Here is a 42266-nt window from a genome sequence, read left to right on the forward strand (position 1 = left end):
TCTGTTTGCTTGTTTTGAGAAGATGTCTCTTTCCCCTGAAATAAAAGAGGCTCGATTTCATTCGCAAAATAGCCTTTTCTTCTTTCTCCACGAATGTAGCCTTCTGCTATCAGCTGATCATAAGCCATCAAAGTTGTATTGCGGCTCACCTGCAAGGAATGAGCGAGCTCCCGAATAGAGGGTAATTGTTCATTCGCCCGTATATGCCCTTGTTCAATTAATGATTTAAACTGCTCGTAAACTTGTTTGTATTTAGGGCCCTCATGATGAAAAGCAAAAATCATATTTTTCACTGCTTTCACCTCTGACATGCATATTTGTTTAAAACTGTACCTTTGAAAATGTCAGTTAGTATCATATTATACCTTATAAATAACTGATCATGGAGACAGTTTCCTGTTCGACAGTGATCGGCTTAATCAGAAGGGAGATTGGTTTATGTTTATTCCTGCCCCATTTAAACTTAACGAATCAGACGCTTATGATGTCATCCGGGAAAATGGTTTTGCGACGTTGTTCTCGATGCATGAAGGCATGCCGTTTGCAACCCATTTGCCGTTGCTGATAAGTGATGACAAAGCCTGCTTATACGGTCATTTTGCTTTGCAGAATCCTCAATGGAAGGACATCGTCGGCCAATCCGTTTTGGCTGTTTTTCATGGTCCCCATTGCTATATCTCGCCATCGTGGTATGAGACGAATAAAGCCGTCCCGACATGGAATTACGTTACGGTCCACGTTTATGGAGAAGTGGAGCTTTTAGAGGATGAAAAAGAATTAGCAGACTCTATGAAAGACTTGGTATTGAAGTATGAAAGCCCGGATAGCTCATACAAACTAGAAGATGTCGATCCTGCATTTTTGGCGGGCATGAACAAAGGAGTGAAAGGGTTCAAAATCAATATCAGCAAAATAGAGGGGAAAGCGAAGCTGAGTCAAAATCATTCACTGCTACGGCAAACGTTAGTGATGAATCAGCTTAATCAGATCCCGCATACCGGCGAACAGAAAATCTCCGGTTTGATGAAGGAAAATATCAATAAAAAAGAGAGAGAAGGCGTCTCAGGCAAATAGCCTGTTAAGACAATTTAAAAGATTATATCGGTCATGAACTTTTCAATAAAAAGGAGCTATCTGAAATTGGGCTGGAGCGAATGGATCAATATTTTCTGTATCATAGCATGAGGATCAATCATGGGATATCAATGATTGACCCACTAGCATATCAGTATTCCTCACTTCATCATAATGCAGTGCAAAACCCCTGAATAAAGGAAGTTGGCAAACACGATCAGTTTGAAATTCATTGACATAAAAGCCAACGGCATGAAATAATACTCACAAGTAACATTACTTGTGAGTATCTTTTTGTAGGGGATGATCCTAATTGAGAAGCAAAAAAGGACGTAAAGGGGAAGAAAGCCGGAAACGATTACTCAAAGCTGCTGCTAATGAATTTTCGATTCGGGGATTCCATGAGACGAAGGTAAGTGAAATTGTGAAAAGAGCCGGACTGACGCAGCCTTCTTTTTATCTGTACTTTCAAAGCAAAGAAGCCATTTTTGAGGAGATAATCACTGATTTTCACTCTCGTGTAAGAAAGCTGACAGCGTCACTTCTTCTGGAAAACGGATTAAATACGAATGATGTATCAAAGCGGGTGCTGTCTGCTGTGGAAACTGTTTTTCAATTTCTGGCTGAGGACAAGGATTTAACCAAGATCGGCTTTTTTCTTAACCCAGAAGCGAAACAAATGAAAAAAGACTTGGCGATGGGTTTGAAAGAGAACTTAGAAGCAGAACAGCGGCTTGGTTATTTTCGTTCTGACCTGGATATGGAAACGGTCGCTGAGTGTTTGATCGGCATGATCGAACATTTAACCGATTCATTTTTGTTAACCGGAATCAAAGATCCGGCAAGCCTCGCAGCACAGGTTGTGAATCTTTTAGTATACGGGATGCTTCCGAAAGGGAGTGACGTAAGATGATATCTATTATTATGAAGGCCAGTTTGGCAGCTTTTATGCTCGCGGGAGGCATCATAAAGGTGTTCCGCGCTCCCTTTCAAGTTGAGCATTGGCGGCATTATCAATATCCATTATGGTTTCTGACTGTTACTGGCATTCTTGAAATAGCCGGGGCACTTGCTATGACAGCGGGAATTTGGAATCGGTATGCAGCGTTTGGGGCAGGTGTGTTGTTTGTCGTTCTCATGGCGGGAGCAGTTCATGCACACGTTTTTCGAGCACGCCAATCGGTCCTCATGACGATCCCTGCGATGATCTGTTTGATTGTTTCTATCATTATAATCATTTGGGAGTCCACGTAAGCTATTTACTTAACAAACCAATTTGCAGGAGATCTCCTCCTCTTATCGAATAATAGAAACAGGTATAAACCGAATAATAGAAATAGATCTTCATTTGTACGTTATTCGTCCGGCACCGGCTGGACTTTTTTTCATAAAGGAGGAATGCAGGATGGCGTTAACTTTGGAAGACATGAGTATGGAGGAGTTCGAAGCATTTCGCGGGATGTCCGTGCAAAATTATGCGAAACAAAACATACAATCGGGAACTTGGACGGAAAAAGAGGCGCTTGAGAAATCGGAGCAGGCATATGAGAACTTGATTCCGAATGGACGAAACAGCAGCAATCATTTCTTTTGGAACATCACAAATGAACAAGGGGAAAGGATGGGCTGGCTCTGGCTGTATGCTGATCCGCTTCATCCGCAAAAGGAAGCGTTTATCTATTCCTTTGGATTGTATGAAGCCTTTCGCGGTAAAGGGCTGGCTCAATTGGCGCTTCAAAGTCTGGATGAAAGAGCAAGAGAGCTTGGTGCGGAAAGACTTGCTCTCCATGTGTTTGCGCATAACGAGACAGCCGTCTATCTTTATCAGAAGATGGGATATGCCATGACCAATATACGTATGCGGAAACAGCTGTGCTGATAATAGCTGCTTACTTAAGCGGTTTCCCAAACACAATATGCCAATGTAAATGTGGTAAGCCCCTAAGTTGGTGATCACACGGCATGCGCCCTTTTCTTCCATCACCATGGAAGCGACTTTTGATTCGCACCCATTAATTCAAGAAGCAAGTCATGATCGTGCTCTTCCAGGGTGATCATGAGGAGATATGTTTCTTCGGGACAATATGGACTGGATAAAAAGGGTTTGTATGATAGTAAGCCAATACGTTATCTGCCTCTAATACCTTATTTGCTTTGTTTTGCCGCTAAATACTTCATCACAGTAAAAGCCTTCAGTCATATGATCCACCCTCACTCTTTTCTTCATTACCTCCCTTCTATATATGAGAAGTTTCCATTTGAACGATCGGGGCCGTACACCCTTGGTATGTTTTTGCCCCTGAACCCTTAGTCATTGCAGGCTTGATCGACGGCTAAAGGAGAGGTCTGCTTTAAACACAGCAAAAAAAGATTGACCTTAAATAATGTAAGGGGTTACAATTGAAACCAATTAGGAAAGACTTTCCCTATATTGAATGTATTTTATAAATATTTTTAGGGGTTATTTTTTATCATTTAATGATATTGAAGAGAAAGACTTTCCTTATTTTCGCAGAATGGGAGTGGTACTGATGGGAAATGTACAGATTGGGCTATTAGGTGCGGGACGGATGGGAGCTTTTCACGGAGAAAGTATTGCGTTCCGTGTGAAGGGAGCAGATTTGTATGCAGTTGCAGATCCGGTTCCGGGGAATGCAGAAGCATTTGCAAAAGCAATCGGCTCAAATATTAAAGCGTTTACAGATCCGTTAGATATGCTGGAACATCCTGATATTGATGCGGTCATCATTGCTTCGCCGGCAAGGACGCATGCCGCAAACATTATTGCAGCGGCAAAGAAGGGGAAAGCTGTATTTTGTGAGAAACCGATGGCTGTCACGCTGGAAGAAGCGGATGAAGTCATAAGGATAGTAAATGAAGAGTCTATTCCGCTTCAAATCGGTTTTAACAGACGTTTTGCTAAAGGCTTTCGCAGTGCGTATGAGGAAATCCGTGCAGGAAAAATTGGCACGCCTCAGTTAATGCGTTCCATCACAAGAGACCCGGCACTCGGCGATCCGACACCAATTCCACAATGGACGATCTTCTTAGAGACGCTGATTCATGACTTTGATACGTTACTCTACCTCAATCCAAATGCGAAGCCGATTGAAGTCTATGCCGCGGCTGATGCGCTTGTCAGACCTGATTTTAAAGACAAAGGATTTTTGGATACTGCAGTTGTCACGATCAAATTTGATAACGGAGCGATTGCAACGGCGGAAGCGAACTTCCAAGCCGTTTATGGATATGATGTCCGCGGAGAAGTGTTCGGATCTGAAGGCATGCTGACCATCGGAGATATCCGCCATACAAACATGACAAGGTATAACAAAGACGGAGTCAGCTACAACACGATTCGCTACGATCAGGACTTATTATTTGATGCTTATGTTGATGAGTTACAATCATTTGTGGATGCCGTTCGAAATCATAAGCCAACCTTAGTTACAGGCGAAGATGCGCGTGCAGCACTTGCTATTGCCGCAGCTTGTATAGAATCTTGCAAAACGAAGCAGCCTGTCACATTAAAAAACGGAGTGCCGCAAACGGTTTGAGTTTTTGATAGAAGAAGCACCTTTTTAAAAAGAAATTCTGGTAAGCATTCGTTTATACTAGAGAGGATCTATTTTATAAAGGTGGCCTTCTTAATGAAAACAACCATTTATGATGTTGCTAAGGAAGCAAACGTTTCAATCTCTACCGTTTCAAAGGTTCTTAATAATACCGGCAATATAAGCGAAAAAACGAAAAATAGAATTTGGAAAGTGATTGAGGAGCTTCAATATCAGCCAAGTGTTGTGACTTCAGCGAGAAAAATGATGAAGACCATCGGGCTGCTCATTCCTGACATCGCCAATCCGTTTATGGCCGAACTGGCCAGAGCTGTGGAGGACAGCGGCCGTAAAAAGGACTTCAGTGTCATCATATGCAGTACGGACAATAATTCGCTGAGAGAAGAAGAATATATTACCATGCTGAAGCAAAAGCATGTAGACGGCATTATTGTGGCGACGGGTCTCAAAAACAGTCAGGCGATACGCGAACTGATTGAAAGCGACATGCCGGTTGTCATGCTGTCGAGAGATATACCGCATCTGCCTGTAGACACTGTAGTGGCGGATGATTTTAAAGGGGGATACGAGGCAGCTGTCCATTTAGCCCAATTAGGGCATACAAATATAGCTGTCATAGCAGAAAAGATTAACAATACATCAATCAAAAATCGTGTCATTGGCTTTAAAGAAGGACTGCAGGTTTCAGGAATCCAAATTGATGAATCAGCTATTCTGGACTGTCCATATGACTTGTCAGCCAGTAAAGACATCAGTTTAAAGCTGCTTAATCAAAAACATAGGCCGACGGCTGTCTTTGTGACGACTGAGCTGCTTGCTTTAGGCGTTTTGCAGGCTGCAAGGCAGCTTCATATTTCTATTCCTTCATCCCTTTCTCTAATTGGGTTTGACAACAGCGTCCTTGCAAAGATCAGTGATCCCCAATTGACGACTATCGCACAGCCGACTGAAGAAATGGGAGAAAAGGCAATTGAACTGCTGATGGACGGCATGGCCAATTCAAAACAAAAGAAAGTGATACAGCGCGTGATGCTGTCTCCTTCATTAATAGTGCGGGATTCAACGGCGTCACTGTTATGACCCTTTTGGTATTTTGGGGGATCTTTCTCTTAAACGAAGGGATCTCCCTTACTTAAACGTTAAATACAATCAGTCGGAGGTGTCTTGATGACATCCAAAAAGGTCTATATCAGTTTTATTTATTTTTTCGGCGCATTAGGAGGTTTGCTGTTCGGGTACGATACGGGTGTAATATCCGGCGCGCTGCTGTTTATTAGAGAAGACATGGAGCTGACTCCATTTTTAGAAGGATTGGTTGTCAGCGGAGTACTGATTGGCGCTTTAGCCGGAGCAGCCTTTTGTGGAAGATTTTCCGACCGCTATGGCAGGAAAAAAACAATCATCTGGCTCGGTGTGCTTTTTACAATTGGAGCCATTGGAACAGGCTTGGCTCATAATATCGGAATATTATTACTATTCAGAATAGAATTAGGTGTAGCGGTTGGAGGAGCTTCGGCAATTGTTCCTTTGTATCTGTCAGAAATGGCGCCTGCCGCGATCAGAGGCAGAATCGCTTCATTGAATACATTGATGAATTCTTTCGGGATTCTCATGGCGTATATTGTAAACTTTGTTTTTTCATCTTCCGGCAGGTGGGATTTGATGCTCGTATTAGCAGTGATTCCCTCCGTCATTCTCATGGCCGGCATGTTTTTTATGCCTGAAAGCCCGCGGTGGGTGCTGCAGAAAAGAAGTGAGGATGAAGCGCGCCATATTTTGCTTCTGACGAGAGATCCGAAAACAATCGATGCTGAGATCCGCAGTATGAAGGAGATCAAGACGGAAGAGCGTGTTTCAATATCAACATTATTATCTCCGGCAATCAGGCCGATCTTATTTATCGGTATTGGGATCGCCATCTTTCAGCAAGTGATAGGCACGAATACGATTATTTATTATACACCGACCATCTTAGAAAATGCGGGATTCGGCGCTGCCAGTGCCATTGCAGGAACCATAGGCATCGGCATTATCAATGTCTTATTTACGATCATTGGCTTGCTGCTGATTGATAGGATAGGGCGAAGAAATCTTATGCTGATTGGCAATGTCGGAATGTCTTTGGCACTTGGTATTTTGGGTGTCAGTACGCTATTCTTTCATGCACCCGGGTGGCTGCTGTTATCCTGCTTATGCTTGTTTATGGTAGCGTATTCAGCGAGCTGGGGAATGGTCGTTTGGGTTGTGCTGGCTGAAATTTTTCCGTTGCAGGTCAGGGGAACGGCGCTGGGAATTGCTAGTACCTGTCTGTGGCTGGCAAATATTGCAGTGTCGCTGTCCTTTCCGCTGCTTTTAGATCTGATCGGTACAGGTTCTTTATTTCTCATGTACGGCGCCATTGGCATTCTTGCCTTTCTCTTTGTTTATCAATATGTGCCGGAGACTAAAGGCAAATCATTGGAACAGATTGAAGGAGAAATCATGTCAAAGAATACAGCTTCATCTTTCTAAAAGGGGGATTTCAATATGGGAAGAGAATATGGGTTATGCTTATGGACTTTCGGCAGCATTCCGTTTGAACAAAAATGCCGGCTGGCTGCAGAAATCGGAGTAGATGGGGTTGAGATCGAAGGGGATATTTCGCTGAATCCGAAAGACATTGCCGAAACATTGGCTGCTCATCAAGTAAAGGTTTTATCGGTAACGCCAAGGAATGTGGATATTTCAAGTGCGAATGAAGAAGTTCGGTCAAAGGCTGTACAGTATTTCTTGGATTTACTGGATTGGGCTGCGGATGCAGGCGCCCCCCGTATCTGTCTTCACGGCGATGTCGGTAAAGTGAGAGGGAGCGGTGATGATGCCCGGGATTGGAGTTTATTGGTCGAAGGCGCTAAAAAAATCATGGCCAAAGCGGAGGAATTACAGATTCAGGTCGTATTCGAAGTATTAAACCGGTACGAAAATCATCAAGTGGTCACTGGCAAAGAAGCGTTACAATTCATACGTGATGTCAATAGCCCCAATCTCGAAGTTCTTCTCGATGCGTATCATATGAACATAGAAGAAGCTGATCCTGTGAAGGCCATTAAATTGGCAGGACAGAAACTCGGAGTCTATCACGTGGCCGATTCAAATCGCCAGGCGATAGGAAACGGCCATGCGAATCTCAAAGAGCAAATCGAAGCGCTCAATTTTATCGGTTATAAAGGCCCGATTATTATGGAGATGGTGGCGGCTGGACCGGATCCGTTTACTCCGATTAAAGGAAATGCCTATTTGGAAGTAGTGGCAGGGTATTATAAGTCATCATTAGAGACATTAAGGTCATGGGAAGGCTTGAAAATATAAAGAAAAAAGGACAACGGCTGTTGTCCTTTTTAATGAAAATCAACATCGATTTTATTTTTATTGCCTTGCGTTAACTTAGGCATTCTGACGACCAGTACTCCATTCGTGTAGGTTGCTTTTACACCTTCGTGAGAAACAGCTGCCAGCAGTGTCACGGTTCTGTGGAAGCTGCCCGCGTAACGTTCTTTTCGATCCCGGGAATATCGCATGTAGCCACCACTTCATTTTCAGTTTGGTGTACATCCACTTTTATGCTGCCTAGAACCTCCTGTGTGTCTATTTCGTTTATCAGTATTTTTTGCTTTTTTGTGTTCTATATTGTTTTAGAGGTCCTCACGGCTTCAATCCAGCTCTTTAATCCGTTTCGTAAGCTCATTGAAAGCCTGATCCAGCTCCTTGTACCCTTTATCATTTGGCATCATAAAACTGAGCTTTCCCAGTACTTCTTGTCTCTCTGTCTCAAGCTTTAAACGAAGCTCCTCCCGCTCATTTCTTTCTAAAGGAGCGTCATTTAACTGCTTTTCGATGCCGTTTCCCGAGATGACGAGTTTACAGTTTGTTGTTTTTTCGAGAAAGTATCGGTCATGTGAAACCGCCAGCAATGTACCGCTGTATTGTGACAGTGTTTCTTCCAGCTGTTCGCGTGACGGCAGATCGAGATGGTTTGTCGGCTCATCTAAAATCAGCACGTCTTTTTCCTCCAGAATATATGCCATCAGCTTGCACTTTACACGCTCACCCATACTCATATGCTTGATCGGCTCAGTCCATTGGGAAGCTGTAAAACCCAAGTGCCTCATCAGGCTTTGAACATGCCCTCTTGCTTTGTATGTTTCATTATCAAATAACTCTTCCGGTGTTTGTTCTAAAGGCAAATCAAACACTTCCTGCGTTAAATAGCCGATATTTGCGGACGGCGACACCCATACACTTCCCTCAGCTGTTTCCTGTCCCAGAATGATTTTCAGTAATGTCGTTTTTCCGCTGCCATTGGGGCCTATGATCGCAACCTTTTCGCCATGCTGAATCGTAAAGTTTGCGTTTGTAAAGAGGGTTCTTTCGCCAAAAGCCTTCGTTATATTCTGAACTTCTAAAAAACGTTTTCCTGTTTTTTTGCTTGTATCAATTGAAAAGTGTACAGTGTATTCCGGCTTAACGGGTTCCGCCTTTGCTTTTTCCAGTTCTTTTTCAAGCCGCTTCTGCTTGGATTTAATCTGGGCATCCGTACGCTTCGCTTTTACACGGTGATATTCTTTAAACCCTTCCTTTTTCGTCGATTGGTCATGGGCTTTTTTCGACCATGAAGCAAGCTCATTCATTTGTGCTTCTATCCGTTCAACCATTTTTTGCTGCCTTTCATATTCTCGCTGCTGGGTGAGTCTTTTCTTTTCACGGAACTTCATATATCCAGAGTAATTCCCTTTGAATTCGATCAGCGTTTGGTCTTCAAGCGACCATATTTTTGTGGCAGCTTCGTCTAAAAAATATCGATCGTGAGAAACGAGAATCACAGTGCCTCTATAACTTTTCAGCTGTTGAATGAGAAACTGCAGGCTACTTTCATCAAGGTGGTTTGTCGGTTCATCTAACAGTAAAAGATCTGCATCCTCCGACAGTCCTTTCGCCAGCCGCGCTTTCAGTTTTTCACCGCCACTTAACTGTTGGAAATCACGGATAGGCACACGCCATTTCTCCAATAATTTCTTTTCGGCAGGCGTCTGATCCGCGAAGGAATACGACGCGGTTTCCTGTTCAACCATCGTCATTTTTATATCCTGCCGAAGGATTTGTCCCTGTGCAGGGGCTAAGTCATTGTGAATGAGGTGCAGCAGCGTAGATTTCCCAGCACCGTTTTTGCCGATAATCCCAATGATATCTCCTTGCTGAACACTTGCATTTACGTTTTTGAAAACAGTCAGATCCTTCACTTCATAGCTGACGTTTGTTAATGTTACGATCTCTTTCATCCATATCCCTCGCTTTAAAGGGAGAATAAAAAAATCCTCCCAAAATGTGTTGGAAGGATTAGCCGCGCCTGTGCATGATCAAATAAGCTATTTTTCACAAATAGCAGTGTCGTATATATAGAAAATGGGCAGACTAATCCTATTTTTTCTGATTTGAAATATTGATTTCAAACGGTAAAAATAAGATTAGTTAATCATTGTCCACCCATCATCCCTTCTTGTTTTGATTACAAATACTATAGCATACCTTCAAATTCGAAAGCAAAGGTCATTTTCATCAAAAAAACTCCTGCTCTCATTTCTGAGGCAGGAGCTGCGAATCTTATTGATGCTTCGCTTTTCTTACTTTATAAATCACAATCAGCAAAATAAACCAAACCGGTGTAACGAATAGCGAAACTCTGGTATCCTCAGCCAATGCCAGCACAACAAGGATAAACGCCAGAAACGCAAGAATCAGGTAATTTGTAAACGGATAAAGCGGAAGCTTAAACTTATTTGTTTTTGCTAATTCAGGTCTTGTTTTCCGGTATTTCATATGGCAGATGACCGTAATACCCCAAATATAGATAAAGCATAAGGTTGAAATGCTTGTGATCAGGGTGAATACGCCTTCTGGCATGATGTAGTTTAACGTGACACCGATTAAAATCACGATAGCCGAAAAGAACAATGCATTTCTAGGTACTTTACGCGGAGTCAGTTTGGCCATTGATTCAGGCGCATTGTTATCTTTCGCCAGGGAATAGACCATACGGCTTGTACTGAATACAGCGCTGTTGCATGCTGAAGCAGCGGATGTCAATACAACAAAGTTGATAATGCTTGCTGCCCCGACGATGCCCACCGCGACAAATACTTGTACGAATGGGCTCTCGCTAGGATTGATGACATCCCAAGGATAGATGCTCATAATCACAAGAAGAGCACCAATATAGAAAAGCAGCACCCGGACAGGGATATTGTTGATCGCTTTAGGAATTACTTTTTCAGGGTTTTCTGTTTCACCGGCTGTAAGTCCGACCAGCTCAATGCCGACAAAGGCAAACACAACCATCTGGAACGAGAGGATAAACCCGTGCATGCCATTCGGGAACATCCCTCCGTGGCTCCAGAGATTTGTGAAACTGGAGACCCCTGAGCTTGTGGAAAAACCTTTGAAGATCATCACAAGGCCAATGACGATCAGGGCCAAAATGGCAATGACTTTAATTAAAGCAAACCAAAATTCTAATTCTCCAAAAAGCTTGACGGTTGCCAGGTTCATAATCAGTAAAATAATCAGAGCGATTAAGCCGGGCACCCATTGCGGCACACCCGGGAGCCAATATTGAGTGTAAAGCCCGACGGCTGTCAGATCAGCCATCGCAATGGAAATCCAGCAGAACCAATATGTCCAGCCGGTGATAAAGGCTGCCATATCGCCTAAATAGTCTTGCACAAAATCAACAAAAGAGTGATAGTTCAAATTCGATAACAACAGTTCACCCAGAGATCTCATAATTAAAAAGCAAATGATCCCCGTGATCATGTAAGCAAATAAAATCGACGGTCCAGCAAAATGAATCGATTTTCCAGAGCCGAGAAATAAGCCTGTCCCAATGGCCCCGCCGATGGCAATGAGCTGGATGTGCCTGTTTTTCAAGCCTCTCTCCAATTTTTGCTGATTTATATTGTCTTTCCTCATGTCGTCTGTCACTTTGTGTGTTCCTCCATTAAAAAATGTTTATTGAGTCAGCAATATGTTTTTAATGATTATTATAACACTAAAATTTCTATCTTTTTTACTATAAAGGATATATGAAAAGAAATTTTAATGTGATTTGGACTATTTCTCATAAAAAAAGCGGCTCCATTTAGGGAGCCGCTTTTTTTATGCCATTTCTGTTTTTTTCATATACAGGTAGAGCCCGTAATCTGTCGGAGCTGATGCATATCCTGCCTGCCGCAGCATTGCCGTGATATTGCCGCGGTGGTATGTCCCGTGATTGACAACGTGGGGAACCAGTTCAGAAACAGTCGTTTTCATGATTCCGCCAGAGGGGTTTTGAATCTGGAGGGGCTTATTGAGCTGTTCTTTTTGCTTTAAAAATAATGTATAGCGCTCAGATAACGTTAGAAACAGGGCTTCCATTTCCCCCATTTCTTTTGCCTCTGTCTGTTCTTTAAGCTGTTCAGCTAACGCCATAGCATCACTCAAGCTTTTGCCGGAAAACACTTCAATCCAGCCTAAATCAGAAAGATAAACATGAGACAGCACATGGGAGATCGACGGAAACACACTTTGCATGTCTTGGCGATATACCTCTTTTGGAAGCTCTTTTAATCGGCTGAATATTTGCTGATTGGCCCAGACGTTATATTCATACAATTTTAATGAAAAATCTGACATGTTAATTTACCCCTTTCGCGTTTATAACTTCTATTGTACACGAACGGGTGTTCTTTGTGGAGGTTCGTGAATAAAATATGTTGACAGACATAGTTTAGGGGAATAAACTAATTGACATTGATCATAAAGTTTACAGGGGTAAACTATAATGAGGAGGGGAAGATGTTGAATGAACAAAAGCTATGTCAGGCGATAAACCTGTTTGTAGAAGTATTACTTGAAGGGACAGAGTTTGTGCATCGTGAAATCAATCAGGATGTCTTCAAGCATATCTCAAGGGAACAGGCGGACCTGTTAAAAATTTTAAAAGTCAAGGGCCCAACCTCTCCCGGCAGCCTGGCCATGTATCAAAATGTACATAAGAGCGCGATTTCGAACAGACTGAAAAAGCTGCTCGATAAGGGATTAGTTGAATGGGATGACTGTCCGGCCAAGAGTGATAAGCGCTCTAAGCTAATTAACATCACAACCAGCGGTGAAACCATACTAGAAGAATTAGATTCAGCCATCTTTAACGCTCTCAAAGGGCTGATCGATGATATAGATGAGGAACACTTAAATTCCATCATAGAGATATTCACCATTCTAAAAAGCAAATTTAAAGGAGGAGATCCTGCCGAATGAGAGCAATCATCAAATTCAAGTGGGCAATTGCAGCCGTTATATTAGCACTTACCGTCGCATTGAGTTTGTTTTCTCCGAACTTAACGGAGCTGGCCAATCAAAAGGGGCAGGCCCAGCTTCCCGCTGATGCCGTTTCAGAAAGAGCAAACGCCATTTTAAAACAAGCGGGAGAAGACAATAATTCGATCAGTGTTGTCTTTACATTAGACCACGCTTTGAAGAAAGAAACAGAGGACCAGCTCCGCACAATGGTCGATAAAATCAAAAAGATCGACGGTGTAGAAGAGGTAACGTCTCCTTTGACAGCTGAAAAAGAAGTCAAAGACCAATTAATTTCAAAAGATAAGAAAACCGTCCTCATTCCTGTCACGATTACAGGTTCTGATAAAAAGGCGGAAAAAATCGCGGATGACATTTATAAAATCGTTCCTGATGATTTGACCGCATATATTACGGGAGCTTCTCTCATCAATCAGGATTTCGCTCACAGCTCAGAGGAAGGGCTCAAGAAAACGGAAGTAATCACCGTCTGCTTGATCATCGGTTTACTGCTGATCGTGTTCCGATCTGTTGTGACGCCTTTTATCCCGATTGTGATTGTCGGTTTCTCTTATCTGATCAGTCAATCCATTTTGGGGATCCTTGTGTACAATGTTGATTTTCCTATCTCAACGTTTACGCAAACCTTCTTAGTCGCCATCCTGTTCGGTATCGGGACAGATTACTGCATTCTGCTTCTTACCCGATTCCGTGAAGAATTGGCAAACGGTCATGACAAAAAAGAAGCGGCGTTTATCGCTTACCGTACAGGAGGAAAAACCTTATTTATCAGCGGATTTGCGGTATTGATCGGATTTTCCGCCTTAGGATTTGCGAAGTTTGCGATTTTCCAATCCGCAGTAGGAGTCGCAGTCGGTGTTGGAATCTTAATGATCATCCTCTACACACTGCTGCCATTATTTATGGTGACGCTGGGTGAAAAATTATTCTGGCCTTCTAAGAAAGTGCTGTCTCACAGTGACAATAAATTATGGGCGTTTCTCGGGAGACATTCCGTTGTGCGTCCGTTTCTGTTCATTGTCATCACGATAGTTATCACGCTTCCGTTCATTCTGACCTATGATGACCAGATTTCATTTGATTCGACTGCGGAAATCAGCAGCGATTATAAATCAATCAAAGCTCTCAAGGCCATCAAGGACGGATTCGGTGAAGGGAAAGCGTTCCCGATCAATGTTGTCGTGAAAGGAGACAAAGATCTCACAACAGCTGATACAATCCCTTATCTCGGAAATATCAGCAAAGCGATTGAGAAAGTCGATCATGTTGACTCTGTCATGACCATCACGCAGCCGACTGGTGAAAAAATCAAAGATTTATATATTGATAAACAGCTAGGCTCGGTTTCAGACGGGCTCGATAAGACGGTAAAAGGAATTGCCGATGTCCAAAGCGGTTTAACGGATATAGAAAACGGACTCAATCAAATGGCGGGGCAAACCGGCTCAGCCTCAAATAGCAGCTCCGGCGGTTCACTGGGCGATGCGGCAGACGGCTTAGGCAAAATCAATCAGCAGCTGCAGCTAGTGGGCAAACAGATTTCCCAAACCGGCAATACCGCACAGACCGTACAGCAGCTTACGGCAATCAGCGGACAGCTTGGTCAGATTCAAATCGGCCTTGAACAAGCAAACCAGCAGCTCTCAGGCCAGCAGGCACAAGCAGGAACGCTGGTGGAAAGCCTGAAGAAGCTTGCCGAAGGTGTGAAGAGCGCAAATGATGGCCTGACGAAAATCACTGACGGCATAACAGCTTCCAGTGATATGTTAGAGGATATGAGTAAAAGCTCAGCCGTAAGGGATACAGGGATATTCATTCCTGATCAAGTGATGAAAGATAAAGACTTTAAGAAGTCAATTGACCAATATTCCTTTGCAGACGGCAAAGGCGTGCAATTAAGCGTCGTCTTGGATTCCAATCCTTATTCAGAACAAGCCATTACGACAATAAATCAAATCAAAAAAGCTGTAGCAAACGAAGTTGACGGCACTTCTCTCGAGGATGTACAGATTGTATACGGCGGGGTCACGAGTATGAATGCGGACTTAAAAGAGCTGTCCACAACGGACTTCTCCAGAACAATGGTGATCATGATTATTGGCCTGTTTATTGTGTTAACCATTTTGTTCCGCTCAATGATTATGCCGATCTATATGATCGCGTCACTGCTGCTCACGTACTATACGTCGATATCCATAACAGAATTGATTTTTGTAAACGGCTTAGGAAACGCCGGCGTCAGCTGGGCAGTACCGTTCTTCAGCTTTGTCATCTTGATCGCGTTAGGGGTAGATTATTCGATCTTCTTGCTGGACCGATTTAAGGAAGAGGTGCATATGGGCATTGAGCAAGGTGTTATCAGATCAATGAGCAAAATGGGATCCGTCATTATTACAGCGGCCATTATTTTGGCTGGAACGTTCGCGGCGATGATGCCTTCAGGCGTCAATACGCTGATGCAGGTGGCAAGTGTCATCATTATCGGGCTCTTGCTTTACGGTCTTGTCATCCTTCCGCTCTTCATTCCGGCAATCATCGCGACCTTTGGCGAAGGCAACTGGTGGCCGTTCGGCAGGAAGAAAACAAAAGAATAACCAAGAGAAGAGTGATGAATAGTTCATCACTCTTTTTTTATGACAAATGACAAAAATGAATATTTGTCATTTGTTTGCGGTTTTGCTAAGATGTCCTCAAGGAGGTGTCTCATGCGGCCCTGAAAAGCCGCAGCACTATGAACAGATCTTCAGATGGTGACGTGTTAACCAAAAAACAAATACTGATAGCGACAGAAGAAACACTAAGGCGTTTTGGTGTCGCCAAAACATCAATCACAGATGTAGCGAAAGCATTACATGTAAGCCATGGAACGATCTACCGCCATTTCAAAAGCAAAAAAGAGATTCTGGAAGCGGCGACTGAAATGTGGCTGAATGAAAAGATCAGCGTGCCTCTTACCGCTGTATATGAGGATTCTTCTCTAAATGGCGCTGCGCATGTAAAAGCTTATATCAAGAAATTGTTTGATCTAAAGCGGTATTATGCTTCAGAAGATGAAGAATTATTTGCCATGTATGCGAAAGTAACGGGTGAATGCTCTGAGCTGGTCAACAAAAGCATTGTTCATATGGTCAAGCAATTGAGTGTTCTTTTGAATGACTGTGACACGAAATCAAATGATCATGAGGAACTGGCACGAGGCATTTTTTACGCTACAGAACGTTTTCATCATCCCGCTCATGCGTACGAGTGGAAAAAAGATACGATTGAAGAGGAATTTGAAAGTGTTTGGTCATTGCTTGAAAATGGTTTTTTAGCTTTCACGAAAAAATCGTAATCAATCGGAGGGTGACATACATGGAACCGGTAAAAGGAAAAACAGCGATTGTAACTGGAGCTTCAAGGGGAATCGGTCGTGCAATTGCCGAACAGCTGGCTGATCTCGGCATCAAAGTAGCAGTCAATTATTCAAGCAGCCCGGAAAAAGCGGAAGAGGTTGTGGAAGGCATCAAGAAAAAGGGCGGAGAAGCTGTAGCCATCCAAGCCGATCTCAGCCGGGTAGCCGGCGTCGAGTCGTTATTTACAAAAACCATCGAGGCCTTTGGAAAAGTAGATATTCTCATCAACAATGCGGGTGTCAATATTTATCAGCCAATCGAAAAAGTAACAGAGGAAGACTTCGACAAGCAGTTTAATCTCAATGTAAAAGGAACGTTTTTCGCCTGCCAGCAAGCGATGAAATACATGGAGGAGAAGGGGAGAATCATCAACTTCTCGACATCCGTCGTCGGTCAAATGTTTCCGACGTACAGCGTGTATGCGGGAACAAAAGGTGCGGTTGAGCAATTCACCCGCCAGCTTGCAAAAGAATTAGCAGTAAAGCAAATCACCATTAACGCGGTTGCGCCGGGGCCGGTGAACACTGAGCTGTTCACTGTAGGTAAAACCGAGCAGCAAATTGAAGGTTTGAAAAAGACCATCGCACTCGGCCGTATTGGTGAACCCGAAGATATTGCAAATGTCATCGAGTTCCTTGTAAGTGAAAAATCACAATGGATCACAGGCCAGACGATCCGCGTGAACGGCGGCTTTATTTAAAACAAAGAGCCCGGAAAATATTCCTGGGCTCTTTGTTTTATTTCCATTCTGCAATTGTATCAATCGGCAGACGGTAGGAAGCATAGCCTTCGTCTGCTGCTTTTCCGATAGAAAGAAGCATAACCGGTACATAACGTTCTTTATCTAATCCAAAGGTTTCCGCGATGTTTTCTTTATCGTATCCGCCGATCGGGTTTGTATCGTAGCCGTGTGCGCGTGCAGTCAGCATTAGCTGCATCGAAACGAGGCCTCCGTCAATCAGGATCGTTTCGCGGTTCACCTGTGCAGGAAGCTTTTCAAAATGAGCGGTCAGCGCAGCGATTTGTCTGTCTTTGACCTCCTGCGGCATGTAACCGAGTTCCACAGCTTTTGAATAGATTTCTTCTAAGTAGTCTGCATTGTTCATGTCTGCAAACACAGCAATGACAGCAGATGATGTTGTGACTTGTGTTTGGTTAAAGCTTGCAAGCGGTGCGAGCTTTTCTTTTCCTTCCGGGCTGTCAATGACGAGAAAACGCCATGGCTGCGCGTTAACAGAAGATGGCGCAGTTGTTGCTTCCTCTAAGATTTCTGTCATCTCTTCTTTAGTGATTTTTACTGTCGGATCATAGTTGCGAATGGAACGGCGTCCTTTCATAATCTCCATAAAATCATTTGTTTTGATCATGTTGATACACTCCTCTTATGCTTCAATATTGTCTATGTTGTTCCGCATGCGCGCCAGCACATCAATGAGCAGGCAGCGCTCTTCTGTACTTACATTTGCGAGCATTTCCTTCATGAAACGCTCCTTTTCTTTCTTAGAAGACTCGATTCGCTCTCTTCCTTGGTCTGTTAACCGAACAAGGGTGATGCGATTGTCCTCAGGCTTGCGCCGTCTTGATACCATGCCTTTGGCTTCCAGCTGTTTTAGGTGTCTAGTGACGGCTGCGCTATCTATATTTACTTTCTTTTGAAGGTCGCTTTGACTGATCTCATCTGCATGATAAAGCAATGTCAGCAATTCCAAACGAGATTGGCTGATGCCCGTGCATGCCTCGAACTTCATGCCAATCACCTTGTTCACGCCTTGCAGCTGATATAAAATCTCGGCTTCCTCTGAACAAAATGATGCCAAAACTCATCCCTTCTTTCTTGTCAAAACTATTAATTGATACATCAATGATTGACACGTCAATTAATATACAACGAATGCTTTCATCTTGCAAGCCATTTGCACATATGAAAAACCTCCCAGCGATTTAAGCTGAGAGGTTGTTTGTCACCCTTGCGGCTCAGGATAAGACATCAGCAGAAAAAAACTGGCCGTTTCTTCAGATGAATTGATGTAGCTGTGCGGGGTTGACCCTGTAAACTGCAAGGCGTCTCCGGAAGCGAGCATATGCTCCTGACCCTGCAGAATGACTGTTAATTCGCCTTCTTTAATTAAAATATATTCTTCTCCTAAATGTGTTTTTGCTTCATGTATACATCCAGGTTTCAGATCCACAACGTAAATTTCAAACTTTGTTTCAGGATTGTAAGGGAAAAAAGGGTAGACGCTGTAGTTTTCTTCATTATCTGTAACAGGTTCGATATCCTGCAGGTTGATTTTTCTAACTTTTGGTTTGTCTTCTTTTAGAAATACAGAAAAGGATACTTGAAGCCCGTTTGCGATCTTCCATAGCGTGGTGACAGTCGGGGTTGATTTCCCTTTTTCGATTTGTCCGAGCATCGCTTTGCTGACACCCGTTAATTCAGAAACTTGATCAAGGGTCAGGTTTCTGTTTTTTCTAAGTTTGACTAGATTCATTGCGATAATGGCTTGGATATCATCCATACATGTATCTCCTTACGTCCATATTCGCTTTATTATAACATATGGAAGTCTGTTATCACATTCTATTGTCAGTTATAACATACGTGTGTATAATATGTTAGACGAGGAGGAGAACAGAATGATATCTGAAAAAGAAATGACTCATGCAAAAACTGACGAGCCAACATTCCTGCAGGGATTTCAAGATTGTGTTCCGACGCTGGTCGGTTACATCAGTGTAGGCTTGGCTCTCGGAATCGTGGGGGTTGCGTCGCATTTAAGCGTAATGGAAATTGTGTTAATGTCAGGATTGGTTTTTGCAGGCGGCGCCCAGTTCATTATGTGTGCGTTGTTAGCGGCGAACAGCCCAATGTCAGCCATTATTCTGACAACGTTTATTGTGAATTTGCGGAATTTTCTACTAAGTGCCGCGCTTGCTCCTCATTTTTCAAAGTATTCACTGGCGAAAAATGTAGGGATCGGCATGATGGTAACAGATGAATCGTTCGGTGTTGCTTCAAATAAGATTGTTAAAAAAGAGCCGATTAACGACCGCTGGATGTTCGGTTTAAATCTTACTGCGTATGCATGCTGGGTGCTTTCCTGTGTGGCAGGTGCTGTTTTTGGCAAGTGGATTACCGATCCGGAATCGTTCGGACTTGATTTTGCGGTGACGGCTATGTTTTTAGCGCTGCTGGTTCTTCAACTGGAACATGTTGTGCCGGCGAAGCTTAAACATTATGTATCTCTTATTATCTATATGGTGATTGCCATGGTTGTTTTTTCTTTCTTTATGCCGTCTCATCTTGCTGTCATCATATCAACGGTCATCGTAGCAACAATCGGGGTGGTGACTGATAAATGAGTGTCAATACATACATCTTGATGGTGATTATCGGCTGTGCGCTGGTCACGATGATTCCCCGCGTCATTCCCTTTTTAGTTGTTCGGAGTATCACTTTGCCGGAGCCCGTCCTCAAGTGGCTATCCTATGTACCGGTGTGTATATTGACAGCACTTGTCGTAAAGGATTGTATGATTCAGTCAAATGATTCTCTTCAATTGAATTGGCCTGTAGCCGTCATCCTGATCCCGACTCTCTTGATTGCGATGAAAACGAAAAGTTTATCCATTACTGTGATCAGCGGTGTTCTTCTTATGGCGGGTTTGCGGTTATGGGCATAGAACAGAGCTATATCGGAACTCAAAAGATCAGGGCAGCAGATCCTGATCTTTTTGTGTCTTTCGTTCAAGCTTTAAGCGGCTTTCACAGACTGAAAGTTATGATACAATATACAAATGTTTTACAGCTTCAATCCATCGTTGGAGTTGACATCCATTTTATATAAGGGACTAGGTTGAAGGGAAGGTTTGATAACATGCTGCACAATCCAACTGGAAAAGAACGCTTGGCATTGGCGTTTCTGCTCGGCATGCTTGCTATATTGGGCCCGCTTAATATAGATATGTATTTGCCGAGTTTTCCTGAAATCGCGGATGATTTATCAGCAAGTGCTTCACTTGTACAGTTAAGTTTAACAGCCTGTCTGGTCGGGCTTACCATCGGCCAGCTGATTGTCGGGCCGGTCAGTGATGCGCAGGGAAGACGGAAACCGCTATTAATCTGTATATTTTTATTTGCATTATCTTCTCTGTTTTGTGCGCTATCGCCCAACATTACAACATTAGTGGCTGCGCGTTTTTTACAGGGGTTTACCGCTTCCGCAGGGCTTGTGCTGTCTCGGGCCATCGTTCGCGATGTATTTACAGGCAGAGAGCTTTCTAAATTTTTCTCGCTGTTAATGGTCATTACAGCTGTTGCGCCAATGGTTGCGCCTATGACAGGCGGTGCCATTTTGCTTTTGCCATTTGCAACGTGGCATACGATTTTTCATGTGTTAACGATTATCGGATTTTTACTTGTTCTTCTGATTGCATTGAGATTAAAAGAAACGCTGCCGCCAGAAAAACGGATTCCAAGCTCAATCGGCACATCTGTTAAAACGATGGGCAGCCTGCTGAAGGATCGATCCTTTATGGGGTACGCGTTAACTGTCGGATTTATTCACGGGGGAAGCTTTGCTTATGTATCTGGTACACCATTTGTATACCAGGATATCTATGGGGTGTCTCCGCAGGTGTTTAGCATTCTTTTCGGCATTAACGGCCTGGCAATTATATCGGGCAGTTTTATTATCGGGCGCTTTGGCGGAATCATTCATGAAAAGAACTTGCTTCGCATGGCGGTCATTACGGCTATGATTGCGACTGCTGTGCTTTTGACCATGACCATGATTCACGGCCCTCTTGCCACATTAGTCATATCCATTTTCATTTACATGATTACAATTGGCATGGTTCTGACCAGTACGTTTACGCTGGCCATGGAGAAGCAGGGGCATCGTGCCGGAAGTGCAAGTGCGCTGCTAGGAATGCTGCCGCTGCTCCTCGGTTCGATCGTGTCGCCGCTTGTGGGCATTAATGAGACAACAGCCATCCCGATGGGAGCGATCATGTTTGTGACAGCTGTCATCGGCTCGCTGGCGTTTTTTGGATTAACGAAAGAACGAGCAGAGCAGAACCAATAAATAAAAAACCTGACAATATGTCAGGTTTTTTTGTCTTATTAGAATAACAACAGCAGGCCCGCAATCGCCGGGGTCAAAAAGATGGCCGATTTCAGGACCACCTTTGGCATAAGGTTGGTGAATTTCGCGCCTACATAGGCACCGCACATTGTGCCGACCAGAACCTTGATCAGCAATACATAATCAACAAATCCTTCTGTGATATATCCGATGCCTCCTCCTACCGCGAGAGGGATGATTACAAGCATCGTCGTTCCGACAGAATGGCGGATGGACAGGTTCAGCATAATCATTAAACCGATCTGAATAAAAGGCGCTGACCCGATGCCGAATGTGCCGGAAAGAACGCCGGCTACAATTCCTAAGATGACCGCTCTCGTATACGTTGAAAGAGTGCTTTGATTCACTTGTGCCTTCTCTTTTAAAAGAAACAATCTGATTAAAATGAGAATCGCTGATAAAAATAACATCCCAGCCGTCATGTAATGAAGCAAATCAGCCGGAATGAAAGATGTCAGCTTGGCGCCGAAAAATGAGCCGACCGCAGCAAAGCATCCGACTGTTAAGCCGATTTTCATTTGAATGTTCCCTTCACGATAGTGGCTGTACGCCCCTGATAAGCTGGTGAAAGCCATCCCGGCGAGGGAAGTGCCTAAAGCCGTATGAATCGGAACATGGAAGAGAAGAGTTAAAAGGGCAATGACAAAGCCTGCTCCTCCGGCACCAATAAAGCCTAAAATAATACCGAGAAGAAACATAACAAAAATGATGAGCATATTTTTTCCTCCATTGAAAAGATCAAATAAAATAAGTGCGCTATTCTGGCGGAGGTATGGTGTCCTATTGGCGATGAAAAACAGTTGCCAGTAGTCCGTCGACCGTCGTTCAGCAAACATATCGTACCTCAAATTTTGAGATCTGACAAGGCAGTTTGTTGCTTCCCTTTACCATCTGTTATATGATTTTGATGAAGAAAAGCCCCTGAATATATTCAAAAGAGGTATTATATATGGACGATTTTAAATTAGACAAGCCGACTCCTTACTACCTGCAATTTTATAACCAGCTGAAAAAAATGATTTTCAACGGGACTTTTAAGCCGGGGGAACGGATAAACGAAACACAGCTGGCGAAAAGCTTTGGCGTCAGCCGCTCTCCGATAAGAGAAGCCATGCGGCTGCTTGAGAAAGACGGGTTGTTAAAAGCAGATGACCGAAATGGATTTTCTATCACGTCGTTAACGGCAAAAGATGTAGATGAGATTTATAAAATCAGAATCCCGCTGGAGCAGCTGGCAGTCGAGTTAGTCATAGACGAAGCGAATGAGGAAGAGCTTGCCATACTTGAAAAACAGCTTGAAGAAACAGAAAAAGCCATTCACAACGGAACGGAAGATACGGAAATCATCAGTTTAAACCAAAGGTTTCATGAGCTGCTTGTCGATTTTAGCCATAACAGACATTTGAAAAATTTGCTTGAGCATGTAAATGATCTGATTCACTTTTGCAGAATCCTTAATTATACTGGTGACCACCGTGCAGAAACGATCCTGAGTGAACACCGCAAGATATTTGAAGAAGTGAAAAAGAAAAACAAAGAAGCAGCCAAACAGTATGTGATGGCTCATTTCAATCATGACTGTGAGCATTTGAAGCGTGTGCTTGAAGAAGGAAAAGAGAATTGATATGCGTGATCCGGTACCAAGGGGGGAGCTGACCCCTTGGTATTTTTTATGTGTTCACCAACATATATAAGGAAACCGATTAATAAGATTTTATGATGGATTGACTAACGAATAATGGGGGTTAAACATGTTTATCCATATCGTCGGGCCTGGTGATTCTCTGTTTTCCATAGGCAGAAGATACGGTGCTTCTGTTGATCAAATCCGGGGTGTGAATGGTTTAGATGAAACGAATATAGTGCCGGGGCAGGCTCTCCTTATCCCTCTTTATGTATATACCGTTCAGCCGGGAGACACGCTGACCGCCATTGCGGCAAAAGCGTTTGTTCCACTAGAGCGGCTGCGAGCCGCAAACCCGGGCATCAGTCCAAATGCTTTACAGGCAGGAATGAAGATAACGATTCCATCTATCTCAAATTACATTGCGGGTACGTTAAGCTTTTATGTTCTCCGAAGTCCTGAGCTCGACCGGGCGTTAATCAATGATTATGCGCCATACTCGTCTTCGATTTCTATTTTCGAATACCATATTGCACCTAACGGCGACATTGCAAACCAGTTAGATGATGCGGCCGCTATTGAGACAACATGGCAAAGGCGAGTGACACCGCTGGCCACCATAACCAACCTTACATCGGCAGGGTTCAGTACAGAACTCGTTCACCAAGTCCTGAATAATCCGACAGCGAGAACCAACCTGGTCAACAATATTTATTACTTAGTTTCCACAAGGGGATATGGGGGTGTGACAATCGATTTTGAACAGGTGAGCGCCGCAGATCGGGATCTTTTCACTGGTTTTTTACGTCAGCTGAGAGATCGCCTTCAGGCTGGAGGCTATGTGCTGACGATAGCTGTTCCGGCAAAAACAAGCGATAATATTCCATGGCTGAGAGGCTACGATTACGGAGGGATTGGAGCGGTTGTCAATTATATGTTTATCATGGCTTATGATTGGCATCATGCCGGGAGTGAGCCGGGCCCTGTAGCTCCGATTACTGAGATCAGGAGAACCATTGAGTTTGCGATTGCGCAGGTGCCGAGCAGAAAAATCATTATCGGAGTCCCGCTCTACGGATACGACTGGATCATCCCCTACCAGCCGGGCACAGTTGCTTCAGCCATTTCAAATCAAAACGCAATCGAAACAGCGATGAAGTACCAAAGCCCGATACAATATTCAACCGAATATCAATCACCTTTTTTCCGGTACAGAGATCAGCAGGGGCGAACGCATGAGGTATGGTTTGAAGATGTCAGGAGCATGAGCCAGAAGATGCTGATCGTCCGCGAATACGGGTTGCAAGCCATAGGCGCTTGGCAGTTAACCTTGGGCTTCACGCCAGGCCCGTGGCTTCTGCGGAAATTTTTTACGATCAGAAAGGTATAAAAAAGACACCAAAGCTTGGTGTCTTTTTTTGATTTAAGTCCAGAGCAGCAGAATAGTTCAATCATTTGTCCCTTGCATGGCGATACGTCCCCATTTTACGATTAGTAGTGTAGTCTGATCAAACAAAGTTTCAGAATACGATATGAGAGGGAGTTGTCAAAATGAAGACAGTATTGATTTTAAATTTTCCTGCGGAAGGCCATGTGAATCCTACCTTAGGAATCACAAAAGCGTTTTCCGATAAGGGATATGATGTCCACTATATTTCCACTGAAAAATATAAAAAACGATTAGAAGCGGCGGGAGCAACTGTCCATCTTCACCAGGATCTGCTGCGAACAACACCTATTCATATCGGTTCGCCCAATGGCATTCTTGATTTCTTGAAAATCCATATCAAAACCTCGCTGGACATTTTACATATTGTGAAAGACTTATCTAAGAACATTCAATTTGATTTTGTGTATTATGATAAATTCGGTGCGGGTGAATTGGTGAGGGATTTCTTAGATATTCCAGGGGTCTCTTCATCAGCGTCTTTCCTGTTTGGCGAAGAGCATCTGAAAATCCTGCCGCTGCATCCGGAATCTGGAGCGCCGCTTGAATTGGATCAAGAGTGCGAAGATCTTTTAGAAAGAATGAAAGAAACGTACGGTGTTGCCCCGAAAAATCTGGTTCAATTCATGAACAATAAAGGGGAATTGAATGTAGTGTATACAAGCCGTTATTTTCAGCCTGAAAGCGATCGTTTTGGGGATGAATGTTTGTTTATCGGCCCCAGCTTTCCAAAGAGAGCGGAAAAAACAGATTTCCCGATTGAACAGTTAAAAGCTGAAAAGGTCATTTATATTTCAATGGGGACTGTTCTGGACAATACGGAGGAATTTTTCAACCTCTGTATTGATGCATTTTCTGGCTTTAACGGAAAAGTCGTTATCGCTGCCGGAGAAAAAGCGGATCTGACCAAATTAAAGCAGGCGCCGGAAAACTTTATCATCGCCCCGTATGTCCCTCAGCTGGAAGTGCTGGAGCAAGCTGATGTTTTCATTACACACGGGGGAATGAACAGCGTAAATGAAGGCATTCATTTCAATGTGCCTCTGGTTGTAATGCCGCATGACAAGGATCAGCCGATGGTGGCGCAGCGCCTTTCTGAACTCCATGCAGGCCATGTCATCTCTAAAGATGAAGTCGATACACAAAAATTAAAACAGGGCGTAGAAGCGGTTTTACATCATGATCAATATACGGAAGGCATTAAAAAAATCAATCAAAGCTTCCAAGAGTGTATGGACATGGATGAAGTGATGGAGCGGATTGATGAATTGATTCGCCAAAAAAACAGATAAAAAAAGAACTCCCGTACCAGGTACGGGAGTTCATCATTTAAAACTTGATTTTGATCTTTTGAGCATCACTGATTTTCTTATGATTTTGGTCAAAGACGTCACTTGTTGTGATTTCGATCCATTTGATCTCTTTTGCTTTCTTCTTATCATCAGCATCTTCGTCATGAGCATGGCCGCTTGATGCGTTCACAATAAAGCCGAGATTTCCGGACTTTTCGGCTCCGCCTTCCAATTCGCCATTTAACTCTTCAAGATAAATATCTTTGTTCCAATCAAAAGTTTCCCCTGTATTTGTTTTCATCAAGGCAATCGGCGCAACATTTACTTTCTTTGAAGATGTGTTCTTGATGTCAACAAAGACCTTAACGAAATCAAACTCTTCATCGTGTGTTAACACATGAAAGTAATCAATCATGCTGTAGTCCGGGCGCAAATGGATCAGCTTCATTTCTTTTACTGTTAACTCCACGTCGCCAATCTTATATGTTTGATTCACTTGCTTGATATCCTTTAAAACAGCTTTTCCCTTATCATCAGAAAACGTTTGGCCCACCTTCAGCAATGACCGGTCATCGGTTACTTGGGAATTAGGCTGATACTCATCTATGCTGTCTTTTTGAGATGATGTGCTTTGCGGTGTGGCTTTTACCGCTTGCTCCCCGCCCGCACTTTGTTTTTCTGTATTGGCGTTCGATGAGCAGCCCGCGAGCACGATGATAAAAACGAAGATCGAAAGAATTCCTCTCATGATGATTCCTCCATTAATAAGAGAGCCCGTTACTTCATACAAGCAACGGGACACCTTGTATTCTTTTACTTATCTTTAATCTTAATGTTGTATTGTAAAGAGTTGAAAACATTTTTGGCAATTTCAGTATTATCAATTTGGCCTGCAAAGTCCTCGCTAGACGGTCCGTACGCATAGACCGGAACATCTTCACCAGTATGTCCGCCTGTCGTCCAGCCGGTGTGGGAGCGTTTATTGAAAATTTCCTCGATCGCATTATCGATTTCAAGCACTTCTTTCGTTTTTGCGGCTTTTTCAACAGATTGAATTTCTGATTCAGTTAAAGCTAATTTCTTTTGATCAATATACGTTTTTAATGTTTTTTCAACATTTGCGCCGTCAGCGATTTTTTCTGCCATAAAGTCAGGTGTGCGCTTTGCGGCTTTAATGGGTTCACTGAACCAGTTGTAGATGCCGTCAGCACCAATGGAATATCCGCCGGTTGAGTGGTCAGCCGTTGCGACAACCAATGTATGCTTGTCTTTTTTGGCGAAATCAAGAGCCGCCTTATAAGCTTGTTCGAAGTCTTCCATTTCGCTCATGGCGCCGACGATATCATTGTCATGGCCCGCCCAGTCAATCTGGCTGCCTTCCACCATGAGGAAGAAACCGTCTTTATCCTTGCTTAATTTTTTAATCGCTGTGTTTGTCATGTCTTTTAATGAAGGAATATCCTTCGTGCGGTCAATCTTTTTAGGCAGGCCGCCGTCCGCGAATAGTCCGAGAACTTGGCTGTCTTTATTCTTCAGCATGTCCTTGCGGTTATCCACATAGCTGTAACCCGCTTTTTTGAATTCCTTGATCAAATTGCGGTCCTTGCGGTCAAAATTGCTTTTTCCTCCGCCTAGAAGGACATCAATTTTGTGCTTGCCGTTGACCATTTCATCAAAATAATCATCGGCAATCGAGTTCATATTTTTTCGGCTGTGATCGTGTGAACCGAAAGAAGCCGGAGTGGCATGTGTAATTTCTGAAGTGGCCACAAGTCCTGTTGATTTTCCTTTTTCTTTTGCCGCTTCAAGTACCGTTTTGGCCTCTGAACCGTCGTTATCCACCGCAATCGCATTGTTATATGTTTTGATCCCGGCAGACATAGCCGTTGCTGCAGATGCAGAATCTGTTACGTTTTGTTCTGGATCTTCAGGGTAAGTCGTTTGCTGGCCGACAAGGTATTGATCAAAAGCGGTAGGCTCTACAAACTTTGTCTTTTTATTATCTTTTAAATAACGATGAGCAGACGTATAGGACACACCCATACCATCACCAATCAGAACGATCACATTTTTAATTTCGTTTTGATTCCCCTTTTTCTTTTCCTGGGCGCTGGCTTCAGGCACACTGCCGCTGGCTAAGCTGCTGAACGCAATAGATGATAAAACCGCAATAGGCAGTAATTTCTTCGGGAATTTTTTCAACTGGATAACCTCCTAGAAATATATGAATCTCAATGACAAACCCATTATATTTTTAAAGTGTTAAGCTAGTATTAATCGATTTTAAAGATTGGATTTACAAGACGAATTGACTGCTGGCTATCCTTAAAGAAGCAGTTCTATTCTGAGAACTTTTAGAAGGAAAGAGCGATAGTGCTAAAGAATAAATTGGAGGAATAGCTTCTGTGGGGAGGCGGACTGATAACTGCTATAGTCACATAGAAACAACCCGCTTACTTCTTGAACAATCAGGATTCTTTTAAGTATTACATTTGGAAATAGGATTGTTTAAGTACGTGTCTGGTCGGTTCCGTTTGGAGTTTTAATGAACTTCTCTGAACGGTATCATTTTATTTGAGGAGGGAACAACATGGATGTTTTTTCTGAATATGTAGCGGGGATTGATGACCCGTTCCACCGAGAAAGAACGGAAGAAGTGTTGACTTGGATAAAAAATAAATATCCAAAATTACATACAGAAATAAAATGGAATCAACCAATGTTTACGGATCATGGTACATTTATTATTGGCTTTAGTGTATCTAAAAAGCATTTAGCTGTCGCCCCTGAAAGTGTGACGATAAGGCATGTACAGGATGATATTATAAAGGCCGGATATGACTATACCAAGCAGCTGATACGTATCCCTTGGAATGGCCCAGTTGATTACCCGCTACTTGAAAAAATGATTGAATTTAATATTCGAGACAAGGCTAACTGCTCCACTTTTTGGCGGAAATAAAAAAATAAAATAGCTTTAGGAATGAATGATATGTCATTGCAAAGAAGAAAGGCATAACCTATTAGTTATATGAAATATGTTATGCCTTTTAATTATATTGCTGCTTTTAGTCAAACAAGGTTTTTTCATTAAGCGTAAACTGACTTGCGGAATAATGATCACCTTGCTTCCACTTCACTTCAATCGTAATCTCATGGCCTTCAAGCTCATGTTCATCTAATCGCTCTAAAAAAGAAACGGACTTCTCTTTTGCGCTTCCATCGCAAAAAGTCCCGCCAGAGTAATCTCGTATGGGGATTTCTGTACCAGAGCTCAGCAGAACCTCATCATCCTTTTTTACAATCAGTGATTCCATATAGGTGCTGTCTGCTTTATCTGTATCTCCGATCCAATAAAGATTGCCGCTATATTCATTCGGTGCATCTTCATGTTTGGAAAACACTGCTTCCCAATTTCGATCTTTGCTTTCTCCCTGCCATTTAGGGTACTCCAATCGCACATGATGGATCAGCTGATAGGAAAAAAAGATCAAGCAGAAAGCGAATAATAGGGAAGAGGTGAAAATGAGAGGGTATTTATAATGACTGGACATAAAAAACTCCTATTCGTTTTCAGCGATTATCTTTGAGAAAAGGATTTCATCCCGTATCAAAATGCCGTTTTCAGCTTTCACAGGGATCTCTGGCTTGATTTGTCGCGCTTTTTCAACTGCGTTCGGAAACAATGCGGCGAATTGATAACCTCTTTTTTGATAAAACGCCATTGCATGTACATTATCATTCGTTGTGATAAGCTTGATTCGATGACAATGTGCATGTTTAGCTGTCTCTTCAACCTGCTGCAGTAAAGCAGTGCCAAACCCTTTCTTTTCAATGATACTATCTAATGAAATAATTTCACAATCTTTTCTATCTATCACGTATGTAATACAACCGATGATTTCGCCGCTCTCATCTACAGCGGCATAACCATCTAATTCATTACAACGAAAAATGCCGCTGGAAATCACCATCTTGGGTGTACCCCAATGCTTGGCAAAAAAATCGGCCATCATCTGTTTCGGTAATTCATTGTTTGGGATGATGATCATCGTAACACTCCTCTATTGAAAGATTGCATGTGTACTATCAATATACAATAAAAAAATAGATTTAGAGGTGAAGGCATGAAAATCAACGATGACATTTACGGACAGCACGATATAGACGGAGTGCTGGAAGAGCTTATCAAGAGCGCTCCTGTGCAAAGATTAAAAGGAATCTATCAAGGCGGAGCAAGTTTTTTAGTCAACCGAAAGTGGGATGTGACTCGGTATGAGCACTCCATCGGCGTGATGCTCCTCATCAAACAGCTGGGAGGAACAATAGAGGAACAGATAGCAGGCCTGCTCCACGATGTGTCACACACGGCTTTTTCCCATGTGGTTGATGTTGTGTTTGAAAATGAAGCGGAAGACTATCATGAAAACATCTTTCAACAAGTCATTGTTCACTCTGAAATTCCGGGAATTCTAAAAAAACACGGTTATGATGCCGAAGAACTTCTATCAGACGATACGATATGGACATTGCTCGAACAGCCCGCACCGGAGCTCTGTGCCGATCGGATAGACTATACGCTGCGCGACATGTACCGATATGGCCACATTAGTCTGCACGAAGCGCAAACCTTTTTGGATCATCTTATTGTGAGAAACGGTAGGATATTTCCGGACGGTATCGAAGCCGCCGAATGGTTTGTCGGGGTGTATTACAAGGAAGTGATTGATTTCTTTTTGCATCCCGTGAATGTATTTGGATATGAATATTTAGCACGAACGTTGAAGGCTGCGTTGCGGCACAATGTCATATCCGCAGAAGACTTGCTGAAAACGGATCAAGAGGTACTCAGCATCCTGCATGCCTCAAAAAATGAAGAAGTACTGAGCTTGCTTAAACCTATTCATCCCCGCGTTCAAGTAAAAGAAGATGACATCCAGTACGATTTCCATCAAAAGAAGAAAATGCGCCTCATCGATCCATCCATTTTTCATCATGACGAATGGGTCAAAGCCTCAGCTGTATCGGAAAACGTCAGAAAAATGGGAGAAGCCGCTTATCAAAAAGCGAAAAAAGGTGTGTATATAAAAGTGTTACATCACTAATTGCCGCGTAACAGCGGCTTTTTCCATGTTTGGCCATGCAAAGCAAGGGGAATAGGACAAACTGCGGGAACATTTTATGAGAATATCAGCGTATTTACATACCATTCGGGGGTATAGTATTATCGAGAGGGCATGTTTGCTTGCAGATATGCGGTTTTATGGTCTGCGGGAAAATTACAGTAAATAATGAAGCAAAGGAGAATGAACATGAAAGTCTCTAAAAAAGCACTGGGAATTCTGATGTTATCTCTTGTTTTTGTTTTATCAGCATGCGGCAATAACAATAGCACGAAAGAAAACACTCATGAAAATCATTCAAATTCCTCATCACATGAAGAAATGGAGCATTCCGGATCAACTGATGTTCCAGAGGGATTACAGGAATCTAAAAATCCGAAATATAAAGTAGGCAGCCAAGTGATCATCAATACATCTCATATGAAAGGCATGAAAGGCGCCGAAGCTACAGTGACAGGCGCCTATGATACAACGGCGTATGTTGTCTCTTACACTCCGACAAACGGAGGACAGCGCTTGGATCATCACAAATGGGTGATCCAAGAAGAGATAAAAGATGCGGGAGATAAAACATTAAACCCCGGAGATCAGGTGATCTTAGAGGCTTCTCATATGAAAGGCATGAAGGGAGCAACAGCCGAGATCGACTCCGCCGAAAAAACAACCGTATACATGGTTGACTATACATCGACAACTAGCGGTGAAAAAGTGAAAAACCACAAATGGGTCACAGAAGACGAGCTTTCAGCTAAATCATAAAAAAATCCTCCTTTTACAAGGAGGATTTTTTTGCTGTCTGAACAGGTCTTGTTAAAGAAATTAAGGCAAACAGGACAGCAATAATGACAATTGAACCGCCGCACCATGCCGTTGAGACAACAGTACCCGTCTGATCCAAAACAACACCGCCAATCGCTGAGCCAAGGGCAATCCCGACTTGGAGGGCAGACGTGTTAAAGCTTTGCTGAATGTCAGACGAATCTGGTGCAATTTCAATTAAATAGCTTTGCTGAGCGGGGGCGAGGCTCCAGCTCAGAAGTCCCCAAATCACCATGACAGGTAAAAAGAAAATCATAGACGATGTTGACAGCGGCAGTAAGAACATAATGATGGCAAAGGAACCGGTCACCAGCAAAATGCTCTTAAAGGAACCAAGCCGGTCAGAAAGCGCTCCTCCGAAAGGGCCTCCGCATACAGCAGATATCCCGAAAAGGAAATAACAAATGCTGACCCAGAAAGAGCTCAGGTGAAGAGTTTCTTCTAAAAACGGTGCAAAATAAGCGTATAGCGTGTAGTGCCCCGCTAATGTAAACATCGTGACGAGGTGTGAACTCGCGATTTTTAGATTGCCAATCGTCTTGAGCTGATCCCGGAAAGGAATCATTTTCTCCGTCGGTATCTTTTCAAAGAAGATTGAAATAATCAGCATGGAGACTAGCGCCAGAAGTCCGATGCCAAGGAACAAAATGCGCCATCCGAAGGAATCGCTGATTAAGATTCCGAGCGGCACGCCCAATGCGATAGCGGAACTGAATCCCATAAAAATAATTCCGATTGCGCGCGCTCTGTATTCAGGCGCTACAATTTTCGGGGCGATCGTTAAGGAGAGCACAACAATCAGCCCCGTACTCATCGCAGCCAATACCCTTGACACCATCAGCGTCGCAAAATTAGGGCTGAAATAGGCCACAAGATTGCTTAGAAAGAAAACAAATAAGGCAATTAAATATAAACGCTTTCGCTCAATCTTCGCAGTCAATGCCAAAAGCAGCGGCCCTGACACTGCATATCCCAGCGCAAACACACTGATCAGCTGCCCGGCTGAGACAATGGAAATGTCTAAATCATTTGCGATCTGAGGAAGAATTCCTCCCACAATTAACTCAACCAATCCGACTGCAATCGTAGAAGCTGCAAGCAGGAAAACTTTAAAATTCATAACAAACTCCTTTACATAAATGTTTTGATAAATAAAAAAATCCTGATTACAAAAAATGTCATAAACAATTTTTGTAATCAGGATTTTACGGTTCCTGGTAGACACCCTCAAACCATATTATTGAGGTTATACAAGTGATAATAGCTATTTAATTGATTCGTTTCCGTTGATGAGTGTAACACATTATGAATGAATCTTCCATAGAAAAATTTACAAAGCGATGAACTCTGAAAATATATGGTTATATTTATTTTCTAAAAGTATAGACATTTAAAAATAATTGACTATAATAACAATTGTAAGCGTTTTAATCACAAGGGGGGATAGCAGTTGAAAAAAATTTTACTTGCGTGCAGCTCTGGAATGTCAACCAGTCTACTGGTGACAAAAATGAAGGAATATGCACAATCCATCGGAGAAGAAGCAGAGATTTGGGCTGTCGGCCAGGATAAGGCGAAAGAAGACATGAAAAAGGCGGATGCTGTTTTGATCGGCCCGCAAATGAGCTTTCTGAAAAGCGAACTGCAAAAAGAGGCAGATCAATACAACATTCAGGTTGAAGTCATTGACATGATGGCCTACGGAATGGCAGATGGCAAAAAAGCATATGAGCAGGCATTGTCCTTAATGGAGAATCAATAATGGAACAGATGAAAATTACGAATTTAACTGACGAACAAATCAGTTTTCAGCTTATCCTGCACAGCGGCAATGCCCGCAGCGCCATCATACAATCACTGCGCACCTATAAGGAAGGGAACAAGGAGGAGGCTGATGCCCTCATTGCCAAGGCTGAGCATGATTTATCCGCAGCCCACGATATTCACTTTCAAATGATACAGAAAGAATCCGGCGGAGAAGCAGCCGCTTTCTCCTTACTGCTCATGCATGCGGAGGATCATTTGATGTCAACATTGACCATGAAAGAACTAGTGAAAGAGCTGCTTGATCTCTTTAAAACAAAGAATCTATAAATAATCGGGGTGGATAGGGTGTTCGAGAAAATCAGCCAATTCCTTGTTCCAATTGCAGGGAGGTTAAACAATAACCGCTATTTGCAAGTGCTGCGTGATGCATTTATGCTGGCTTTCCCGCTTACGATATTCGGGTCCATTTTTGTGGTGTTAACGAACCTGCCGTTCTTAAACAAAATCATGAATGCTTCAATGCTTACGGCGTTTCAGTCTCATTTCGGCATTGCGTCTACGGCGACAATGGGCATTATGTCTGTCTTTGTTGTCTTCGGGATAGGCTATTACCTGTCAAAAAGCTATCAGGTCGAAGCTGTATTTGGCGGCGCAATCGCTTTGGTTTCCTTTTTGCTCTTAACGCCATTTGTCGTTCAGCCGGAAACAGGAGATGCCATTACAGGCGTTATCCCGGTCGACCGTCTCGGTGCAAAAGGGATGTTTCTTGGCATGATTACGGCATTTCTTTCTGGTGAAATCTACAGAAGAATCGTTCAAAAAAACCTGACGATCAAAATGCCTGCAGGTGTTCCGCCTGCTGTAGCAAAATCATTCGCCGCACTTATTCCGGCATTTATTACATTGACCGTGTTTTTGCTGATTAATGTTTTGGTGACGCTGCTTTTTAAAACAAATATGCACGATGTCATTTATCATGCGATTCAGGCTCCGCTTGTCGGACTTGGAAGCGGTATCATTCCGACGCTGATTGCGGTGTTTTTTATTCAAATCCTCTGGTTTTTCGGTCTGCACGGACAGATCATTATCAATTCCGTGATGGACCCGATTTGGAATACACTGCAGGTAGAAAACCTTGCTGCTTACACAGCGGGAAAAGAAATCCCTCATATTATTTCAAAACCATTTATGGAGATTTATACAGTAGGGATGGGCGGAACCGGGATGACGCTAGCGATTGTGTTTACAATTCTCATATTCATGAAAAGCAGGCAGATGAAGCAAGTATCCAAGCTTGGCCTCGCTCCCGGTATTTTTAACGTAAACGAACCGATTATCTTTGGGCTTCCGATTGTCATGAATCCGATCATTATTGTGCCTTGGGTTTTGGCGCCGATGGTTGTTACGCTCGTCACCTATCTGGCCATGTCAGCGGGGCTCGTTCCGCCTCCGACTGGTGTTACGGTGCCATGGACAGTTCCATTATTTATTAATGGCATCATGGCGACGAACTCGATCATGGGGGGCGTGATGCAGCTTGTCAATCTGCTGATTGTCTTCGTGATATGGTTTCCGTTCCTGAAAGCAATGGATAAATTAAATCTGGCAAAAGAAAAAGAACAGGCTGTTCAGGAAACAGCTCAGCAAAATGATAACAGTATTAAAATGTGACATAAGGGGAGAGAGACCTTGACACAAACAGAACAATATCGTTTTCCGAAAGATTTTTGGTGGGGATCATCCGCTTCAGCAACACAAACGGAGGGTGCCGCCGATAGAGACGGGAAAGGGCAGAATATATGGGATTATTGGTTTGAAAAAGAGCCGCATCGTTTTTTTGATCATGTCGGACCCGCAGCCACATCTCAATTTTACGACAACTATAAAGAAGATATCAGGCTGATGAAGGAACTTGGCCACAACTCGTTCCGGATGTCGATTTCCTGGTCGCGTTTAATACCGGACGGAACAGGCGAGCTCAATGCCAAAGCCGCGGAGTTTTATCATAGCGTCATTGATGAGTTGATCGTTAACGGAATAGAGCCTTTTGTCAATTTGTTTCATTTTGATATGCCGATGGAGCTTCAAAAAATCGGCGGCTGGGTAAACAGAGAAACGGTTGACGCTTATGAAAACTATGCAAGAACGTGTTTCCGTTTGTTTGGCGGCCGGGTGAAAAAATGGTTCACGCATAATGAACCGATCGTGCCTGTAGAAGGCGGATACTTATATGATTTTCATTATCCAAACAAGGTGGATTTTAAAGAGGCCGTCCAGGTCGGTTTTCATACGATGCTGTCAAGTGCCCGTGCGATTCAGGCTTACAGGGAGATGAAGCAGGACGGAAAAATCGGCATCATCTTAAATTTGACGCCTTCATACCCGAGAAGCAGCCATCCGGCAGATGTGAAAGCAGGGGAAATAGCTGACGCGTTTTTTAACAGATCCTTTTTAGACCCATCTGTCAAAGGTGAATTTCCAAAAGAGCTGGTTGCCATTTTGAAGAATGAAGGCTTTGTGCCTGACTATAAGAAAGAAGATCTTGAGGTCATCAAACACAATACGGTTGACCTGTTGGGCGTGAATTATTACCAGCCGAGACGTGTAAAAGCAAAAGAACATCTTCCAAATCCCGACGCTCCTTTTTTGCCGGACAGGTATTTTGATCCTTACGTCATGCCGGGCCGCAAAATGAATCCGCATCGCGGCTGGGAGATCTATGAAAAAGGCGTTTATGATATTTTGATCAATTTAAAAGAAAACTACGGGAACATCGAGTGCTTTATTTCCGAAAACGGCATGGGAGTCGAAGGCGAAGAACGCTTCAGGGATGAACAAGGCATTATTCAAGATGATTACCGGATTGAATTTATCAAAGAGCACCTCAAATGGATTCACCGTGCCATACAGGAAGGCTCAAACGTAAAAGGGTATCATTTATGGACGTTTATGGACAACTGGTCTTGGACAAATGCCTATAAAAACCGCTATGGGTTTGTATCAGTCAATCTCGAAAAAGACGGAGAAAGGACCGTCAAAAAGAGCGGAAATTGGTTCAAAAAGGTTGCTGAGCAACACGGTTTCTAGATGTACAGGTCTTCCGGCAATCATCATGATGAATAGAGATCACGAACAGCCGCAACATTGATGAAATAGGGAAAAGAACTTATGATATCCGTAAAGAAGCTTATGTGATATCAAACTTTAACGCTGCCGGAGGATACCAATGAATAAATACGAAATCATTGCAAATGAAATGAGAAATAGAATCAAAAATAACGTCTATCCGATCGATCAGCCGATTCCCGATGAAGTTTCTCTTGCCAAAGAGTTCAACTCAAGCCGCATGACGATGAAAAGAGCTTTGGATAATTTAGTTGCAGAAGGGCTGCTGTTCAGAAAACGAGGCCACGGCACGTTTATTATTCAGTCAGCGATACAGGATGACCATGTCCATGTGGTGAGTAATGAAATCCTCGGATTGACCAACTTGCTGAAAGATAAGGAAATCAAAAGCAAGGTCATTCAGTTTGAAGTGCAATTTCCCACAGAGGAAGTGGCTGCCCATTTGTCTATTGATCAGAAAACACCCGTTTATTATGTCGTTCGGCTGCGGATTGTAGAGGGAGAACCATATGTATTGGAAAAAACTTATATGCCGACTCATTTAATACCGGGCATTAATGATGATGTCCTTCATGATTCGATCTACAACCACATCACAAACGAGCTGCAGCTCAAAATCGCCGGAACGCATCGGAAAATCAGGGCCTGCAAATCTGATCATATTGACCAGCAGCATCTGGGTTGCAAACAGGATGATCCAATTCTGGAAGTCGAACATGTAGGCTTCTTAGATAACGGCATGCCATTTGAATATTCCTTTTCACGTCATCGGCACGACAAATTTGTTGTCACCTCGGTAAACATTCGGCGCTGATCGCGGAGATAACAAGGAGGCCATCTGCATGCTTGGCGGTATTGAAGCAGGCGGCACAAAATTTGTTTGTGCCGTCGGTAAAGAAGATGGAACGATCATTGACCGAGTAGAGATTCCTACAACGATGCCGGATGAAACGATAGAGAAAGTGATTCAATATTTTCGCCAATTCTCATTACAGGCCATCGGCATCGGCTCCTTTGGTCCTGTAGATACCGATAAAACCAATAAAACATACGGAACCATTACGGCTACGCCGAAAGCGGGCTGGAGACATTATCCCTTTTTGCAAACCGTCAAAAATGAAATGAAAATCCCAGTCGGATTTAATACGGATGTCAATGCTGCGGCGCTGGGGGAATTCCTTTTCGGTGAAGCGAAGGACCTCGACAGCTGCCTGTATATGACGATTGGCACTGGCATTGGTGCAGGGGCAATTGTAGAGGGCCGGCTTCTTCAGGGGCTGTCACATCCAGAGATGGGCCATATTTATATCCGCCGGCACCCGGATGACGTATACCAAGGGAAGTGCCCATATCATAAGGACTGCTTTGAAGGCTTGGCTTCCGGTCCTGCCATAGAAGCGCGCTGGGGAAAAAAAGCTGCTGATTTAGCACATATCAATCAAGTTTGGGAACTGGAAGGGTACTATATTGCCCAAGCGCTGGCTCAGTATATTTTGATCCTTGCACCTAAAAAAATCATTCTTGGCGGCGGCGTCATGAATCAGAAACAAGTGTTTCCTTATATTTATCAATACGTACCGAAAATAATGAACAGCTACTTGAATTTTTCTGAATTATCAGAATCTATAAGTTCGTATATCGTTCCTCCCCGTTTAGGCAGGAATGCCGGAATCATCGGCACGCTTGTTTTAGCGGATCAGGCCTTACAAGCAGAAACAGCATCTGGGGAGGTACGGTCATGAAGCACCCTTTATTTTTGGAGCCTGTCTTTAAAGAAAGGATATGGGGTGGAACAGCGCTTCGTGATACCTTCGACTATGCGATACCTTCAGAAAAAACAGGTGAGTGCTGGGCTGTTTCTGCACATGCCAATGGCTCGTCGGCTGTTCAAAACGGCCCGCTGGCAGGAAAGACACTAGACCAAGTATGGCAGGATCATCCGGAGGTTTTCGGTTTTCCAGATGGAAAGGTGTTTCCGCTGCTGGTGAAGCTGCTTGACGCCAATATGGATCTCTCCGTGCAAGTACACCCTGATGATGATTATGCGATGCTGCACGAAAACGGTGATCTTGGGAAAACGGAGTGCTGGTATATTATTGATTGCAAAGAAGACGCAGAACTGATTTTGGGCCATCACGCAAGCACAAAGGAAGATTTTAAACGGCAAATGGAAAGCGGCGATTGGAATGGTCTGCTGAGGCGCATCAAAATTAAGCCCGGAGATTTCTTTTATGTACCAAGTGGTACGCTCCATGCTTTATGTGAGGGAACCCTTGTCCTTGAAATCCAGCAAAACTCTGATACAACGTATCGTGTATACGATTATGACCGCTGTAATGACCAGGGCCAAAAAAGAACTCTTCATATAGAAAAAGCCATGGAAGTCATAACGATACCGCATAACGATAAAGTGCATACACCGGAAGTGAAAGAAGTTGATAACGCGGTGATCACTGTTTATGTACAATCGGATTATTTCTCAGTGTACAAATGGAAGATTAGCGGCCGAGCTGATTTTCCTTCTCATCAAACCTATTTGCTGGGGAGTGTTCTGAACGGATCAGGACGAATCGTAAATAATGGTATTCAGTATGAGTGTAATGAAGGCTCACACTTTATTTTGCCTGCGCATTTTGGCGAGTTTTCAATAGAAGGAACATGTGAGTTGATGATATCTCATCCTTAATGAACGGGGGAATGACATTTGTTTAAGAAACATACGATCTCTTTGCTCATTTTCTTTTTACTAGCGTCTGCTGTTTTGGCAAAACCGATTGAAGCGCATACTGTGTCGCCTGTAAATCCAAATGCACAGCAGACAACAAAATCAGTGATGAATTGGCTGGCTCATCTGCCGAATCGAACAGAAAACAAAGTCCTTTCCGGAGCGTTTGGAGGGTACAGTCATGACACATTCTCTATGACTGAGGCTGAAAGAATCCGAAGCGCTGCCGGACAATCACCTGCTATTTACGGCTGTGATTATGCCAGAGGGTGGCTTGAAACGACAAATATTGAAGATTCAATAGATGTAAGCTGCAACAGCGATTTACTTTCGTATTGGAAAAGCGGAGGAATCCCGCAAATCAGTATGCATCTGGCAAATCCGGCTTTTCAGTCAGGACATTTTAAAACTCCGATTACTAATGAGCAGTATAAAAACATATTAGATTCTTCAACAGCAGAAGGGAAGCGGCTGAATGCCATGCTCAGCAAAATTGCTGACGGACTTCAAGAGCTGGAGAATCATGGCGTGCCTGTTCTGTTCAGGCCGCTGCATGAAATGAACGGTGAATGGTTTTGGTGGGGACTTACATCATATAATCAAAAGGATAATGAAAGAATCTCTCTATATAAACAGCTCTACAAGAAAATCTATCATTATATGACCGATACAAGAGGACTTGATCATTTGCTTTGGGTCTACTCTCCCGACGCCAACCGAGATTTTAAAACCGATTTTTACCCGGGTGCATCTTACGTGGATATTGTCGGATTAGATGCTTATTTTCAAGATGCATATTCTATTGACGGTTACGATCAGCTAACAGCGCTTAATAAACCATTTGCCTTTACAGAAGTCGGCCCGCAAACAGCAAACGGCAGCTTCGATTACAGCCTGTTGATCAATGCAATAAAACAAAAATATCCTAAAACGATTTACTTTCTGGCTTGGAATGATGTGTGGAGCCCAGCTGAAAATAAGGGTGCTTCAGCTTTATATAATGATCGCTGGACACTCAATAAGGGAGAGATATGGAACGGTGATTCTTTAACGCCTATCGTTGAATAAATACGATGCATTGTCACACTTTAAGAAGGTGCCCAAGAAGTTTCTTGAGCACCTTTATACTCTAATCAGGCATTCATATCGCCTAACCCAGGACTGTGTTCATTTGGTATTTCCGGAAGCATTGGTACAGGGAACCCTGCCGGAGGCTCTATTACTTGTAACTCTCCGCCATTTCTGCTCGGAGATGTCCCTTGATAGATTTCGCCGATTCTTGTCTCATCCAATCTGAAATTAAATTGTGCATTGTGATAGCCTAATTCGACATATTTTCTGCACTCAGGATATTTATTAATGTCGTAATTTGGCACAGGCAAGAGCTTAGCCCACTCAACGCCCAATGTCTCGAGCGCTTTGGCAAATGCATTCTGGTGAGCATTGTCGCGTACAATCAGAAAAGCAAGTGTCTCCCGAAACGTCTGATTAGAACTCATTTCATATATCCTTGTTTTTTGCAGCACTCCTGTTGACTCAAGAAGCAAGTTATCCAACAGGTCGGTGATTAAGTTTCCGTGGTTATACACCCATGACCCATTCCACGGATTGCCCCCTGCATCAACAGGAAGGGAACTTTGCGCCCCGATAATATAATGATGAGGATTAGCATGTTTAATCGCTTCATCAAGTGGTGCCTGATCTGCACCTTGACTGCCGACACCTGCACCGCCTGATTCATCTAATAAAGCATTAATTGTGTTTTGCACCAGTTCAACGTGGGCAATCTCCTCTAAAAAAATGCCACGGAGCAGATCGCGGTACTGTTTCTGTTTTCCTCTGAAATTAGAGCTTTGGAAAAAATACTGCATCATCGTACGCATTTCACCGTAATGTCCGCCTAATATTTCCTGCAGCACCTTAGCGGCTGCGGGGTCTGGTTTGTCCGGCTTAATGATATTTATCAGTTCTTCTTTGTAGTAATACATAACACGCCTCATTTCTTTTCTAGTGATTGATTTCTTATATCCTTTGTAAAGGGAGGTAAAATATACGCATATCTAAGCCCGTAAAAGAATTCAATAAAAAATATAGAAAAAGTGTTGACCACAGAAATTACACATGGTATATTATTAAACGTCGCTGATGAACAGCACACAACAACACGAAAAACAAAAAAGTTTTTCTAAGGTGTTTACAAGTTTTCGAAAATGTGTATAATAAGTAAGGTCGAATTAAAAAACTTCGAACTTCAAAAAAACATTTCAAAAAACTTCTTGACTTCAACATCAAATGATAGTATGATAGTTAAGTCGCTTGATAAGCGCCCGTAGCTCAATTGGATAGAGCGTTTGACTACGGATCAAAAGGTTAGGGGTTCGACTCCTCTCGGGCGCGCCAATAAAAATACCACGCGGGTGTAGTTTAGTGGTAAAACCTCAGCCTTCCAAGCTGATGTCGTGAGTTCGATTCTCATCACCCGCTCCATTATTTATTGAATGATCTTTGAAAACTAAACAAGACAAAACGTACCTGTTAATTCATTTTTAAATAAATCGCACAGCGATGTGCGTAGTCAGTCAAACTAGGGCCTGCACGATGCAGGTCACACAGGTGTCGCCGCAGAACGCGGTGAACTTAACCTGTGATCCATTTATCGGAGAGTTTGATCCTGGCTCAGGACGAACGCTGGCGGCGTGCCTAATACATGCAAGTCGAGCGGACAGATGGGAGCTTGCTCCCTGATGTTAGCGGCGGACGGG

Annotated in this window: 43 protein-coding genes, 2 tRNA genes, 1 rRNA gene, 2 pseudogenes and 1 riboswitch (1 of these 49 cut by a window edge); of the genes and pseudogenes, 32 read left to right on the forward strand and 16 right to left on the reverse strand. The window is 43.2% G+C overall.

Annotated elements, in window-relative coordinates; translation table 11 throughout:
* A protein-coding gene (pdxR, locus tag BSI_RS05145) for a MocR-like pyridoxine biosynthesis transcription factor PdxR (protein ID WP_032732237.1) crosses the window boundary here: on the reverse strand, positions 1 to 293 show its beginning. Its footprint begins 1093 nt before the window's first position; 293 of the gene's 1386 nt are visible here — the first part of the coding sequence; it begins with the start codon at positions 291 to 293; the stop codon falls past the left edge of the window.
* A 145-nt stretch (positions 294 to 438) separates the two neighbouring features.
* Here pdxR and BSI_RS05140 point away from each other — a divergent pair, with 145 nt between their 5' ends.
* From BSI_RS05140 to BSI_RS05125, 4 genes are all read left to right on the forward strand, one after another.
* Positions 439 to 1074, forward strand: a complete 636-nt coding sequence (locus tag BSI_RS05140) for an FMN-binding negative transcriptional regulator (RefSeq protein ID WP_003240583.1) — start codon at positions 439 to 441, stop codon at positions 1072 to 1074.
* Between the two features lie 313 nt (positions 1075 to 1387).
* Entirely contained in the window at positions 1388 to 1987 is a 600-nt protein-coding gene (locus BSI_RS05135; protein ID WP_003240585.1) for a TetR/AcrR family transcriptional regulator, read from the forward strand.
* Positions 1984 to 2328, forward strand: a complete 345-nt coding sequence (locus BSI_RS05130; RefSeq protein ID WP_003240587.1) for a DoxX family protein — start codon at positions 1984 to 1986, stop codon at positions 2326 to 2328. The genes BSI_RS05135 and BSI_RS05130 overlap by 4 nt, the downstream gene beginning before the upstream one ends.
* A 151-nt stretch (positions 2329 to 2479) precedes the next feature.
* The gene (locus BSI_RS05125) at positions 2480 to 2953 is read left to right on the forward strand and encodes a GNAT family N-acetyltransferase (protein WP_003240589.1); all 474 of its coding nucleotides are present in this window, start codon (positions 2480 to 2482) and stop codon (positions 2951 to 2953) included.
* Positions 2954 to 2963: 10 nt separating this feature from the next.
* Here the strand turns inward: BSI_RS05125 and BSI_RS23145 are convergent.
* A pseudogene (locus BSI_RS23145) lies at positions 2964 to 3274 on the reverse strand (HIT domain-containing protein).
* A 331-nt stretch (positions 3275 to 3605) separates the two neighbouring features.
* Between BSI_RS23145 and BSI_RS05120 the strand changes: the two are divergent.
* The 4 genes from BSI_RS05120 (at position 3606) to BSI_RS05105 (ending at position 7997) form a co-directional block, all read left to right on the forward strand.
* Positions 3606 to 4631, forward strand: coding sequence for a Gfo/Idh/MocA family oxidoreductase (locus BSI_RS05120; RefSeq protein WP_003240590.1), 1026 nt, complete (start codon positions 3606 to 3608; stop codon positions 4629 to 4631).
* Positions 4632 to 4724: 93 nt separating this feature from the next.
* Positions 4725 to 5729, forward strand: coding sequence for a LacI family DNA-binding transcriptional regulator (locus tag BSI_RS05115; protein ID WP_003240593.1), 1005 nt, complete (start codon positions 4725 to 4727; stop codon positions 5727 to 5729).
* A gap of 87 nt (positions 5730 to 5816) precedes the next feature.
* Positions 5817 to 7160, forward strand: coding sequence for a sugar porter family MFS transporter (locus BSI_RS05110; protein ID WP_003240595.1), 1344 nt, complete (start codon positions 5817 to 5819; stop codon positions 7158 to 7160).
* Positions 7161 to 7175: 15 nt separating this feature from the next.
* Entirely contained in the window at positions 7176 to 7997 is an 822-nt protein-coding gene (locus BSI_RS05105) for a sugar phosphate isomerase/epimerase family protein (RefSeq protein ID WP_003240597.1), read from the forward strand.
* Between the two features lie 29 nt (positions 7998 to 8026).
* Here the strand turns inward: BSI_RS05105 and BSI_RS0121480 are convergent.
* From BSI_RS0121480 to dinB, 4 genes and pseudogenes are all read right to left on the reverse strand, one after another.
* Positions 8027 to 8292: pseudogene (locus tag BSI_RS0121480) on the reverse strand (Hsp20/alpha crystallin family protein).
* A 46-nt stretch (positions 8293 to 8338) separates the two neighbouring features.
* Positions 8339 to 9964, reverse strand: a complete 1626-nt coding sequence (vmlR, locus tag BSI_RS05100) for an ABC-F type ribosomal protection protein VmlR (RefSeq protein WP_003240600.1) — start codon at positions 9962 to 9964, stop codon at positions 8339 to 8341.
* Positions 9965 to 10286: 322 nt separating this feature from the next.
* Positions 10287 to 11663 carry an amino acid permease gene (locus tag BSI_RS05095; protein ID WP_003240601.1) on the reverse strand — a complete coding sequence of 459 codons (1377 nt, stop codon included), beginning with the start codon at positions 11661 to 11663 and terminating at the stop codon, positions 10287 to 10289.
* 174 nt (positions 11664 to 11837) lie between these two features.
* The gene (dinB, locus tag BSI_RS05090) at positions 11838 to 12356 is read right to left on the reverse strand and encodes a damage-inducible protein DinB (protein ID WP_003240602.1); all 519 of its coding nucleotides are present in this window, start codon (positions 12354 to 12356) and stop codon (positions 11838 to 11840) included.
* A gap of 165 nt (positions 12357 to 12521) precedes the next feature.
* Here dinB and BSI_RS05085 point away from each other — a divergent pair, with 165 nt between their 5' ends.
* From BSI_RS05085 to BSI_RS05070, 4 genes are all read left to right on the forward strand, one after another.
* Positions 12522 to 12980 carry a MarR family transcriptional regulator gene (locus BSI_RS05085; protein ID WP_029316777.1) on the forward strand — a complete coding sequence of 153 codons (459 nt, stop codon included), beginning with the start codon at positions 12522 to 12524 and terminating at the stop codon, positions 12978 to 12980.
* Entirely contained in the window at positions 12977 to 15634 is a 2658-nt protein-coding gene (locus tag BSI_RS05080; RefSeq protein ID WP_003240604.1) for an MMPL family transporter, read from the forward strand. The genes BSI_RS05085 and BSI_RS05080 overlap by 4 nt, the downstream gene beginning before the upstream one ends.
* A gap of 137 nt (positions 15635 to 15771) precedes the next feature.
* Positions 15772 to 16374: a TetR/AcrR family transcriptional regulator gene (locus BSI_RS05075; protein WP_032732238.1), complete on the forward strand. Its 603-nt coding sequence runs from the start codon at positions 15772 to 15774 to the stop codon at positions 16372 to 16374.
* Between the two features lie 20 nt (positions 16375 to 16394).
* Positions 16395 to 17135, forward strand: a complete 741-nt coding sequence (locus tag BSI_RS05070; protein WP_003240606.1) for an SDR family oxidoreductase — start codon at positions 16395 to 16397, stop codon at positions 17133 to 17135.
* A 37-nt stretch (positions 17136 to 17172) separates the two neighbouring features.
* Here BSI_RS05070 and BSI_RS05065 read toward each other — a convergent pair whose 3' ends face one another.
* The 3 genes from BSI_RS05065 to BSI_RS05055 all read right to left on the reverse strand — a co-directional run bounded on the left by BSI_RS05065 (position 17173) and on the right by BSI_RS05055 (position 18954).
* Complete coding sequence (locus tag BSI_RS05065; RefSeq protein WP_003240607.1) at positions 17173 to 17802, reverse strand: nitroreductase family protein; 630 nt, start codon at positions 17800 to 17802, stop codon at positions 17173 to 17175.
* A gap of 15 nt (positions 17803 to 17817) precedes the next feature.
* Positions 17818 to 18252: a MarR family transcriptional regulator gene (locus BSI_RS05060; protein ID WP_003240608.1), complete on the reverse strand. Its 435-nt coding sequence runs from the start codon at positions 18250 to 18252 to the stop codon at positions 17818 to 17820.
* Between the two features lie 144 nt (positions 18253 to 18396).
* Complete coding sequence (locus BSI_RS05055) at positions 18397 to 18954, reverse strand: helix-turn-helix domain-containing protein (RefSeq protein WP_003240609.1); 558 nt, start codon at positions 18952 to 18954, stop codon at positions 18397 to 18399.
* 118 nt (positions 18955 to 19072) lie between these two features.
* Between BSI_RS05055 and BSI_RS05050 the strand changes: the two genes are divergently transcribed.
* The 3 genes from BSI_RS05050 (at position 19073) to BSI_RS05040 (ending at position 21521) form a co-directional block, all read left to right on the forward strand.
* Positions 19073 to 19798, forward strand: coding sequence for an AzlC family ABC transporter permease (locus BSI_RS05050; protein WP_003240610.1), 726 nt, complete (start codon positions 19073 to 19075; stop codon positions 19796 to 19798).
* Positions 19795 to 20118, forward strand: a complete 324-nt coding sequence (locus BSI_RS05045) for a branched-chain amino acid transport AzlD family protein (protein WP_003240611.1) — start codon at positions 19795 to 19797, stop codon at positions 20116 to 20118. The genes BSI_RS05050 and BSI_RS05045 overlap by 4 nt, the downstream gene beginning before the upstream one ends.
* Before the next feature lie 194 nt (positions 20119 to 20312).
* A complete protein-coding gene (locus tag BSI_RS05040) occupies positions 20313 to 21521 on the forward strand; it encodes a Bcr/CflA family multidrug efflux MFS transporter (RefSeq protein ID WP_003240613.1) in 1209 nt (402 codons plus the stop codon).
* Positions 21522 to 21559: 38 nt separating this feature from the next.
* Here BSI_RS05040 and BSI_RS05035 read toward each other — a convergent pair whose 3' ends face one another.
* Positions 21560 to 22297, reverse strand: coding sequence for a sulfite exporter TauE/SafE family protein (locus BSI_RS05035; protein WP_003240614.1), 738 nt, complete (start codon positions 22295 to 22297; stop codon positions 21560 to 21562).
* A gap of 233 nt (positions 22298 to 22530) precedes the next feature.
* Here BSI_RS05035 and BSI_RS05030 point away from each other — a divergent pair, with 233 nt between their 5' ends.
* From BSI_RS05030 to BSI_RS05020, 3 genes are all read left to right on the forward strand, one after another.
* Positions 22531 to 23205: a GntR family transcriptional regulator gene (locus BSI_RS05030; RefSeq protein ID WP_003240615.1), complete on the forward strand. Its 675-nt coding sequence runs from the start codon at positions 22531 to 22533 to the stop codon at positions 23203 to 23205.
* Between the two features lie 127 nt (positions 23206 to 23332).
* Positions 23333 to 24595 carry a glycoside hydrolase family 18 protein gene (locus BSI_RS05025; RefSeq protein ID WP_003240616.1) on the forward strand — a complete coding sequence of 421 codons (1263 nt, stop codon included), beginning with the start codon at positions 23333 to 23335 and terminating at the stop codon, positions 24593 to 24595.
* 161 nt (positions 24596 to 24756) lie between these two features.
* Positions 24757 to 25944: a macrolide family glycosyltransferase gene (locus BSI_RS05020; protein ID WP_003240617.1), complete on the forward strand. Its 1188-nt coding sequence runs from the start codon at positions 24757 to 24759 to the stop codon at positions 25942 to 25944.
* A 37-nt stretch (positions 25945 to 25981) separates the two neighbouring features.
* Here the strand turns inward: BSI_RS05020 and BSI_RS05015 are convergent, their stop codons facing one another.
* Both BSI_RS05015 and BSI_RS05010 read right to left on the reverse strand, forming a co-directional pair.
* Positions 25982 to 26692 carry a DUF4352 domain-containing protein gene (locus BSI_RS05015; protein WP_032732239.1) on the reverse strand — a complete coding sequence of 237 codons (711 nt, stop codon included), beginning with the start codon at positions 26690 to 26692 and terminating at the stop codon, positions 25982 to 25984.
* A 65-nt stretch (positions 26693 to 26757) separates the two neighbouring features.
* On the reverse strand, positions 26758 to 28146 hold the full coding sequence (locus BSI_RS05010) for an alkaline phosphatase family protein (RefSeq protein ID WP_003240619.1): 1389 nt from the start codon (positions 28144 to 28146) through the stop codon (positions 26758 to 26760).
* Between the two features lie 388 nt (positions 28147 to 28534).
* Here BSI_RS05010 and BSI_RS05005 point away from each other — a divergent pair, with 388 nt between their 5' ends.
* Complete coding sequence (locus BSI_RS05005) at positions 28535 to 28906, forward strand: iron chaperone (protein WP_003240620.1); 372 nt, start codon at positions 28535 to 28537, stop codon at positions 28904 to 28906.
* A 106-nt stretch (positions 28907 to 29012) separates the two neighbouring features.
* Here the strand turns inward: BSI_RS05005 and BSI_RS05000 are convergent, their stop codons facing one another.
* Together BSI_RS05000 and BSI_RS04995 are read right to left on the reverse strand one after the other, a co-directional pair.
* Entirely contained in the window at positions 29013 to 29498 is a 486-nt protein-coding gene (locus BSI_RS05000; protein WP_003240622.1) for a DUF4944 domain-containing protein, read from the reverse strand.
* A gap of 9 nt (positions 29499 to 29507) precedes the next feature.
* Positions 29508 to 29996 (reverse strand): GNAT family N-acetyltransferase, encoded by a 489-nt coding sequence (locus tag BSI_RS04995; protein ID WP_003240623.1) that lies wholly within the window; start codon positions 29994 to 29996, stop codon positions 29508 to 29510.
* A gap of 75 nt (positions 29997 to 30071) precedes the next feature.
* Here BSI_RS04995 and BSI_RS04990 point away from each other — a divergent pair, with 75 nt between their 5' ends.
* Entirely contained in the window at positions 30072 to 31049 is a 978-nt protein-coding gene (locus tag BSI_RS04990; protein WP_003240625.1) for an HD domain-containing protein, read from the forward strand.
* Positions 31050 to 31235: 186 nt separating this feature from the next.
* Positions 31236 to 31826: a YdhK family protein gene (locus BSI_RS04985; protein WP_087947098.1), complete on the forward strand. Its 591-nt coding sequence runs from the start codon at positions 31236 to 31238 to the stop codon at positions 31824 to 31826.
* 13 nt (positions 31827 to 31839) lie between these two features.
* Here the strand turns inward: BSI_RS04985 and pbuE are convergent, their stop codons facing one another.
* The gene (gene pbuE, locus BSI_RS04980) at positions 31840 to 33006 is read right to left on the reverse strand and encodes a purine transporter PbuE (protein WP_003240630.1); all 1167 of its coding nucleotides are present in this window, start codon (positions 33004 to 33006) and stop codon (positions 31840 to 31842) included.
* Between the two features lie 54 nt (positions 33007 to 33060).
* Positions 33061 to 33160: riboswitch (purine riboswitch) on the reverse strand.
* A gap of 176 nt (positions 33161 to 33336) precedes the next feature.
* Between pbuE and BSI_RS04975 the strand changes: the two genes are divergently transcribed.
* From BSI_RS04975 to gmuG, 8 genes are all read left to right on the forward strand, one after another.
* Positions 33337 to 33648, forward strand: a complete 312-nt coding sequence (locus BSI_RS04975; RefSeq protein WP_003240632.1) for a PTS sugar transporter subunit IIB — start codon at positions 33337 to 33339, stop codon at positions 33646 to 33648.
* On the forward strand, positions 33648 to 33980 hold the full coding sequence (locus BSI_RS04970; protein ID WP_003240634.1) for a PTS sugar transporter subunit IIA: 333 nt from the start codon (positions 33648 to 33650) through the stop codon (positions 33978 to 33980). Before BSI_RS04975 ends, BSI_RS04970 begins: the two co-directional genes overlap by 1 nt.
* 18 nt (positions 33981 to 33998) lie before the next feature.
* Complete coding sequence (gene celB / locus BSI_RS04965) at positions 33999 to 35324, forward strand: PTS cellobiose transporter subunit IIC (protein WP_003240636.1); 1326 nt, start codon at positions 33999 to 34001, stop codon at positions 35322 to 35324.
* 18 nt (positions 35325 to 35342) lie between these two features.
* On the forward strand, positions 35343 to 36740 hold the full coding sequence (gene gmuD / locus BSI_RS04960) for a 6-phospho-beta-glucosidase GmuD (RefSeq protein ID WP_003240637.1): 1398 nt from the start codon (positions 35343 to 35345) through the stop codon (positions 36738 to 36740).
* Between the two features lie 139 nt (positions 36741 to 36879).
* Positions 36880 to 37593, forward strand: coding sequence for a transcriptional regulator GmuR (gene gmuR, locus BSI_RS04955; RefSeq protein WP_003240639.1), 714 nt, complete (start codon positions 36880 to 36882; stop codon positions 37591 to 37593).
* 28 nt (positions 37594 to 37621) lie between these two features.
* Positions 37622 to 38521, forward strand: a complete 900-nt coding sequence (locus tag BSI_RS04950; RefSeq protein ID WP_003240642.1) for an ROK family protein — start codon at positions 37622 to 37624, stop codon at positions 38519 to 38521.
* A complete protein-coding gene (gene manA / locus BSI_RS04945) occupies positions 38518 to 39465 on the forward strand; it encodes a mannose-6-phosphate isomerase, class I (protein WP_003240644.1) in 948 nt (315 codons plus the stop codon). Before BSI_RS04950 ends, manA begins: the two co-directional genes overlap by 4 nt.
* 18 nt (positions 39466 to 39483) lie before the next feature.
* Positions 39484 to 40572 carry a mannan endo-1,4-beta-mannosidase gene (gene gmuG / locus BSI_RS04940; protein ID WP_003240646.1) on the forward strand — a complete coding sequence of 363 codons (1089 nt, stop codon included), beginning with the start codon at positions 39484 to 39486 and terminating at the stop codon, positions 40570 to 40572.
* 65 nt (positions 40573 to 40637) lie between these two features.
* Here gmuG and BSI_RS04935 read toward each other — a convergent pair whose 3' ends face one another.
* Positions 40638 to 41492 (reverse strand): manganese catalase family protein, encoded by an 855-nt coding sequence (locus BSI_RS04935; RefSeq protein ID WP_003240648.1) that lies wholly within the window; start codon positions 41490 to 41492, stop codon positions 40638 to 40640.
* A 335-nt stretch (positions 41493 to 41827) separates the two neighbouring features.
* Here BSI_RS04935 and BSI_RS04930 point away from each other — a divergent pair.
* The 3 genes from BSI_RS04930 to BSI_RS0121485 all read left to right on the forward strand — a co-directional run.
* Positions 41828 to 41904: transfer RNA gene (locus BSI_RS04930), tRNA-Arg, on the forward strand.
* Positions 41905 to 41917: 13 nt separating this feature from the next.
* Positions 41918 to 41991, forward strand: a tRNA-Gly gene (locus tag BSI_RS04925).
* A gap of 166 nt (positions 41992 to 42157) precedes the next feature.
* Positions 42158 to 42266: ribosomal RNA gene (locus BSI_RS0121485) — 16S ribosomal RNA — on the forward strand; the annotation flags it as partial.

Source organism: Bacillus inaquosorum KCTC 13429 (assembly GCF_000332645.1).
Classification (GTDB): Bacteria; Bacillota; Bacilli; order Bacillales; family Bacillaceae; genus Bacillus; species Bacillus inaquosorum.

Excerpts from the sequence above, each read along its gene's own strand:
- BSI_RS05140 (WP_003240583.1), top strand. The coding sequence starts at position 439 with ATGTTTATTCCTGCCCCATTTAAACTTAACGAATCAGACGCTTATGAT.
- BSI_RS05130 (WP_003240587.1), top strand. The coding sequence starts at position 1,984 with ATGATATCTATTATTATGAAGGCCAGTTTGGCAGCTTTTATGCTCGCG.
- BSI_RS05125 (WP_003240589.1), top strand. The coding sequence starts at position 2,480 with ATGGCGTTAACTTTGGAAGACATGAGTATGGAGGAGTTCGAAGCATTT.
- BSI_RS05120 (WP_003240590.1), top strand. The coding sequence starts at position 3,606 with ATGGGAAATGTACAGATTGGGCTATTAGGTGCGGGACGGATGGGAGCT.
- BSI_RS05115 (WP_003240593.1), top strand. The coding sequence starts at position 4,725 with ATGAAAACAACCATTTATGATGTTGCTAAGGAAGCAAACGTTTCAATC.
- BSI_RS05110 (WP_003240595.1), top strand. The coding sequence starts at position 5,817 with ATGACATCCAAAAAGGTCTATATCAGTTTTATTTATTTTTTCGGCGCA.
- BSI_RS05105 (WP_003240597.1), top strand. The coding sequence starts at position 7,176 with ATGGGAAGAGAATATGGGTTATGCTTATGGACTTTCGGCAGCATTCCG.
- vmlR (WP_003240600.1), bottom strand. The coding sequence starts at position 9,964 with ATGAAAGAGATCGTAACATTAACAAACGTCAGCTATGAAGTGAAGGAT.
- dinB (WP_003240602.1), bottom strand. The coding sequence starts at position 12,356 with ATGTCAGATTTTTCATTAAAATTGTATGAATATAACGTCTGGGCCAAT.
- BSI_RS05080 (WP_003240604.1), top strand. The coding sequence starts at position 12,977 with ATGAGAGCAATCATCAAATTCAAGTGGGCAATTGCAGCCGTTATATTA.
- BSI_RS05075 (WP_032732238.1), top strand. The coding sequence starts at position 15,772 with ATGAACAGATCTTCAGATGGTGACGTGTTAACCAAAAAACAAATACTG.
- BSI_RS05070 (WP_003240606.1), top strand. The coding sequence starts at position 16,395 with ATGGAACCGGTAAAAGGAAAAACAGCGATTGTAACTGGAGCTTCAAGG.
- BSI_RS05065 (WP_003240607.1), bottom strand. The coding sequence starts at position 17,802 with ATGATCAAAACAAATGATTTTATGGAGATTATGAAAGGACGCCGTTCC.
- BSI_RS05055 (WP_003240609.1), bottom strand. The coding sequence starts at position 18,954 with ATGGATGATATCCAAGCCATTATCGCAATGAATCTAGTCAAACTTAGA.
- BSI_RS05050 (WP_003240610.1), top strand. The coding sequence starts at position 19,073 with ATGATATCTGAAAAAGAAATGACTCATGCAAAAACTGACGAGCCAACA.
- BSI_RS05045 (WP_003240611.1), top strand. The coding sequence starts at position 19,795 with ATGAGTGTCAATACATACATCTTGATGGTGATTATCGGCTGTGCGCTG.
- BSI_RS05040 (WP_003240613.1), top strand. The coding sequence starts at position 20,313 with ATGCTGCACAATCCAACTGGAAAAGAACGCTTGGCATTGGCGTTTCTG.
- BSI_RS05035 (WP_003240614.1), bottom strand. The coding sequence starts at position 22,297 with ATGCTCATCATTTTTGTTATGTTTCTTCTCGGTATTATTTTAGGCTTT.
- BSI_RS05030 (WP_003240615.1), top strand. The coding sequence starts at position 22,531 with ATGGACGATTTTAAATTAGACAAGCCGACTCCTTACTACCTGCAATTT.
- BSI_RS05025 (WP_003240616.1), top strand. The coding sequence starts at position 23,333 with ATGTTTATCCATATCGTCGGGCCTGGTGATTCTCTGTTTTCCATAGGC.
- BSI_RS05020 (WP_003240617.1), top strand. The coding sequence starts at position 24,757 with ATGAAGACAGTATTGATTTTAAATTTTCCTGCGGAAGGCCATGTGAAT.
- BSI_RS05015 (WP_032732239.1), bottom strand. The coding sequence starts at position 26,692 with ATGAGAGGAATTCTTTCGATCTTCGTTTTTATCATCGTGCTCGCGGGC.
- BSI_RS05005 (WP_003240620.1), top strand. The coding sequence starts at position 28,535 with ATGGATGTTTTTTCTGAATATGTAGCGGGGATTGATGACCCGTTCCAC.
- BSI_RS05000 (WP_003240622.1), bottom strand. The coding sequence starts at position 29,498 with ATGTCCAGTCATTATAAATACCCTCTCATTTTCACCTCTTCCCTATTA.
- BSI_RS04995 (WP_003240623.1), bottom strand. The coding sequence starts at position 29,996 with ATGATCATCATCCCAAACAATGAATTACCGAAACAGATGATGGCCGAT.
- BSI_RS04990 (WP_003240625.1), top strand. The coding sequence starts at position 30,072 with ATGAAAATCAACGATGACATTTACGGACAGCACGATATAGACGGAGTG.
- BSI_RS04985 (WP_087947098.1), top strand. The coding sequence starts at position 31,236 with ATGAAGCAAAGGAGAATGAACATGAAAGTCTCTAAAAAAGCACTGGGA.
- pbuE (WP_003240630.1), bottom strand. The coding sequence starts at position 33,006 with ATGAATTTTAAAGTTTTCCTGCTTGCAGCTTCTACGATTGCAGTCGGA.
- BSI_RS04970 (WP_003240634.1), top strand. The coding sequence starts at position 33,648 with ATGGAACAGATGAAAATTACGAATTTAACTGACGAACAAATCAGTTTT.
- gmuR (WP_003240639.1), top strand. The coding sequence starts at position 36,880 with ATGAATAAATACGAAATCATTGCAAATGAAATGAGAAATAGAATCAAA.
- BSI_RS04950 (WP_003240642.1), top strand. The coding sequence starts at position 37,622 with ATGCTTGGCGGTATTGAAGCAGGCGGCACAAAATTTGTTTGTGCCGTC.
- manA (WP_003240644.1), top strand. The coding sequence starts at position 38,518 with ATGAAGCACCCTTTATTTTTGGAGCCTGTCTTTAAAGAAAGGATATGG.
- BSI_RS04935 (WP_003240648.1), bottom strand. The coding sequence starts at position 41,492 with ATGTATTACTACAAAGAAGAACTGATAAATATCATTAAGCCGGACAAA.